Raw genomic sequence first — 56,869 nt, forward strand, 5'->3', positions numbered from 1 at the left:
CTCGAACCTGTGACCCTCTGCTTGTAAGGCAGATGCTCTCCCAGCTGAGCTAAGATCCCATGGGTCTGTCGTGCTCTCTCGAACCGACTTGATTATTATATCTATACATGTGCACAATGTCAACAATAATTTTTATTTTTTTGAATTTCTTTTTCATTTATTCGGGAGAGGCCTTTAAAGACTGCCTCTCCCGCCTTGAAATTGCTTATTTTGTTCCGAAAATACGATCTCCGGCATCGCCCAGACCAGGCACGATATATTTGTGCTCGTTTAAATGCTCATCGAGAGCTCCGACGATGATATCAACATCCGGATGTGCTTCCTGTAAACGCTTTACACCTTCCGGTGCAGCAATGATGCACATGAAATGGATGTGGGTCACACCCTTTTCCTTAATCATACGGATTGCATCGACTGCAGATCCACCGGTTGCAAGCATCGGATCTACTACGAATACTTCTCTCTTTGCACAATCAGCAGGAAGCTTGCAGTAATATTCTACAGGCTCTGCGGTTTCCGGATCACGATATAATCCGATATGACCAACCTTTGCTGCCGGAATCATTTCAAGCATTCCGTCTACCATGCCAAGGCCTGCACGCAGGATTGGTACAACTGCAAGTTTCTTGCCCTTTAATTCTTTTACCGTTGTCTTGCAGATTGGGGTCTCGATTTCTACATCCTGAAGTTCGAGATCGCGGGTTGCTTCATAGCACTCAAGCATTGCAACTTCACTTACGAGTGTACGGAAGTCCTTTGAGCCAGTCTCAACTCTTCTCATAATTCCAATCTTGTGCTGAATCAATGGATGATCCATAACGGTTACTTTACTCATTTTGTTATCCTCCTAAATTTAAACATAATCTGTTTCAAAATGAATGGCCAATCACTTGGCCATTAAATATCCTTGTCTTCCGAAGGCTCAACCTCTTCCGGTGTCGAAGATTCAGGGAGATAAATATGAACCGAATCAATCCTGTTCTTTTCCACCGCTTCTACAACAAGGACAATATGATTGTCCGTCTCAACCTGTTCGCCAGCTTCCGGCAAATGGTCAAGCAATCCGATGATGACACCACCGATCGAATCATAATCCTCCGACTCAATGTCGAGTCCGATTTGATCCTGTAAGTCTTCGAGTTTCATGGAACCTTCCACAATATATTCGCGATCGGATATACGGCGAATCTGGTTCTTCTCCTCTTCATCATATTCATCACGGATTTCTCCGACAATTTCTTCCAACAGGTCTTCCAATGTGACAAGACCGGCAACGGAACCGTATTCATCCAGGACAAACTCCATAGCGATGGAATTTTCGCGCATCTCGGCCATCAATTCCGAGGTTTTCTTGTGTTCATGGGTAAATACAGCCTCACGCAAAATATTATGAATATCAAAGGTATCAATATCTTCATACAAGAGCAAATCTCTCATATTGACCATACCGATGATATTGTCATGGTCGCCTTCGTAAACCGGCATGCGGGTAAACATATTATTGCGATAGACATCGAGTGTCTCACGATAATTTGAATCCACGGAAAGAAAAACCATATCCGCACGCGGCACCATGACATCTTTTGCATAATGGTCATCCAGATCAAATACATTATTGATCATCTTCTTTTCTTCACTCTCGATGACTCCGTCTTCGTGGCTTTCCTCCACGATGCTTCGAATTTCATCTTCGGTAAAACTCTCCTGCTTTTGATCCGGATTCACACGAAGCAAAAACATAAAGAAACGCGCAATCATATTGATGACGAAGCTGATCGGGGTGCAGATGACAAGCCATGCCGAAATCGGCCCGCTATAGATCAGTGAAATCTTCTCGGAATGAATTGCCGCAATATTTTTCGGTGAAATCTCTCCAAAAATCAAAACCAGAAGTGTCAATAAACCCGTCGCCACTCCGGCTCCCGCGCTGCCAAGCAAATCAGTCGCAAATACGGTTGCAACGGCAGTCATTGTAATATTCACCAGATTGTTGCCGATTAAGATTGCAGATAATAATCGGGTTTGTTTTTCAATTAATTTTACCACGCGTGCGGCACGACGATTTCCGTCCTCCGCCATGGTACGCATACGCACTTTGTTTACAGTGGTCAACGCCGTCTCTGCAGATGAAAAAAAGGCAGACAACAGCATCAGAATCACCAAACTAATCAGTTGTATGACGCTTGTCGAGTCCAAATATAAGTACCCTCCCTACTCATTTATTTCTTATTATTGTACCTTCCACAGCTGTCTTTTGCAAGGAATAATAAGAATCATCATCTTAAATCAATTGCTTCTTTTGCCATTTGTCTGACTTATAGCGTCCAAATGAGATGGTAAAGCTGACCGCCCAGCTGATTGGAAGTGCGATCACCAGGATGATTCCGCCTACCAGTTGAACAAACGAATACACAATTACAACGCGCACAAACAAATTGACAAAGGTCTGTGCCATAAACCATCTCATATCTCCCGCTCCGCGCAATACGGCGCCCGTGACATTCATGATGCCAAACAGGAAGTAGAAAATGGATACATATTGCAAATATTCCGCACCGATCCGGATAGACTCCACATCTGTCGAATGGTCCATAAACATTGCTACAAAATCATATCCGCAGAAAAACAGCAACAGCCAAATGGATGCTCCGATTACAACTGCCATCACCAGACCGATATGGAATCCTTTTCCGACACGCTCCGTCTTTCTGGCGCCCATATTCTGTGCCACGAAAGTAGATACGGCATTTCCGATATTGACGAGCGGTACAATCGCCAATCCGTCGATGCGCATTGCCGCTGTATAGCCTGCCATAAAGACATCTCCGATGCCATTTACCGCCGCCTGAATCAAAAGCATTCCGATGGATACCAGCGATTGCTGGATAATGGAGGGAATGGCCACCGTAATCATGGTTTTCATCAATGACCAGTCATACATTTGTGTCTCTTTGCCTTCGAGTTTCCGCAATTTGAGCATCAGCACAAACAGGGAACAGATTGCGGAAAGCGCTTGTGAAATAAAAGTTGCCCACGCGGCACCCGCGATTCCCATCTGCCTGATCATCAAAATATCCAGACCGATATTCAGCAGGGATGAGCAAATCAAAAATATGAGCGGGATATGCGAGGCCCCAAGCGCATTAAAGATTGCATTGGTCATATTATAAAGAAACAAAAAGACAAATCCGTAAAAATAAATATTCAGATATATTTCTGCCGACCCGATGACCGTGTCCGGTGTGTTCATCCACTGCAAAATCATACGGCTCATGACACGCCCAATGACACTCAATACAATCGCCACTCCAAACACAGTGATGAGCGCCGTCGTAATTGCCGTTTTCATTTCTGAGATTCTGCGACTGCCAAACAATTGTGAAATAACGACCGAGCATCCGATTCCGGAACCCACCGCAATCATCACAAACAGCATTGTGATTGCATTCGAAGCGCCAACCGCCGCAAGTGCATAGCGATTGATCATCTTTCCCACCAGAATCGCATCCGCCATCGTATATAATTGCTGGAATAAATTACCTATAATCATCGGAATGGCAAAAATCAACATTTGGCTGACCGGATTGCCGACTGTCATATCACCCTTCATCATTTTCGCTTTGTTATTCATCTTTTACCTCTAATCTTTGTCTTTTATTGCTATTTCTTTTTCGAATTGAATATACTATGATATTGAATATGCCGTAGATACCTCAGGTATCTTAGCATAGATTATTTCAGGAATCCATGAGGAAATATTTATGATTAAATTAGTTGCAATTGACCTCGACGGCACCCTGTTCGACAATCATTCACAGGTTCCGCAAGCCAACCGCGAGGCCATTATTAACATGGCAGAAAACGGCATCTACCCGGTCATTTCCACAGGCCGTCCGTTCAATGGTATCCCTGCCCCTTTAAAAGAGGATTTGCCATTTGCCTATGCCATTACATCCAACGGTGCCGGTGTCTACGAGGTCAAAACCGGCAAATGTATCTTCGAGGCACCGATGCCTGCGGATTTGATTCTGCCTATCATCGACTACCTTGATACCAAGCACTGCCATATGGATGCTTTTATCAACGGAATCGGCGTATCCACATTCCGGTGTAAAGAACATGGAAAGAAGTTGCCGCTTCCGGCATCTCTGCTTGAATATGTTCTCCATTCCCGCAAACGCGTGGAACGTTTACAGGATTATATTACACAAAATCAGTATTCCGTGCAAAAGATGACTTTAAATTTTTACAATGATAAAAACGGTGTTGCCGTTGACCGGGAAGAAATCCGGGAATATCTCACAGCAAACGAACAGGTTGATGTCGTATGCGGTGGATATAACAATCTCGAATTCACGCGCCATGGAGTCAACAAAGGGCTCGGCCTGCAAAAGCTCGCCGAACATCTCAATCTGACGATCGATGAAACCATGGCAATCGGTGACACGGAAAACGATCTTTCCATTGTCAAAGCTGCAGGAATCGGCGTTGCGATGGGCAATGCCACAGACGAAATCAAAGAGGCATCCGATTATATCACTGACACCAATGAGCAGAGCGGCGTCGCCTCTGCGATCTATCATTTTTGCGGGGATTCCCTTCGTAATCATGAATAACACTTGAAATGGAGCCCCTTTTATAGTAAAATAGTTTGCAAAGTGACGATTTATACAAGGAGGAAAACTATTCCATGATCACAGCAGGAGATTTTAAGAACGGCGTAACCATCGAATATGATGGCCGTATCTGTCAGGTTGTAGAATTTCAGCATGTTAAACCTGGAAAAGGTGCAGCATTCGTAAGAACAAAGTTAAAGGATATCGTAAACGGTGGTGTTGTTGAGACATCTTTCCGTCCTACCGAGAAATTCCCTACCGCTCATATCGATCGTAAGGATATGCAGTATCTTTACAACGATGGCGATTTATACAACTTTATGGATGTAGAAACATATGATCAGGTTTCACTTTCTGCAGCAGATGTTGGCGATGCATTGAAGTTTGTTAAGGAAAATGAAAATGTTAAGGTATGCTCTCACAACGGAAAGGTATTCGCAGTAGAACCACCTCTCTTCGTAGAGCTTGAGATCACTGACACTGAGCCTGGATTCAAGGGCAACACCGCTACAGGTGCTACCAAGCCGGCTACCGTTGAGACCGGTGCACAGGTAAGCGTACCGCTCTTCGTAGAACAGGGTGACAAGATCAAGATTGATACCCGTACAGGTGAATACCTGTCTCGTGTTTAATTCTTAGCACAAACACAAAAGGAGTTGCAAATGCAGCTCCTTTTTTTGTATCTTAATTTGCTAAACTTTCCGTAAAACACGTGCAGCCGCAACCAGATTTTGCAGACTCGCCACAGTCTCCTTCTCCCCTCTCGTTTTCAGACCACAGTCCGGATTGATCCATATTTTATAATCCGGAATACGCGCGCGTATCTTGTGCACCGTCTCAACAATCTCTTCCACGGACGGAACACGCGGGCTATGAATATCATACACACCCGGTCCCACCTGTGTCTTGAAATCATTCGCTTTCAGCGCATCCAGAATCTGCAAATCCGAGCGAGACGCTTCAAAGCTGATGACATCCGCATCCATTGCATCGATTTCCGGAATCATATCTCCAAATTCACTGTAGCACATATGCGTATGAATCTGCGTGGTTGGTTTCACCCCGCTATGAACCAGTCGAAATGCCGGAATCGCCCAATCCAGATATTCCTCTTTCCAATCCGATTTGCGAAGCGGCAGCTTTTCTCTGAGCGCAGCCTCATCGATTTGAATCATACAAATTCCGTGTGCTTCCAAATCCAACACCTCATCACGAATCGCAAGTGCAATCTGTTTCACACACATTTCTCTCGGCAAATCCTCCCGCGGAAATGACCAGTTCAAAATCGTAACCGGTCCTGTCAGCATTCCCTTCATCGGGTGCTTGCTGCACGATTTCGCAAACTCTGACCATTCCACCGTGATCGGTGCTTTACGCGACACATCTCCCCATATAATCGGCGGTTTTACGCAACGAGTCCCATACGACTGGACCCATCCGTTTTCCGTAAACAAAAATCCATCCAGATGTTGTCCAAAATATTCCACCATGTCATTGCGTTCAAATTCTCCATGGACCAATACATCCAAGCCGATTTCTTCCTGTAATGCAATGCATGCTTTTATTTTCTCTTTCATATAATCCAGATATTGCGCATGACTGATTTTGCCCGTGCGGTACTCTTTTCTCACTCTGCGCACATCCGCGGTCTGCGGAAAGGATCCAATCGTAGTTGTCGGAAAAAGCGGCAGATTCCATGCATCTTTTTGAATTTTCTCGCGTGTCCGAAAATCTGGAAATCGTTGATAGTCCTCCGGTCGAATCGCCTCAACGCGTTCTCTGACACTCGGATTGATACAATCCGGTCGCACCGGATATTCCTCCGTTTTTGATTCAGACAATGGATTTGTTTTTAATCGTGTCAGCTCGTTTAATTTTTCTTCCGCAAACGAAAAATGTACTTTGTATTCCTGAGGAATACGATTTTCATTTGCCACTGTATATGGGACATGAAGCAAAGAACATGAAGTTCCAAGAACCACCCTGCTTTCCGTGTCAATGCCACATTGTTTCAAGGCTTCCAACAAATCTGCGGTCTTCGCAGAATTGTGGCGCCAGATATTCCTTCCATTTACTACGCCGGCAACCAGAACTTGTTGTTTTCCCAGACCAAATGTCTGTACCAGTTTTAATGACTGCTTTCCTTCAACAAAATCCAATCCCAACGCATCAAAATCCATTTTTATGAGTTCTGCATAAATATCACGTACATCTCCAAAATAGGTCTGCAATAATACCTTCGCCGATGTTTTTGCTGCCAGAATCGGCCCATACAAATCTATAAACAATTGCTTATCCTGATTGGTCAGATCAAACGAGAGATATGGCTCGTCAAATTGAATGACCTTTCCCCCTTCTGCCTGCAAATCACGAACCAGCTCTGCATAGGCTTCCGCAAATACCGGTGCAAAATCACGCGCAGTCTTTTTCCCCGTATAATGAGCCAGTTTTAAAAATGTAAACGGTCCAATCAGCACCACCTTGGTCTCTATTCCCAGCCGCTTCGCCTGACGATATTCCTCCAATGGCTTGTCGCCGTTTCTGCGGATTTCCATCTCATCATCCAATTCCGGCACCATATAATGATAATTGGTATGAAACCATTTTTTCATTGCCAATGCTTTTACATTTCCCGCTTTCCCCTGATATCCGCGCGCCATTGCAAAATAGGTATCCGGATCAGACAGTTTTAAATCCAAATATCTCTCCGGGATCACATGAAACAGATATGCGACATCAAGCATATTGTCATACAGCGAAAAATCGTTTGAGCTAATCCAGTCAATTCCACTTTGCTGTTGCAGCTTCCAGTTTTGCTCACGCAATTGTGCTGCAAGATTTTCAACCTGTCTGATATCTGTCTCCCCGCGAAAATATTTTTCAAGTACGATCTTTAATTCACGGTTGCGGCCGATTCTCGGAAATCCGATTACCGATGTTTTCATTTTCAAACCTCCTGTTTTTATATTATAAACAAGTATACAAATCTCGCATTTATCAGTAAAATATATAATTCAAATGATTTTTATAGTTTTTATCTATACTTATTGTTATAATCATTATAAAAGGAGGCTCACTATGACATTAAAACAATTACATTATGCGGTCACTGTCGCGGAAACCGGCAGTTTCACCGAAGCCGCCAAGCGCTTATATATTGCACAGCCAAGTTTAACCGCCGCAATCAGGGAACTCGAAAAAGAATATCAGATTGCGCTCTTCAACCGTTCCAAAAAAGGAGTGCAACTCACTCCAGAAGGGAATGAATTCCTCGGATATGCGCGCCAGCTGCTCGATCAGGCCGCACTGATGGAAGCGCGCTATACAGGAATGACCGAAGGAAAATTGCGTTTTCATATCTCATCTCAGCATTATTCTTTTGTTGTGGAGGCATTTGTAGAACTATTAAAAAAATACGGCTCCGGGAAATATGAATTTCATATGCGCGAAACGCAGACTTACGAAATTATCAGCGATGTAGCGCACTTGCGCAGTGAAATCGGAATCCTGTATCTAAACAAATTCAACGAAACCGTCATCCGAAAAGCCTTACGCGATAACCAGCTTTCGTTCACGCCGCTTTTTCGCGCCCATCCGCATGTGTTTATCAGTATCCATTCGCCCCTTGCGCATAAGGATGTTCTGACGCTCGAAGATTTGCGTCCATACCCTCGTCTCTCCTATGAGCAGGGCAGTCATAATTCTTTTTATTATTCGGAAGAAATATTGAGCACCGTCGAATGTGACAAAGAATTGGTTGTATGCGATCGTGCAACACTCTTTAACCTTTTAATCGGCATGAACGGATATACGATTTGCTCCGGCATCATCAATGACGAATTAAACGGTCCGAATATTATCGCAAAACCATTAGATGTCGACGATTACATGGAAATTGGATATGTGCTTCCGCAAGCCATGCGTCCGTCTCAGATTACTGCAGATTATATCGAAATATTAAAAGCGGTCATATAAAAAAAGCCATCTCCTCGTGGAGATGGTTTTTTAGATATCATTTTATAAACTGAAGTTCTCATCAATACGGAGTGCTCCGCTTCCCACATCTTCCGGATTGGTATCCACAAAATACTGGTACTGCTGAAGCATGGTATCCTTATCGAGATCGGATACCGCTTTCTGCACATCAAGTGAATTGATATCACTGTCCGCACCCTTCAGATCAAATGTCTCATCCGGATTATACTGCTGTGCAAAATCGTAAGAGCTGAAGGTCTGCGCCGGTCTTTCTTCGACCGCTGCAACCACCTGATTCTCCGGTTGCTGTGGCTCCGGATTCACCGGCTGACTGTTTACTGCTTCCGCAGCAGCAATCTGCGTATTGCGTGCTTCGTTTAACTTTATGGAATTGTACTGATAAAAACCGGCATACGGTCTAACACCAGATACGTTCATAATTCGTTCTCCGTAACTTAAATTTCATCCTTGATATTACATATATCGGACGAAATGAATAAACCTTTAGTACTATTTTCAAATTTTTTAAAAAAACTAGTACTTTTTATTTATCAAGCATTTTCTTCAGTTCGCTCATAAATGTATTTACATCCTTAAATTCACGGTAAACCGATGCAAAACGCACATAAGCAACCGGATCAAGGTCCTTCATTTTGTCCATCAGGATTTCGCCGATGACATAACTCGGGATTTCTTTTTCTTCACGGTTGAAGAGTTCAACTTCCACCTCATCCACCACACGCGAAATCTGCTCTGCAGAAATCGGGCGCTTATGGCAAGCACGAAGTACACCCGCTTCAATCTTTGAGCGATCATACTGCTCTCTGTTATTGTCCTTTTTTACAATAATCAAAGGAATCGTTTCTACCTTCTCATATGTGGTAAAGCGCTTATTGCAATCATCACAAAGACGGCGGCGACGAATGGAATTATTATCATCGGCCGGTCTCGAATCGATTACTCTCGTATTCTCACTACTACAAAATGGGCACTTCATCCTCACACCTCCTCAACATATAGTATAATTGTAACTTTCCTTAAAAACAAAGTCAACGAAATTCCTATATATTAAAAGAAATCTGCCGGAATTTTGGCATTTTTGCCACCCAAAATCCCAGCAGATGTTTCCGGCCTTATGAAATGATGTGATTAAACATTGAAACGGAACAGAATGACATCTCCATCTTTTACGACATAATCCTTTCCTTCCATTCCGACAATTCCCTTTTCACGCGCAGCGGCAAGAGAACCGTTATCCAGCAGATCCTGATAATTGACAACCTCTGCCTTGATGAATCCGCGCTCAAAATCGGTATGAATCTTACCTGCGGCCTGCGGTGCCTTTGTGCCTTCCTTGATGGTCCATGCACGACACTCGTCCTCTCCTGCGGTCAGGAATGAAATCAAGCCGAGAAGCTTATAGCTTGCAGCAACCAGTTTATCCAATCCGGAAGACTCCGCTCCAAGATCTGCAAGGAACTCCTTCTTCTCTTCCTCTGAAAGCTCTGCCAATTCCTCTTCGAGTCTTGCAGATACCACGAATACTCCGTTGCCTTCCTCGGCAGCAAGTTTGCGCACCTGCGCCACATACTCATTGGAATTGCCATCATCTGCCAAGTCATCCTCTGCTACATTTGCCGCATAAATGGTCGGCTTTGCTGTCAACAGATTATAAGAAGCAAACCATGCCTTTAAGTCATCATCATCCGGTACTTCAAACGAAGAAGCCATCTTGCCGGCCTCCAAATGTGCCTTGATTGCCTCAAGCTGCTCCAATTCCTTTGCAAGTGTCTTGTCCATACGCGCCTGCTTTGCAACCTTTGCGATTCTCCTCTCAAGAATCTCAATATCAGAGAAGATCAATTCCAGATTGATGGTCTCGATATCTCTCGCCGGTCCGATATTTCCATCCACATGGATGACATTCGAATCTTCAAAGCAACGAACCACATGCACAATCGCATCCACTTCACGGATATTTGCAAGGAACTGATTTCCAAGTCCCTCACCCTTTGATGCGCCCTTTACCAAGCCCGCAATATCCACGAACTCGATGGTTGCCGGTGTCACTTTCTTGGTGTGATACAATTCACCGAGCTTCTCGATTCTCTCATCCGGTACCGTTACAATTCCCACATTCGGGTCGATGGTTGCAAACGGATAGTTTGCAGCCAAAGCACCGGCCTTGGTTAATGAATTAAATAATGTGCTCTTTCCTACATTTGGTAAACCTACAATGCCTAATTTCATATTTATTTCCTCCGTGCCCGTAATTACGGGCTTTTCTTTGATTTATTTTTGGGTCTACGCCAATTTTTACGCCCAGTAAAATGATATTCCTAATCAGTAAGTGATTTACCCATTTCTCTGAGCTCTTTTCCGTAAAAAAGAGCTCAGTACAACTTGAAAATTATACCATTTACACCCTTTTTTCACAAGAGTAGTTTCATTATTTATACGTGATAAAACGGTTTATTTAAAAAGAAATCCAGCCCCGAAGGACTGGACATCATTCTTCTGTACTTATAATATCTTATTCTCGTAGTCCTGCAGTTCATGGAATATGTTGTCCACAATGGCAGTATCTCCCTCAATTCTGTATAGCAAAAAGTAGTCATGAGATAGGAAATTCATTCTCCGGTAACCAAGCTCTCTAAGCCGCGGATTATCACACAGTTTTAAGTTCCCGGCCACTCTGGAGAGACCGATCTTTGTTGCTTCAAAGTCATTCAGTACATTGGAAGCCGCCTGATCGCTTTTCTTCTCAAATAAAAGATATCTGATAAACCCATCCAGATCCGCTTCAGCATCGGATGTAATAACAACCTTATATTCCATATTTCTGCCTCATATCGGATATCACATCATCCGCATCTCGTACCATACCCTCTGCCGCATGCTGTCTTGATGCTTCAAGTTTTTTAAGTACCTCATCCTCTGTCAATGTCACATATGGATTTACCGTCTTTTTCTTTAATTCAAAAGGAAATCCGTTATTTGCAACGGCCTGGGTAAGAAACATCCTGATAGCGGAAGTCGTATCTGTTCCTAACTCCCTGAACAGGGTGTCGGATTTTGTTTTGAGCTCATCATCAACACGTATCTGTATTGTACTTGACATAGCGCACCTCCTCGTTGATTACTACTTGTATTATACTGCTACCTCAATACAAACGCAATGATTTAGCATGCATTTTTTATAGGGTTCTTGGGCAATACTGCAACGACTTTACGCCGCATGTATTCAAGCAATCCCTCTATCACCCTCTACTGGTAATCCTAATTTGCAACAACTATTTCATCATACATGGCAATAAATACATCCTCGATCACCTCATCCTCATGAAAATGGCCGAAAAACCAGAGATTATACTCTGCCTCATCCGCTATCTGCTGAAGATACCGACGCAGTGCTACCTCATCAAGTGACGCTTCCCCATATCCAAGCGCAGCTGCGACTTCAAACGGCGCAGTGTGCGTAATGATGTAGTCGACCCGATAACCGCATTTTTCCAGGTTATCAAGACCTTCCTCATACTCCTCGCGACTCGGTATCTCCTCCGGGAACCAGTCAACACCCTCGGTCCTTGCATACCTGTCAACGCTGTAAGCTCCGCCAAATGTAAAGAATCTGGTACCGTCTATATCATATACCTGCCCGCGCATCAGATGGATGATCTCAGGCTCAATAAAATGGACCTTGCCTCCCATCCATTCATCAACCGGATAGTCATTAAGCCTCTCATGATGTTCATGGTTACCGTCTATAAAAAGAACTGTAACGGGAAGTTCCCGCAATATCTGTCTTGTCTCCTTTTCTATATCCGGATTGAAACCGCAAACGCCTACATCACCGCATATGATCAGATAATCATCCTCCGTATATTCATCTCCTTGTTTCTCAAAAAACCGCACAACTTTCTCTATATCCAGTGTTCCGTGTATATCACCTGTAATTATATATTTCGCCATAAGACCACACTCCTTAAATTAATCATACCATAGTTCATAGGATTAGCAGATTCCTTCCGGTCTTTTTAGATCATCATCTTTGATCGCCTGATGGAGTTTACAGAAACAATAATACCCTCCCAAATCTGTCAAAGTACAGATTTTTTTCTACTTTTGACAGACCCGGAAGGGCTTGTTGTTACGTCATATTCTATTTCCCGCAAGTGTAAAGACACTATCAAAGATTATGCACTTCCATTTCAAGTTCCTTCAACTGCTCAATTATAGTCTCAAATCCAGGATAATCTCCATAAATCATATTCTTCATTGCAGCATAATCCTGCTTTACTGCATCCATAATATAATCCGCCGGAATTAAAGAAATCTCCTTGAATGTAGCAGTTTCATAATGAGCACTCTTAGCATAGTAAAACTTTTGCTTAAAAATGACATCCTTCTCCAATAATTCTTTACGAGCAAACGCTTGCTCTTTTACCGGACTATTAGTCATGCAATAAACATCATACAAATGTCTCGCATAACGACGTGGAAAAGATTTGTCAACGGGGAAATTTGCCATCTTATGTAGAATAGTTAATTTTTCCCAAAAGGTTCTTTCAACATCAATAGTTAAAATATCTGTAATTCGATGTTCAAACACATTAGGATAGCAAGTAGCAGCAAACGGCTCTACTGTTGTAACATGTGATGGTAACCATTCGGCTAATGGCCCAATCTCCAATCTAACAACTGATATAATATATTCAGTCTCAAAATCCTTAGGGTACTTGAAGTTTACAACCATAGGATCATATTCATCAACCGAAACCCACTCACCATTTCCTAGCTTAGCTGATAATTCTTCATTCAGCGCAGGAACAAGTTTATCCTTATAAAACTTTGCTGCATGTGCATTAATTTCCTTGTTATATAAATCCTGCTTCGTTTTCGATCGTTCGTCCCACGGATTCGAATCTTGGGTAAGTTGTCTCCAATCCAATATCAAATCAATATCTTCTGAAAATCTTTCAATCACATGATATGATTTTGATAGGCTTGTTCCGCCTTTAAACACAAACATATCCTTATAACAACAATCATGGAATAAATGATCAAGCATGAAACAAACCCAAAAATCTTTTTCTATGATTGAAGGATTCATATTCATTTTTTCTGCCGTTCTTGTAAATAAAACTTCTCTGTCGTCCTTGCCAAGCAATGCAATCTTTTTCACTATTTACAAGCCTCCTTTATTGCTTTATATATCCATGACGTTGTCGTTTTAGATTCCTCCAGCACTTTTTGCTTCTGCCCGCTTGGAATTGAAAACGATAACCGCTCAATGTCTTCTTTTTGGATATTAGCCTTTCCGATAAACTTTAACGCCTGAATCACCGACACCGTTAAAAAGCTCTTACCAGATATCTCTTTATTAGCACAATGTTTGAACTCGATGGTATATGAGCCAATCTCATATTTTCTATACGGGCCATCACTAATATAACTCCATGAATTTGATACTTGCGTAGACATATGCAAATAATTCAAAGCTGTTTCTCCTGCAGGTGCTACCGTCCAATTAAATTTTCTCGCTAATGCTTCTACCACTTTCTCAACTTTAGGAGAACTGTATTCATTAAGCAGTTCACTATATACCGGCTTATCATATACACCCTGAATTATTCGCCTTATAGTTCCACTTTCATTCAAGCGTGATAAAGACTTGTTTGTAGGATCAGTGTCTGCTATATCCGCAAAATCTACAGCGGAAAAAGCATATCCTCCTTCAAAATTCTTTATTCTATTTTCTATTTCAATCTGATATTTCTCTCGCATAGCGGCCACCTCTCGTCAGATAAATTATATAATTTTTCTGACGAACAATCAATATTTTGCTAAAAAAAATAATTATCACATAACATGAATAGTAATAGACCAGTACTGTCTGGGCGTCCCCAGTGGTACTGGTCTATGTAAGGTATTGTTCTTGACAAACCTATTATCCTTAACATTTAAAATGGGAATGTATATGCCGTAGCAATATACATCTTCTACAAAAATATGATATGACGAGTCAAAACGAGTCAATTTCGGTCATGACTCTTGTAATATGGTTGCAATATCACCATCAATACATATACTTCTATCTGCAATTTCCTCTGGGCAGAATGATTCACCATAATTTAAGCAGGCATATACCGCTTTTTCATTTGCCAGCGTCATCTGCCAGAACGGATACTTTATTATTACGGGCGTATTAGCTCCTACTCCCAGTTCAAGATAAAGAACATGAAGATTCTCATGTCTACGAATAAAATCAGAATATGCCGCAGATGCCCTATGCCATCCTTCATCCTCGACAAACGAATCATCCGCTCTCAAATTCATAGTCATATCAGAGCCATCATCAGGGCACTTTGGAATCAGCTCAGAAGGAATTTCCATCAATAGCTTACCATCAACCGGTACCTGAAATACTCCCTGATCATCTCTTACAAACCCTTGTGCCTCCATAGCTTTCATTACCCACTCTTCATTATCAAAGGTTTTCTGAATATCAGGATTCACGCTCTGAAACAAACCATAATCACCCTGAGTATAGAACAGTCTTTTCTTGTCAAAACCTGCTCTTTGAAACTGGTGATCTACATTTGTTGTGATAACAAAATAATCCTTATCGGAAACCATCTTAAGAAGATCCCTATACACTGGCTTTGGAGCATCAATATATCTGTTAAAATAAATATGTCTTGCCCACCAGGCCCAGCGGATTTCTTCACTTGGAAACGGATAGAATCCACCTGAATACATATCTCTTATTCCAAATCTTTTGACAAAGTCATAGAAGTATTTTTCAAAACGTTCGCCGCTATATGTTAAGCCAGCAGATGTTGATAGTCCCGCTCCTGCACCAATGACAATTGCGTCTGCTTCCTTGATTTCATCAAATAAGTTTTTCATAAATGGTCTTATCTTCGTCTTTGAAAACATTGAATATCACCCTTTCTACCTTACCAGGATTTTCACGAAGCCATTCAGATACAGTCTTAACCGCAATCTCAGCCGCTTTTTTGTTCGGAAAATGAAATACCCCTGTCGAAATACAGCAAAAAGCAACGCTCTTCAGGCCATTTTCAGCACACATATCCAAAGTGTTTCTATAGCAGTTCTCCAAATCCTTTTCCAATTCAGGAGTAAGTTTGTATTGGACAATTGGTCCTACTATATGTATAACTTTCTTTGCCGGAAGATTATACGCTTCAGTGAGCATTGGAACGGCGGTCGGCTGCTCATAATCTCTTCCATATCTGATTCGAAGTTCATTCATCTGCCTGTTGCACTCAGCTCTTAATTGCACTCCTGCAAAAGTATGGATACAGTTCGCGATACTCCTCTGAATCACACATCTGTGACTCCGCATCGATAGAAGTATCGCTACAGACGAAAAAATCGTCGTAGCTCTCGGTTTTGTTACCCTTTATGAAAAGATGGCATTTGCTCTCTTCACCCTCTTGTGTTACATAAACCCTGTCTATAATACTCTTAATAACACCGATCACCACTTCCGGCTCTTTGCCCTTAACCAGCTCTTCAAAATGATTCGCTGTATAAATGATACCTTCAAGATCCTTTAAGTGCTCTGACTGTTCCATATTCTGAGCATCAAGCTTGTGTAATACCTTTTTCTTTTCTTCAATTTCTTTTGCCATTTCATCTATATCGGCCTGAATATATTGTCTCGTACTATCAGTTGCGGTACGAAGCGACTTTACCTGCGCCTTTATACTCTTTTCAAGCTTTTCAATGGCTTTTTTTAAAGTCTCAATATCTTTCTCGCTTCCATTACCTTTCAGCAGACTCTTGATCTCATTTTGAATTTCTTCAATATAATCCTTGTCTCCGCTATCTGATAAATGAGATAAACGCTCTACAATGTATTCATCCATTTCAACCCCACGAATAGCTTGAAATCCGCAAGGTCCTTTTCGTATAGCATTAGGGCAAGCATATTTAAACCTTGGTTTCCCATTGGTAAACCGATTGCTCTCAGGAATGACATTGAGTTTCCTATGGCAAAGTGGACAATATATTAACCCTGCCAATAAAGCGTTTGTTGTCCTATGTGGCCGATTATAATTATCAGCAATTTCTTCTTTTATATTCTGTGCTTCAATCCAATCCTCAGAAGAAACAAAACCCACATGCCGCCCAGGAGCGACAATCCAATCCTCCATTCCATTAAGAGTAGTTAGGCGTGTAAATTCAGGTCTAAGGAATGTCGATTCATCCGATTCTTCTTTAGTCTGCTCTGTTCGGTTATAAACTGAGATTCCATGTACACCATCATAATCTTCTTTATCGCCGTATATATTGCACCCGGCATTAAAGAAATATTGATATGCATTTTCATCAGCAACGCAGTAAACCGGATTACGTATTATATCCTTGACGGCTAAACTCGTAAATGATGCGCCTGTCTTCGTTCGATAACCTTCCTCATTCAGTTTGGTTGCTGTAGCATTAAAGCCTCTGTTATCCAAAAACAACCTAAAAATATGTTGGACTAAATCTCTTTCTTCCGGGATAGGAACAAGATATGTATAAGAGTTTTTACTCTTGCCGCGTCCTTCCTTGGATCTTTCCGTTGTAAAGCCAGTTGGAGTGATACCTCCCATCCATCTTCCGTCTTTAGATAACTCAGACAGATTGTCCTGAATACGCTCTGTAAGTATATCTCTCTCAAACTCGGCAATCATTCCAAGCATTTGTATCATCATCTTGGAATTGCTATCCATAGTATTAAGATTGTTCGAACTAATAAGAAGCGCAACCTTATATTTATTTAGGAAGTCAATCATATTTGTAAGATCTGACATCTTACGACTAATACGATCAAGTTTATAACATACGATAGCACGTATCTTTTTGCGTTCCACATCATGGATCATTCTCTGAAAATCAGGTCTATCGGAATAAAAGCCGCTTTTGCCCTCATCTTCATAAATATCGAAATCATAATCATCTGATAAATTCAGATGCAGTCTGGCATATTCTTTGCAATATTCTTCCTGATTAGCTATGGAATCACCCTTATGTGTTACTTTAGATTTTCTGGCATAGATAACAACTTTTCTGTTATCCTCAGCTTCCGGCACTTTTTTCCTCATACAATCACCTTTGCATTATCCATTTACACACATTATAATCTCCAACGCAAAAAGAGGCAACCTTTTTTTGATTACCTCTTTTGTACTATATCCTATTCTTCTTCATTTCTTCAAGCATCATGAGTAATTCATTTAGTTCTGCTTCATTTAGTGCTTCTAAAGTTTCTCGTAATAGAGCAGCCCTTTTTCTGTTGAAATCAGCGACATAATCACTACTTTCATTTCCACGGTGAATCACACAAGTCATCTGAAATGGCGTTCCATTTTTGTTTGCCATTACTTCATCCCCCTGCAATTCATCTCCAAACACTCAATTATTTCTTCACGTATTTCTGTGCGAATACGCTCCATACGTTTCTTAATAGCCTCATAGGTTCTTCCTTCATCGTCTGCTATTTCTTTAAAAAGCTTTCCCTCCAGCAAATACTGTTTCATTATTTTGGAATCACTCTCATCCAGATCCTCAATGATTTCTTCCAACAGTTCATAATCCATACGCATAATGCTTATAATGCGGATATCATCTTCATATAAGGAAGCATCGGCAATTCCTTTCAATAGACCCTTGTCCACTTCACCGGTCTCAAAAGCATCTTCAATCATGATGTTGGTAGATGCCTCATTGAAGGTCGGATCACTTGTGCCGGAGGTCTGTACCCTGACTCCAAGCTCGCCTCTTGCATGGCTGCGTAAATACTCTTTTTCTGATTTAATCTTGTACTGAATCTTCTTCTCAGCTTTGCGGATGATCTTTGGGAAGACCGCATAATTGTTAAGCATTATAGCCAGCCTTCCCTCTGCATCATTAGAACGATAGCTGCGAAGGATATCAGTTTCTTCGCCGTTAATTCTCATCTATCGCCGCTCCTTTACTGCAATTTCTTCATGAAGTACCACTCAAGGTATCTCTTGCGCTCTTGGAAGTCAGGTGTTGATACCAGCAACCCGACATCCACTCTCTGCAGACGGTCAATGGCCTCGATCTGTTTTGTAGTAAGATAAGGACGAATGCTTGTCCCGGGCTTAAGTCCATGCTCTTCACGAACCTGCTTGGCTGTCTTTCCAAGAGCGATACGGTTTAAAAGATCTGCCTCATTGCTGAAGTAGTAAGGCTTAGGTTTTTCATGGAGAAGCATTATATTCTCAGTAAGAAGCGGGAACTCTGTTCTTGCTTCAAGCAGGTACTTGATGAACTCTTCCATCTCGTTAAAGCGCTTGATGTAGGCCTCTTTGAAAGCAGCTGCCTTCTTGCCTCTGTACCCCATTACCAGGAACACGAATCCGTCGCGTGTCATGTTGTAGCAAGGCTTTTTGTGCCCTTGTACTGACATGTATTCCGTGGGCTCAAAATTGAGCTCTCGAAATTCCTCAGAACAATCAAGTTCTCTTATGTCACGTATTACATTCTTATGATTCTTGTTGAATATTTCTGCCACTTTAAGGCTATCCGCAAGAACCACACCTTTGCTGTTGGCAAACATGCCAAGTTCGTTTTTTGCTACAAGGTTTTTCTTCATGATTTTTCCTTTCTACTGGAGACCGGTAGTCAGGATGCAAAAAGGAGCCGATGTTTCCACCGACTCCCTGAACCCCAAAAACAGCGCAACAAGGAATGGTGGATGCTACGGAGAAAAGTTCGGATTGCTCCAAACTTTGTATCTCCTTATGCATCCCGCCACCTTATGGCCATCTCAGGTTTTGAGATTATTATTATTTAAGGCCTATGCCTTATGATTGGATTGTATAAGATATTAAGAGCCCTGTATTCAGCATGAGTCCGCATGATAGCGCATAATGTCGCATACTTTTTGAAAACAAAAAAAAGAGTCATCTTGCGTAAAGATGACTCCTTAGAACAAATTCGAATTATCTAGTTTTCATGATAAGATTCAACCAGTCCATATCTACCGTTTTCTGGATCTTTAGTAAACTCTATCAGGTTTGCATTTTTATATTTAATATCTGGAATAAAGTTTTCAACCACAATTGACTGGTAGCCTATTGTATGTTCATCCATATATCCAAATAACCCTGCTTTCATTTGGGTTGATGCCTGTAAATCTCCCTTTTTCCTCTTCTCTGCCAGAGAAAGAATTGGCGAATCCATGACAAGGATATTAGGCTTATACAAATTAAACTGATTAAATAATTCCTGCAACGCAATCGCCATTATTGCATTTAAATACGCACTGTATCCCTGCCCCTGTACTGCCTTACCTACTTTGCCGTTTATCTTGATATCACAGCTGTCAACATCAAAGACTGCTTTTTCTAGATTTTCATAGTTTACACTCTTTAAAATCGAATACAGTAAATCACTTAGAGGTTCAGCAATTATTTCTCTAATCTTTCCTTTTACATCAATGTCTAACGTAGCGTCATTATCAAGAGCTTCTTCGAGTTCTGTGCTGATAGTGTCGGCGACTTTATCATAAATCTCCGCAACTTTCTGTTTTCCTAATGCAACTCTGAATCCATTTAAATCATTGTTCAATTCCGTAAGCTTCGGTTCAAGAACTGAGCGAATCTTCTGTTGCAAATTCCTTCGTGCCTCTTCTTTTTCCTGTCTTAAGGCTGATAATTCCTCAATTTCTTCATCTAAATGTTCTCCGGCAGAGAGCAAATCCTTTATTTGTAATTCTATTTTGCTTACTTCCGCCACAGCAGCCTCAATGCAGGATTCTTCTTTATCCTTAGGTAATTCACCATTGCAAAATGGACAGTGATCAAGCTTAGGGAGCATTTCTCTGTGCAAATCTCCTTCAGCAATAAACGTCAATCGTTTTATATCCGATTCATACTGAGTCATTAATGACTGATATCTGTTTCGTAATACTTTTGCTTCTGTTATACGCTGGTCAATCTGAATAACCTCATTGGCAAGAGCCCCACTTTCAGATGTCATCTGCTCAATACTATTTTCTGCTTCTTGAATATCCTTCTTTACAGCTTCTATCTTCTGCTGTAATTCTTCTGGTGATATTTCATCTTCAGAAACATTCATTGCTGCAACTTTTTGATGTCCGATAGAAATTAAGCTGCGATCAACAAACCTTTTTATTGCCTCATTTTCAGCATCACGAATCTTATCACCCTTAACCTTCTCGCCACTTGTATATGTTATTCCCTTAAGCAGATAGATTAAGGACATAATTGTTGGCGTAGGAATATTTTTACTAAATCCCTCTCCGCTTTTCAAAACACTATTAATTGAGGACATTCGTGATTCCTTAATCAAAAATGTATGTATGAATGTTCTTACGCCTAAGAGCTGCGGAGTCATGTCCTTTTTCATAACGACATAAACTTTATCATCTATCCCCATCAATCTCAGCCAAAACTGGTGAATACTTTTCGAAGCCTTACTTGCTTTATATTTTCCATTTTCAATCTCGTCTATATCACAAGATACATCTATATCGTTACTTCCAATATCTCTACTGAGAGTAATAGGCTTACCATCAAAATCAACAATAAGAGTAACATTCGTAAAACCAATAGGGTTATCAATAAGCTTCTCCGGATCCCCACCGTACATAAAATCAACTGCATCTACAATTATGCTTTTCCCAGTATTAGAAGGTCCATGGATAATATTTAACCCAGGCTGTAAATCAACAACAGCCTTCTCTCCCTTCTGAGTTGTAAGTATAAATTTCTTAAGATAAAACACTATACTGCACCTTCTCTCTCTGAATCAGACTTAAACTGAATTATTCGCATAAGTTCTTCATCAGAATAATCATCAAGCTCTTTTATAACCATTTCAGCTATTTTTCGATATTCCTTAGAATATTCACTCTCCAAGGATGATATGTATTTCTTACCAATATCAGTAATCTGATAAAGATATCCTCTATTTATCTTGGCTTCCACAATACCTCTGTAAACCAGTGGCCCTATAGCATCTTTTATAAGCCCTCTTCGGCTTGACAATTCTCCGTACATAAAAGAATTGTCACCATGTAGATTGTAATCAGAAAAGCCAAAGTTCTTTGAATAACAAGCAATGAAATCCATTGCCAGAATCCTTTCCAACGAAAACGGATGCTCTTCTCCTGTACATAATAGCAGCGCTATTCTAAGCTCCATTTCAAACGTGGAGTTAAAAAGATCATTTTTCATCACTATTACCCTCTATCCAAGATAGTTTTCGGTCGTTTACAAGCATATGACACACCCCTTGTTTCTCGCACGGTCCAACCCAGCCAAGCATGTTTTTATCTGTATTGTGCGAGATAGGCAGATCACCTGCCTTTTCGAGAACCGCATCTGCTTTATCAATTCCACGAGGATATTTACGATGAGACACATAATATATGCCATCATTTATTTCGTCCTTTAATACCTCAAAATCTTCATCATCTTCAGTTTCGGAGTCTCGTACCGCCCGATGAATTGCCTCTGCCTGATAATAACTTTTACGCTGTTGATGAAAATGCTCTTCGTAAACTGTATCTTTTACATCATCCGGGCTTATATACTCATCCCCAGTAGCTTCTTCATATACTCCTAATAGAGCTTTAACATATTCAAGCTGCGCCTCTACCTCATCCACCTTTTCAGGAACTACAGCCTGAGGTTTTTTTCTTTTATCCAGAACAATGCCGTGAAATTCCTCAACAGCACGACTACTCTCCTCTGTTTTTACTTTTGCTTTCTTACCTTTATTGGGACTTAGAGAGAAAATGAACGAACGCGCCAAAAATTCGCCTGGTTCCTGGTTTTCCACCAGTTCACTGAGCTTATCCTTCTGTGTCTTATTCAACTGACTGTCAATGGCATAATCCAGCATATTCTCGATCATCTGATCAAGTTCATTGTCATCTAATTCATTCGGGACAATAACATTTTCAAAATGACTAATAATACTACCTTCGGCCTTAGCAGTTTGCGCAAATTTTGCCACATCTCCCCTAACCGAACGTTTTGGATCTACAGCCCATTCACTTGCTTTTCTAGAATCAATTACAAGAGGTGTATTATCTTCTTTGTCCTTTATGTTTGCCGGAAAAAAGCGCAAACTAAGTATAGGTGCAAACAAACTGGCAACTGCGGTCGTTTGATTATCATCTATAAGCGCCTCTTTGTAAATTGAATAAAAAGATTTGAAATCAAAAACCCTCATAAGACACCTTCTCTCATACCTAGATAGGTTCCAAATACTTTACTGTCTTATCATGTAATTCCGCGTAGTCTATTTCAGATTTTGTACTTTCCCCTATATAACCTCCAACGTTAATGACATAAATGTAATCTGCCATATCTATTTTCCGCTTATGCATGCTCAACCGTCCTTTTCTTCTTTCTCTTTTTTTTCGAAGCTCATGATGTCGCCAATGTTGCAATCCATATACTCACAAATTTTCTGAAGGACATCAAGAGAAACATTTTCACCTTTGCCCATTTTGGCTATAGTGGCAGAACTGATATTGAGCTCTGCTGCAAGGTCTTTCTTATACATGTTCTTGTCGATTAACATTTTCCATAAGCCGTTATAAGATATAGCCATATTTTTTCCTTTCACCAAGTTGCGCACATAGCGCAAAACAAAAAATACGTACCCAGTGAAAAGTATACCATGAGCAGTATCAAAAGTCATGACAAATCTTTAGAAAGTAAAAGACAATGTTTTACTATGCTTAATCCGATTTTTTATTAATAAATTTCCTTTCACTCATTGACCAAAATTTGGTCTCGCACCCCTGACCTCCCACTATCCATTATCCACATTTCATGTCCGTTAAAACGGACTCATAACAAAGTTTTTTCATTTTCGCAAGCAGTGCCTCGATTATCATCGACGCTCCTTGCTTGTTGGCTGGCTTTGCCCCCAATCCCCTAAGAACCTCGTTTCACTCGGAGCTACGCACCACCAAGTTGGCGCTAAATGCATTTCCCCCGGAACGTAAAAAAGAGGGGCAACCCCACTTCTGTTAAAAGTAGAATTGCCCCAAATCTCATCTGGCCTTTGTATTCTGTTTTTGCTTTTCCGCTTGTTTCTCCTGCTCCTCAGTCTGAAGGAATCGGTCGATATTATACTTCGCCGTTTGATAATCTTTCATCTCCTGGCGAGCCTGCCGGTATTCAGAATATGTCTTTTTCTTCTCAGCAAGAACCTGAGCATATTCCGCATTCAGTTCTTTAATCGTAGGGATTTTCCCTTTGATTTTTGAGAAGGCATCCTTAGCCGCTTTATGAAGAGTGATTTCTTCACGATGGGCCTCATAGAACTTTTTGCTGTATCCGCTCTCACGGTAAGCTACATAAATCTGCTTCGTCTTGGAATAGTTGATGATGTGCTTTTTAAGATCTGCAATCTCTGTAAGTCTTGCCTCCAACGATTTTTGCCGTTCTGTAATCTCGGCAAATCTGTCGGAAACCGACTTGGCCTTGGCTGCAAGTTCATCATAATCTCTAAGATTATGCTCCTCCAAAAACAGAAGCGTCTGCGCCATCTGCTTAATGTTATGAACCTTAGCCCATCTTTCATAGCCGGGACCTTTACCTTTGGCAATCATCTTCTGAATATCAAGAAGCATATCAAGCTTAGGCTCAGTTTCCTCTTCGGCGGTAGCAACCTTCTCACGAGTTTCGCCCGCAAAGATACGTTCTAGATCATGCTCCCGGTATCCTGCTCCGAGAGAGCGAAAACGTAGAAATTTCTTCTGCCCCTTACCTTTTACTGAGACATATTTCCCGCGTTTACTCTCATATCCCATTTCAAGAAGGAGCCGCAAGAGCTCATCCATATCTTTTGGATTTTGTTCAAGACAGGCATCGATAGCGTCACGGATATCTTCACGAAAGCTCCGCCTATCAGGATACTCGGTACGCTTAACTCTCTGGCTTGGCTTTACCGGTTCTATAACAGAAAGACCATTCTCCAAACATACAAGGTCACTGAGCCTTTGAAGAGCCACGCCACAAAACCAAAAGTTTCTAAACTTCCTATCACAAGAAAGTGTCGTTGAGTTATAGATAATATGATTATGAATATGTGCCTTATCAACATGGGTAGCAACGATAAAAGCGTGCTGTCCCTTTGTCCAGCGCATTGCCGTTTCATAACCGATTTTATTTGCCTCTTCCGGTGTAATCTCCCCGGGCTTGAATGACTGTCTGATCTGATATGCAATAATATCTCCGACAATCTTTCTTCCTGTTATCTCAAGATATTCCTTCTTTGAAGATGCAAACTGTTCCTCTACAAACTCAGGATCACATTGGTAGCTGCTGACCAGCTCGCCGCTGTCAGTCTTTTCAGGATTCTGAGCATAATCGGTTCTGTCCTTCAGGCATTTCTGAAGGGAACGACCTTTGTTCTGATGCATGGCAATAAGCCTGGTCGCAGCCAATAGTCATCACCTCTTTTCCTAAATCGTCAAAAGCCGCTGATAGATAGCTTTTAACAAATTGCATAATTCCTCATGCTGACGCTTGAGTTTTTGGATATCTCCGTAGTAGATACTGCCATTGGTATTTGCCTGTTTAGCGTACTGATTCAGATTATTGGAATTGATATGAAGAAGGCGTGCCACCTCATTCACATCCGAAAGATCCAGGCGAACCACATAACCATCAATAGCCATCTTACGGATATAGGCGGACATATTTTTAATGCCCGCCTCTTTCATCCGCTCTTCTATCTTTTCGCGGTCGCCCTTCTTAAGCATGACTCGGATGTAATCCGTATACTCACGCATTTTAGATTCTTTCCAAATCTCCGCACAGCACGCATCCTCTGGCAGGCTTTGGAGGTTCAGGAGCCGGAGCCTCCTGTAATTTCTTAAGAACAGATTTCTTTTTCTGTTCCTGTTCTACTACCTCCGCAGCATCAACCTGGCACACAGGCTTAGGTTCAGGCAGATTGTTAATAACCCCATCAAAGGAATTATCATTCTGCTCAACCATGTCTTCGATGCCACGCATGGGATTTCTGCTTACGGAAGGTCCGGCACCGGGAGTCTCATCAAAAGAATCTCCGATAGTCTCAACCTCAGTTTCGACTGCGCCGCCTACTTCATCCCATTTTTGAATCTTGGTTTTTCTCTTTTTCTCCATATCAGATTGCCTCCCTCATATCTTTTTCTGCGGTTTTCTTAGGACTTTTGGTTTTGGCAGACTTGGCTTTTTCAGCTTTCAGCTTTTCCTTTACGGAAGTTTTCTTCTTTTCAGCCTTCTTCTCGGGCTCCTTGTCTGCCTTTTCTACAGAAAGCTTGATAGGCCTCTCAGGCTCATCTTTTCCAAAATCTACCGGAGGTTCGATCTTGATGTAACCGACAGGACGATCTGCCTCCGGATTATCGAAAGGGAGCTCTTCACCGTGAGCCTCCATAAACTGATCCATTTCTTTTACTGTGGTAAGTGTCTGCACCTTTTCATCAATCTTTACGATGAGCTCCGATGCAGTTCTTCGGATTGTATCAAGTGATGCCTTGAGCTCGGGTACTTCTTTATCAGCAGACCAAGTTGCCACATAAGGGAAAGAATAATCCGAAGTATCAATGCCATAATGCTGGCAAACAACGTAGGCTACGGATTCCGCCTCCGTCTCTTTCTGATTCTTGGATTTCTTCTCGCCTGCAGAGTCCATAGCCTCTTTGGAATGAAGTGCCTGGTGTGATGCCTCATGAAGCAAAGTCTTAACAGTCTGAGCCTCACTCATACCTTCCTGCACTACGATTCTGTTTTCTTCCAGATGATAAAAGCCCTTGGCTCCGGAATCGATCTGCTCAAAAGAAATCGGCACAGGAACTACTTCTTTGATTGCAGCAAGAAGTGTCTCGTAGCCTTCAACACTTCCCGTCAGTTCATCAACGCCCGGTGTAGGTATAGGTTCTCCTTCAGTCTGGCTGACATCAAAAGTGCTCACCGGCTTGAATGCGTTAATGGTAACTTCAACAGTTTCCTTTACAGGCTCACCATCTTTATCAAGGACAGTTTTGCCTGAAGCATCCACCTTCTCCTGTTCCTTCTGCATCTTATACGGAGCCGGAGCCAGAATACGGATTCCCTTTTCACCCTTGCGGACATGCCTATTTACTTCCTTCCAATTTGTGAAGGACTGACACATAGTAGCGTCCGGTTTCTGCATCATGATAAGGATCTGATTATTGACAGAATATCTTGGAAGCTTTGCGCAGAAATTCAAATACTGCTGATAATTTGCTCCATCAAAAATATCCTTAACACCCTTTTCGAGCTTGGATGTTATTTCCTCCATTTCGGCTTTTCTGGCCTCAGCAGCCGCCTTAGGATCAAATGTGCTTGTATCATATGCCATTTAAGATTCCCCCTCTCCATGAGCCTCTACAGGCTTCTTATTAACCTCTTTTGCCTTCTCTTTCATCTGAGACAGCTTACCCTTAATAGAAAGAGCAGGCTTTGCAGCCTGCCCCTTCTTCATGGCGTTCACATATCCCAGGTAACGTGATTTTCTCGCCATAATATGCCTCCTATTCTTCATCGCCGGAATCATCTGCGTCCGAATCCGACTCCTCATTTTTGAGGAGTCGAGAATCCTCTGTTTCCTCATCCTCTGTCATAATTTCATCAACTTCATCCGCTAAGTTATCAAGGTAATCGTCATCTTCCTCGGTATAATCAGCATCGGGATCTACCGTTTCCTTCTGTGGTTTCTTACCTTTAAATTTTGTGAAATACAGATATCCGCCTGCACCGCCAAGAGCAAGGATCAACACGATAATTAACGCTCCGCTTGAGTTTTTCTTGGGCTCCTCTGCCTTGGTATCTTCGGGTTCAGCGGGCTCTTCTGTAGGCTCCGGTGTTTCTGTTACAGCAGGTTCCGTATCCTTGGCATCCTTCGCCGCTATATACTCATTTACAGCATCTTCATCCATGAGTGCCAAAAGATCTGCCTCATCAACCATATTTAAGAAATGTACTGTCTCGGTTCCGTTATCATCACGGTCGATGATGATATAGAAGTAATTACCAGACTTAGTAACAACAGTAATGAACTGTTTTCCTGCCTGGCTTGGAGCACCGTAATCATCTACAAGAGTCATATTGCCATCGGGAGTAAGCGGACCCATAGGCTCCTCGGGCTCCTCAGTTGTATCTTCCGTTTCTTCTGTTACTTCATCCCCACAGCAAAGCTCATAATTGATCTTGCAAAGCTCGCAGTCGGGATTGATACAATCATCTGTACATTTGGTTTCACAGGTACATTCATATCCCCCAGCAAAAGCTACGATTGGAGTTGTGCCAAATAAAAAAGCCGCAACAATCGTCACGGCTGCAATCACTCTCCCATATATTTTGTTTTTAATTTTCTTCATCGTCGAAATCCTCCGTTTCGTCATCATTGTCAGTTTCATGATCGGTACTTGCAGCCGTAGTTCCATAATTACTTGCAGTACCGGAAGATGTAAGTTTTCCGCTGGTAGCAAGTTTTAAGAACTCTGCCAACTGTTCCGGCGAAAGATTAAGTGCGCCGACATCTGCAAGGATCTGTGAGTTCTCTGCCTCCTGAAGCTTTGCCTCCGCAGCCTTAAGCTTCGCCTTATCATCTTCGATTTTGCTCTTACAACGCTCCACTTCTGCGCGGAGCTTATCTAATTTCTCGTACATAATGCCTCCTTACCTGATTCGTCCATAGCAGTATAAATGCTGCCGCCAATAGTTACTGTCATAGCTTGCATACTGAATAGGATTACCGCAGTGGATCATGATCTTATTAACTGGATCTACCACTATTCCCACATGGCTTGCACCGGAAGTATCATAAGTACCCTGAAAGAAAATAAGGTCGCCGGGCCTTACATCACCGGCGCTGACTCTTGCTGTTGCATTCTTCCATCCGTCTGCTGTAAGCCTTCCATAGTTCCATCCGTTACCGCAATGATTGATGACATAGCTTACAAAACCGGAGCAGTCAAAACTGGTAGATGGACTTGAACCGCCCCATACATAAGGGTAGCCAAGATATTTCTCTGCCTCATTCAGCATGTTTGCAAATTGCTGATCTGTGAGATATTCTGCCGGAACATCATAATCCTGATACTCTTCTGACACGCCTGGATTTGCATAGGGATTATCACCAAATATATCCGGCTTATTTCCTCGCATTTCAAGAAGTATCGCATAGCGCCTTTGCTGCTCATCACTTAATCCAAGAGCATTTACAGCTGCTTGAATACCGTTATTGCTAAGCGTGGTGTTAAGGATGTAATATTCATACTCGACTTCTACCTCATAGGATTCATATACCTGATAGGGATCTCCGTCTTCGTCGTAATACGTAACCCAGTGCCACCTTGTTTCCGTCCTTGTCCTGGTTTCAACCACTCGCTGAATGTTCAGGATATACTCATAATCAAAAATCGTCTGTAGCATAGTCTGAACTTCCGATTCGGTATAATCCTCGTAAAGGACAGTAAGAAGTGCCGCAAGTTCAAATGGATTATGAGATATTTCGCTGAGAGAATAATTGTATTCATCGTATCCGGGATAATCGGTTTCGATATTATCAATCTTCCTCTGAAGCTCAGCCTCTAAATTCTTGTAATCATTTTCTACAGCTACGATATCCGCATCCTGCGCAGTAAAGCTTGTAGCTAAGACCATGTTGTTACCGCCGCCTGCCATCATGGAGCAGGAACTTAATGCACTACTAAGAACAAGAACCACAATCAGAACTACAGCTGCTATCAAAAGTCCTAAAGGATGATCTTCAACGAACTCTTTGACTGCTTCCGCCAACTTGCCTGCCATATCCTCAGCCTTATCAACAAATCGTCTCATAAAGCCCCCGGATGCATTGGCAGTCTCTCTGGCTTGTTCTTTGAAGGCATGTCGCTGGATTTCTTTTTTCATGAGATTCTTCTGCACCTCATGGGCTTCAACTGTTTCCGTTTTTGAAACAGTCTTCCCGTGAAGCTTATCTCCATATCCACTTTTGTCCGCGGATTTACCTGCACGCTTTTTAGCGCTATATATTCCATTCTCAGCAAGCTGACCGCCTGCATTTATGGCATCACCGCCTGCATTGTTATCCTCATTGGCCTCATTTAACTGATGTCTGATCTCGCCGGAGACAGCCACGTTTTTTCTTGCAGCCTTTCTGCCCTGCTTATGGATTTTAGCTGTCTTCTTGATCTCAAGTTTGGTTTCCGCTGTATCAGCTTTGCCATGACGAAGTTTTTCACGCATGGCTTTTGCTCTCGACTGTTCGTTTTTAAGCTTGTCACCATGCGTCTTTTTCCTCGTGGTGTTTTCCGGCTCTACTCGCCGTTTGGAGCTCTTATCCCTGGTGTAAATCCCTTCATTCATTTAACCATGTCCTTTCTGCTATTTGCCCTCGGCCTTCGCCTCCGTAATCTCAGACAACTTGGTTGTCATGATGCGGTAGAGCTCGATATCCGTAGGGAATCTGTCTACAAACGGCAAAATTACATTGCCGTAAAAAATAAGCCCTTCACCGGCTCCTGAGTGTGTAACGTAGGATAACTGATGAGGACTTATATTAAGCTGCTTTGCAAGGATCTGTCTGTCACCGACCGCCTGATTCAGCATATAAATGAAATCGGAGTTCTCGAAGATGTTCTCGACTTCCTTGGAGGCCAAAAGGTCTTTGACGTTCTGCGTGATGCCTGTAGGAATACCGCCCCACTTTCTGAAACGCTTCCAAATCTCAACTGTATATGCAGCTGTCTGATCTTCACGCAAAAGCAAGTGCATCTCATCCATGTAGTATCTTGTAGATTTGCCCTGGGCGCGGTTTTCTGTAACTCTGCCCCACACCTGGTCCTGCACAACAAGCATTCCGATTTTCTTAAGCTGTTTACCCAATTCCTTGATGTCATAGCATACAAGTCTGTTGGTGATATCCACATTGGTTCTGTGGTTAAAAACATTTAAAGAACCAGTTACATAGATTTCAAGTGCTGTCGCTACATGCTTAGCTTCGGGCTCATCCTGTTTCAAAAGAGCGTTGTACAGATCTTCAAGAAGCGGCATCTTCTTAGGGTCCGGATCTTCAAAGTACTTCTGATAAATCTGATGAATGCAACGGTCGATAACAGTCTTCTCTACAGGCTGTAAGCCTTCCTTACCACCTACAATAAGCTCGCACAATGACAAAATAAAATCCGCCTTAAGTGCAATCGGGTTGTCATCATCCGAATAATTCATGTTGATATCCATCGGATTGATGTACTGCGTAGACGTCGGACTAATCTTGATGACCTGGCCGCCAAACCTTTCAACAAGAGGCGAATACTCTGCTTCGGGATCTGAGATGATTACATCATCGTCTGTCACCAGGAACGCATTGGCAATTTCTCTCTTAGCTGCAAAGGACTTACCGGAACCCGGTGTACCAAGGATAAGGCCGTTAGGGTTCTTAAGCAGCTTTCTGTCCACCATGATGAGGTTGTTTGATAAAGCATTTAAGCCGTAGTAAAGGCTCTCATCACCGGACTGGAATAACTCCTGCGTTGTAAATGGAACAAAGATTGCTGTGGAGCTTGTAGTCATTCCCCTGTGAATCTCAATAAGATTCTGCGCCAGCGGAAGGGAACTCATAAGCCCCTGCTCCTGCTGAAAATCGAGTCTCACAAGATTGCAGTTGTGTTTCTGAGCGATAGACTTTGCCTGGAACACATTGTTTTCAAGCTCCTGCTCTGTTCTACCGGTATTCATGATAAGAAATGTAAGCAGAAACATTCTCTCGTTCTGACTCTGAAGTTCCTTAAGAAGAGCCTTTGCATCTTTGCCAAAGGTGGCAAGATCTGAAGGGATTATATCCATATCATATCCGGCACGAACAGCCTTCTTCTGTTCCTCAATCTTACTTCTGTCAAGCTCGGTAATGGTATGCTTTACGGTCTTGATAGCCTCATTCTGATCCACTGACTGAATATGCATAGTTACAATCTGGCTTGATTCCATATTGAGGAAATCTGCCAGCATTCTGTCGGAAATATCCGATGCATCAATGGATAAGAAACTCATGGCACCATAAAGACTTCCCATTGTAAACTTCTTGCCTGTAGGAAATGAAAAGCTGCTGGGTGCGATAAAGTCTTTTACCGAAAGCCCTGAACCTGTTAGGTACTTCCAATCGAAATTGAACTTATCCTTATCGCCCATATGGAACTGCTGATGCATAAGAGCAAGTCTCTCCTTACCGTTTAAAACCTTAGCCTGCACTCCCAGACGCTTGAAGTTATTTAAGATGTCTGTTTCGATATGAATGATTCTCGGCTTAGCTGCCTTGATTGAATCCGCATGAATGCCAAAGGTTAAGTATTTGGTCTTCGTAAGACCATTGTTTCCTGCTTCCATCTGATGAAAGAGCATGGAACTATACTCATCCCTGACACCGTTAAACTCATCCTTCCTATGAGGGATTGCTATACCGGTTCTGAAATCCTCCACATCGGTAGCCATGTTCATGAAGCTGAGTTCAAAATGAACGGAGCTGTCAAAGAAGTTAAGAAATGCACACCATTCCTCAAAAATCTCTGTCTTATCCTCCTGCAATGCAAGCTGATAGTTGATATCCTGGAACTGCAATGTCTTGGTATAATAGTCGCTTCCTATACGGCAAATACCGTCCTGAAACATTCTGTCGAAGGGAATCGACTGCTGCGCCGTTCTGGGAATACCGTCATCTTTCTCTGCTCTCTTGATGATTTCACGGATTTCCTTCTGCTCCGCTCTGGTTAAATGCGCAGGCATCTTGATATTTCTTTTTTCCTGCTTTTTAAAAAACGGGATCATTGTCTCCTCCTTTCCTCTTTTCCGGTCTTGTAGCCTCGCTGTACATAATGATTTCCATTATTTCCTGATCTGCCTCTTCGAATCGCTTCAGCGCGGCATATTTGTTATCTGTCTGATAAGGCCTCTGTTTAGGCCTAATAAATGTTGCCTCGATAAGATGTCCCAAAATGACTTCAAGATGCTGACCGTTCTTTTCATACATTGCCAGGAAAAAGAATGGCATCATAATCACCATCATTCCTATGGCTGCTGTACTTGTTGAAGCTATCTGCTTTATCAAAAAGAATGACGGCACCCCGATGAGTGCCGCCACACTAAAGCAAATCAGCTGCCTTTTTGTCAGATTGAACATCACCTTACTCTTTACCTTCGTAAGATCACGAGGCACCGAGATATATGATGCTGCCATAACTGTATTCCTTTCTTTTGCGCTAATGCGCGTGAAGTATTGATTTTGCTACCGCTCCGGTCTTAAACAGTGTAAAGGCCAGAAGAATCGTATAGCCAAGTACACCCCATAAGGAGCCGATGATATCTGTTGAAAATGCAACGGACTGAATCAGCACCGCATATATTCCCACACATACCATGATTAAGAATCCCTGAAAGCCAAGTGCAAACAACGACCTTAAATAGTTCTGCCCTATCATGCTCTGTTCCCTGTTTCCAATGGTTGAAAACGGTATAGGAGCAAGGCTTACCATGAGATAGATTTCAATCATTCTCGCATATACGATGACAAAGATCAGTGCTGACAAAATATAAATCAGGAACCTTACAATGATGGTCTGAAGATATATTGAAAGCAAAGGCCCGATATCCATGGCTTCGAGTGTGCTTTGTACAGTAGCAAGGGTACTGTCATCAATTGCCGTACTCCCGGCTATGATACCGCCTGCCTGCGTTACCACATGTTGCGCCACATCAAATACCGCCATCGTGATATTCATCGTATTTGTAATTAAGGTTACTGCTACAAAAGTTTTGAAAATCCACTTCCAGAAGATCCAAGTTTCAAAGTTTGCCAAATTGTTATGGCTGATGACCAGCTGGATCAGCTCGTAACAGGCGATAAACGTAAGTATCAATCCGGCAATAGGCATGATTACATTCTCTGATAGAGTACGAATCATGTTATAAACCGCCGGTGAAAAGTTGGCAGGAGTCTGTCCTACCTCTGTTGCAATCTGCCCTACTTGATTATTCACTGATTCAAAGGTATTTGACAGATTATCCATGATGCCTGAAACAAGCAGTCCGCGAAACCAGTCCTCAATCGACTGAAGTATGCTGTCCACTTGTTACCTCCTTCCGTATTAAGGAGCCGGACAGCTAAGCCCGGCTCCAACTTCCTCTTCTAAGCTCTTCTTAGAAAAGTCCGGAAAGCAAAGGAACAAGTACAGTACCGATGAGGGCAACACCACCTCCGGCCATGAGCTGCTTCATTCCCTGGCTCTTAGCGCCGGGATTATCATTGCCATATCCTTCCATGAGGTTGATTGCTCCCCAAATGCCAAGACCTGCACCAAGTGCTACAACGAGTGTCTGAAGTACGCCTACTGCGCTCTGAAAAAATGCCATAATAAAAATCCTCCGTAAATTAAAATGATTGTTTGTTAGTTACTGTTGTCCGTAAGCCCGTCGACTGACTCACGGTATGCGCGCATAAGAAAAAGGCCCTCTCCCGTTCTTAGGAGAAAGCCTTAGTCTTCGTTGATTTCGATGACTTCATATTGGTCATCGGGTTTCAATATTAAGTTGTGATCAAGGAACTTCTCGATATCGAACCAGTTCCTTTTGTCCGCATCCGCTGTCAGCGGATATTTCGGATGTTGCGTTAAGTCGTACTTATCTGAAAGAAAAGGTCTTACGCCTCTGACTTGGACAATACACTTGCCGCCATCCATGACCGCCAATTCGTCGATACTCATAAGATCATGACCTAACTTCTGGTAATTCATGTTGTAGCTCTGACTCGTACCCCTGGTTTCGCCCGTGTTATACATATCAATCGTTTCTTTACCAAGAATAGTGTTCAGGTCCTTTAGAGTCGTCTGTTCAGAGCCGCCCAGGAATATCTGGGTGTCGCAGTTACCAATGATGGTATCTGCATTGTCTTTGTAAATCGCCTTAAGCTGTGATTTTGCCTGCAGCACAAGTGCTGCAGATATCTCACGGCTACGGATGGTAGCCATAAGTTTCTCAAGATTCGGAATCTGGCCGATGTTTGCTGCCTCATCAATAAGACATCTTACATGCACCGGAAGCCTTCCGCCATAGACATCATCTGCTTTTTCGCAAAGTAGGTTGAAAAGCTGCGTGTAAACCATGCTGATCAGAAAATTAAAGGTTGCGTCTGTATCTGACATGATAAGGAATAACGCTGTCTTCTTATCGCCCAGGGTATCAAGCTCAAGTTCATCGTATGCCGTAATCTCACGAAGCTCCTTTATATCAAAGGGAGCGAGCCTTGCGCCGCAGCTCACAAGTATGGATTTGGCCGTCTTGCCGGCACTTAACTTGTATTTGGCATATTGGCGTACCGCAAAGTGATCCGGGTCACGTTCTGCAAGCTCGTCAAACATGAGATCTACAGGGTTTTTGAACTCTTCGTCATCTTCCCTGACTTCCATCGCATTGATCATTTCAAGCAAAGTTGAAAAGTTCTGCTCTTCCTCCGGTGCTTCATAATGGATGTATCCGATAAGCGCCGAATACAGTAGTTTCTCTGCCTTTTCCCAAAATTCATCATTGGATTTACCTTCGCCTTTGGTGTTGGCAATCAGCGTGGTTACAAGCTTTAAGATGTCCTTCTCATCATGCACATAAGCGAATGGATTGTAATGCATACTCTTTTTAAAGTTAATGGTATTGAAGATTTTTATACGATATCCATTCTTCAAAAGAGCATTCCCAACCTCAGGTAAAACGGTGCCTTTCGGATCTGTAAGTACATAGGAACTATGCATTTGCAGGAGGTTCGGCTTGATAAAAAATCTCGTTTTACCGGAACCTGAACCGCCGACCACTAGCGTATTCTTGTTCCTTGCGTACTTTGGATTGGTAGGTCTTGAGTTCATGGTAAGTCTCTCAGTCTGTGAAAGAATCACATTATTCTGAAAGACCGGGTCCATGTATGGCTCTATGTCCTCATGTTTCCCCCACCTGGCAGATCCATATTCCTGATTGTGCCGAAATTTCTTGGCATTCTTGCCTTTGATATATACCGCAAGCCGCAAGATTCCACCGATAGCAAGTCCTACTAATAAATCAATAGGATGTAAGCTCGGCAATGGATTGGCAAACGCTGTTCCAAAGCAGCCATCCAGCACTACACTCTGCACCTTTTCAGATGCATTCGTTCCACCGGCGATGCGAAAAGCCTCTCCGATGTTGGTTGCTACAAGTCCTATCACAACATAAGGGATGTTCAGGATAAGTAACTTTTTAAGGTTCTTCTTTTTCATCGCTCCATCTCCTTCCGCTTTTCCTTACTCTTGCGAGGCATGGAAGCAACTTTTTCTTTGAACTTCTTTAGTTTCTGAAGGACACTCGGGCGCTCCTTCTCAGCAGATTTCTTTCGTTTTGTCTGCTTAGCTGCATATTCCTTCAAAACCTGAGTGATAGCATCCGCATCCCTGGCCTTGAAGAAGACAGTATACTTCGGCGGAGTCTCATTCTTGTCTTTAACAATGGCAAAATCCACTCCGTATTTGTTGGCAAGTTTCTTAAAATCACGAATACCGGAATCTCCGATCTCCATGCTTGAAACTCCCTGGTCCTGTCCTATAAGTTCCTTAACAGATTGTTTCCCCTTGGTATGAGTATTCTTCGCCACCTGCTTTAGCCGGTGCTTATTCTCCAACTTGCGCTTATAGGCAATCAAAGCCTTGATTAAAAGCCTTAAGGATACTTTGGTCGTTTTTACAGCTAGGTTCACTGTTTTGTTTTCTACTTCTTCCTGCACCAAATCACTTCCTTTCCTCAAAAACAGTTTTTAAAGCAACTCAAGTGCTGAAAACTCCTGCCCGTCGCATACAAGCGTAATCAGTCTGCTCTTAAATTCCGCAGCTGCCTTCTCAAATTCGTCTCCAACAAGCATAGATAAAGCCCTGCCATCAAATTTCATAATGATAACAGAGCCTATAAAACACTTACCGGTTCCAATATTGATAATCTTGTCACCGTTCATCATGGCAATATAGTCACTATCACCCATATATTCACCATGTCCAATGTCATTAAGCTTATCCAGGATTTCCTGTGCCTCATACGCATCTACAATACGGGATTCGCCGTTTGTCGCGATAATAAGAGCACCCTCGTCTTTACGCTTAAGCTTGGTCTCTTTGAGCACTGCTCCATCATTGACGGGATCAAGTGCAATCTTGATATCCAATGTTTCCATGTTACGTTCCTCCGTTAAATACGACCTTCAGCCATGTCATTGTTGACCCAGGCCTGATAATAGCTTTGCATAGTCAGAGGCGCATTATATATGGCAGCAAGCAGGTACTGTTTGATGTTACGCACCTTGGCAGGGTTCTTCTTCATGCAGTCCATGACATATTCAAGATGCATGGAATTGATTTTCAAAAACTGAGATTTCACCACGTTCACAGGCTTATCATCCCCTGCAATACGGATAGTTCTCCGCTTGGAGCAAACAACATCAAGCATAAGATCCATGATTGCATCCAAAGTCTCCCGGTCATAGGGATACCGCTCATACATAATCTCCATATCAAGTTGGGAATTAAGATAATTACGGTAGGATGTTCTCTCATCCATATCCTTATCCGCTCCGGATAGGATAGGATTAGTCTTATTACTCTCAGTATTATTTTTCTCAGTCTTATTAGTTTCCGATTTGCGATTGTCCAGAGTTCCGGTATGCAGAATTACAGAGTTCTGCTTTTCAGAATCCAAGAGTTCTGCTTTTCGGAATCGGGTAAAATCTTTCACATAGATAATGGTGGGTTTACCAAGCCCCTGCTTTTTGCGTTCAATAAGACCAAATTCATCCAGTTCCCGCAATAGTCCACAGGCTTTTGTATTTGCGCAGCGCATAGACCTTTTCACACTTTTTATCGTGTAATAGACATAGACACGCCCCGCATCATCCAACCAGCCATTTTCCCTGGATAGACTGATTCTATCCAAAAGAAGTCCGTACAAAACCTTGGCATCTGTAGACAGTGCCTCAAAAATTTCTTCTGTAAAAAGCATCTTGGGAATCCTGTAAAACGAATAGCTTTCTGACTGCTCCTCATAAAAGTAGTCAAAAACCATAGCATCACACTTCCTTTGCCTTGTTCTTTGCCGCCCTGTGCTCTTTCATGATTTTGGCGTAACAAGGGAAACAGAAGGCTTTGTTATAACCATAAGGACATTCTGTCTTACAGTTCTGAGGATGAGCTATCGGCTCCGGTCTTCCGACTACGGGAGTACTGCTACTTCCTACAGCTCCCAATACGTTGTAATGTGCTGACATTTTTATTACCTCCTATGCAATAGAAAAAGCGCCAGACCGAAGGTCATAACCTCCGGCTGACGCCTTGTACATCATGATGAGATCAGAGTGCTTCGCCACCCTTGGCCTTGGCACCCTTATCAAAGGTTTCTTTCTTCGGAGTCTTGGCGACTTCCTCTTTCTTGGCTTTGAGATCACCAAGCACAGATTTTTCGCCTCTCTCCTCAGCATGCTCCGCTTCCTTTTCAGCCTGGCGCTGTACGAACTTTTCACCAAGCTCGAAAATCTTTTCCTTACTGTCATAGTGGTAAACACTGTCAGTAAGCTTATCAGCAGGAGCAACCTGCGTTGCATTGACTTCCTTTACCATTGCCTCAAGATCCTTTAAGCTCATCTCGCCATTGTCAGGCACGATCAGAACCTCATGGATGCTCGAAGGCAAAATGAAGAAGTCTCCACCGGCTCTTTCAGCTGCCTGGTCCATAAAGTTCTGATATGCAAGAACTCCGGCACCATGTACCTTATCGGGTACTGTAGCAACGTAGATCTTTTCATCTTCAGGCGCTACAGGGAAAAGTCCCATCATTTCAGCCTGCTCAACTCCCATCATCTCAGCCATGACTTCACTCATGCCTTTGATTTCAACGGGTTTGATCTGAGGCGCATTCTCCATTGCATCAGCATGAAGCTGTTCAGGTGTAACTCCCATGCTATCAAGCAGCTGGTTTGTAACGAGGATCGATGCTCTTCCATCGTCATCGGAACTTAAGACGAAACGATAAACAACCGCCATATCTTCCATATTCTGATGAGGTACGGTTTCAAGCATTTCCTTGTTGGCCTCTGCGGAAACAACTTCCATCGCAAGCTTTTCCTTCATCTGAGAGTAATCAGATAAGGAATCGATATCGAACTCCGGTCTCTGGTTGATTCCGTTATTGATGACATCTACTGCCTTATCAACAACTTCATCGTAAGGTCTGCCGTCTTCGACTGCTCCGTAGAACTTGTCGATTCCGATGTTCACTCCGATGTTGCTGCCCTCGGGTGTAACCGTGATTGCCTCATAACTCTCATTCAGCTTATTCACAGTATGAATGGAGAGATCAACCTCTGCACCCTGCTCGTAAAGTCTGTCTTTCACATCCTCTACGAATTTTTCTTTGAAACTTTCGTAATCCATATTTTGATTTCCTTTCTGTTTGCATTAGCATTGGATCGTCACCCTCCGCCTGGTTGATGGCAATAAAAAAACGCCAGGCCCATGACCTCGTTTGAAGCCATAAGCTGACGCTTGAATCTGCCGGTATTCTTTTGCAAAAGAAATGGGCTCGGTGTCCGGGATTTGTTCCCGTTCGCTTTGCCCATTGTAAATATAACACATCAAAAATCGCTTGAAAAGGGAACCAATAGGTAACTGACAGGTAATTCGTAGGTAATCAACAGGTAATCCATAGGTAATTTTCTAATTAACCATGCATAAGACCCTTGAAAAACTCCTGTCCGAACTCAAGCTCTACTTCTATCCAGCCTATAGTAAACAATAATATGAAACAGATGACAACAGACGCCCCGATGATTCCTACAGCGAGCCACTGTGTCGCTATCACTGATAAGATAAGAAGGATAATCATTGGAATAAATAACAGGCTTGCAGCCCTGCAATAAAGCGAAGATATAGCAGTTGCAAATAAACGAAGTATTCCAAACAACAGTATCATAGGAAGTGCAATAAGTATCTTAACTATTCTCATGATCAAATGCCCCCTTTCTCTTCTCATTAAGAACCTTATAAGCAATCAAACGAAGAACGTACTCCGGCATAACACGACGGCCAAGCTCCCACTCCTGCATCGTTCTATAAGGAATGCCAAGCCAATCGGAAAAGTCCTTGCGATTCATACCTGACTGCTCTCTGATCATTTTAAAAGCATAAGCCATCTTACGACGCTCTGCTTCGGTATCATCCTTAGAGGTTCTTTCAACCTCAATCTCAATTCCTTCTACGTTATATATCTCAGTCTTCATAGGCACTCTCCTTCGCTTATGTAGTCAGTGCGTGTATCCTACTATAATTATAATGTAGTCAATGACTACACGTCAAGGCAAAAAAATATCAGCCGCTATAATTTGCAGCTGATATTTAAATTCCGGTATATCTTACTATCGCCCCTTATCCTAACCATTTCTTTGCGAATTCAACCAGTTTCATAACGCCTTCGGAACCATTCAAATCCAGATCTATGGCAGCTCTTGAATCTGATCGCATTTCGTCCGGATACTGAGCATCATATGCCGGTTTCATCACTGACTGGTAGAATACCTTAAACTCATCCAATCCTGCTTTCTCAGTTAAGTCTGTTTCCTTAACTTTCTGCTGAAGGCGCTCTATCAACTCCTGATTGGTCGCTACACTTGTCACAGCTGATGCACTTGCAGGTCTCCTTCCAAAGAGCTTCTCCATTTCATCTTTCGCTGGCTCAGGGATAGTCTGCTTCAGTCCCCAATACTGTCCTGCCGATTCATCATCATTCTTTACATAATTGGGTTTTGATATCAAATCATTGTTGCGATCGATCAAGCGGGCATTATAATCCTTCATTGCTTTGACTATAACCTGTCTTTGATCCTCAGAGAAAGAAGCAGCCGCACATTTATCCACCAAGCTCTCAGCTAATGCCATTTTCGTGTGGTCATTATAGCTAAGTGTGCCCTGCTTTAACTGACTTGCCATCCCTGTCACCAGGTCTCTGGCGGATTTAAATTCTTTTTCAGAAAAATCAACTTTTCCAATTCTATAAACTCCATCAGCATTTGTGCTGATGGGAATATCGCTGCGATAAAGAGCGCTCACCGAATGGTTATTCCAAGACTGTCTTACCTTCTCTAATTCTTCAGCGCCCATAGCGGATATTTCCACCTTAACAGCAGGGACACTGCCTAATGTATTCGGATTTGCTACGCTATTATCTTTTACCTGGCTGACTTTTTCTGCAAAAGATGCCTGTATTTTATTCTGATAATCTGCTGACTTATCAATGTTCATAGGACTTATGCTGTTCATAGGCTATGCCCTCCTTGGCAAATAATAACACTTATCTTTTAAATCGGCACAATACTCTAAAACTTAAATTGTTTACACTCGGTTTGTCAGAATTATACCCCAAAATCAATCTTTGCTCCGGCTCTTGGTCTTACTTCCTCCACAACCTTATCCCAGTCCACTTCCCGGATCTTCTTGATCAGTTCATCAGCAGAACCCCCACGAACAACGCTCCGTTTAACCCTGTCTTCCTGCTGCTCCTTAAGCTTCTTGGCCTTAGCCTCTTTTTCCTCTTCCTTCTTCTGAGCCTTCTTATCTTCTCTTGCCTGATCAATTCGCTTCTTCTGATCCGCACTGCTCTTTTCAAGCTCTGCAAAGAACGAAACACTTCCATCCGACTTCACGGAAAATCCAATATTCTTGATATCGGCTTTTTTCACACCATCTTCACCGTCATCAAGTTTGGCAACCTCGTCCTTCACCTCAGAGATCTTATTCTTGGCATCATCGATAATGCCAAGATACTTTTCTTTTACGCTTTCATCCGCAGCCATCTTTTCCAGAAGCTCCGGCTCGATCAGGACACTGTAATCCTTGCTGCCTCTGGAAAGATACTTCTGAGCCTCATCATCAGACGAATAATCCGCAACAAAGAAATCCATATCACCATATTTCTTCTGCATCTCATTCAAAAGATCCTTTGCACCCTGGCTAAGCTCTGGCTGTTTTGAAGCCGTTTTTTGAGCAGCGCCATATTTTTCAACAGGCTTTTTATCCGTCCGCTTATTCTCAGGCTTTGCCTTTTCATATATATTTTTCTGAAAACCTACATCAAACGATGTATATCCGCCAATCTTACTCATGGAATCGACCTCCTTATCAGAATTCCGCATCCGTGCGCATGAAAATATATCACACCTTCACATCCACATTTTTCCCTGCCGGTTCTGATACTGATCCTGTACTTACAGTAATTCCGGAAGATACAATATCAATCGAAGCACCGTCAAGTACTGTGCCTTCTGTAGATACAGCCTCGCCCTCATCAGATACTTCACCGCTCTCAGAAGTAGATACTTTAGCCTTTTCGATTCTTTCTTCTGCGGCCTCTTTTTCGGCTTTCTTCTTCTCGGCAGCTTTCTCTGCTTTCTTCTTTTCAGCAGCCTTCTCTGCTCTCTGAGCCTCCAGATCTTCCTTGGATGCTTTCTTCAGGTCTTCGTTCGCCGTGGTCAATGTGTTTATAGTTGTTTCAGCAAGTTCTGCCGATTTCTTTTGTGTTTCTTCAAGCTCCTCTTTTTTCTTTGTAACATCTCCGCCGCGGGCGGAATCAAGTTTTATTTCAGCATCAAGCACACCGGCATGTCCATCCATCTGTTTCTTGGTCGCATGCTGCACATGTGCGATCTGCCTTGATGTATTCGCTGACAAAAGCGCCCCAGTCATAATACTCGATAATGCCATATTCTTGTCCTCCTTGACTTACAGTTTCATATCCAGATTCAAACCAACCGAACCATCCCTTAAGCCCTTTGCTGCCTCTCCGGCAAAAATATCATCCGAAGCATCGTACCACTCAGATCCCTTGTACTTATCTCCCAGAAGCTCCCGGTTGTCACTATCTATCTTTTTCTTCATGGTAGCTTGTTCTTCTTTATCCGCCTTGCGTTTTTCCTCTAACGCTTCCTTCTTCTCAGTAGCCGCTTCTTTCTTTGCGGCAATTTTTTCCTGTTCCTTTCTCTTTTCTGCCTTCTCTTTTCTGACCTTGTTTGCGTAATCATTCATTTCCTGACCATAGTGGCGCTTATTTGTAGGTTCTCCGATACCCCACTTGGCAATTCCACCATCTTTATCAACAACCCATCCCCGAGCAACCAGACGTGTCCCTGCCATTTCATGCATCTGTAACTCTTGTTCATCCAATCTTTTCATGTTTTCAAACTCATCTTCATATTGTTTTTCAAGCTCAGGATTATTCGCCATTTTCTTCAAAAAATCCGGCGAGATTGCTATATTGGTTGTTTCAAGTGAGCCATATCTTTTTGCAGGTGAAAAAGTTGCTGCCGTATAGTTTGCAGCAACAAAAGTAAAACCTTCATGGTTATTTTTAAGGTACGTCAGTTCATCTGCCGCCGTTTTCCTTACGCTTTCATTCTGCTTTGTATTCCCGACAGAAGATGCCTGCCCCTCTGTCTTATCTGCCTCATTTGTAGGCTTTGAAGTTTTTACCTGCTTCGTTTCCTTTTGATTTGTATAGGTACTTGCGTAGTTACCATACACACTGTTGATTTCCATTGCCATATTCTCGTCCTCCTTTGACCTTTAATCCTGAAATCCGTTTCATCCGATTATGACGGGATAGATATTCTTATCTAATCTCTTTTTCGGAAGCCGCAAATCAGATATAAACCCCTATGTAGTGAACGGCAGGTTTATTGATGTGAACGGTAAATCTTAACCCGGGATCATCATCAAAGCCGTAAAGATTACCATATCCTCACGCTGTTCAAGCTGTATAGTGCCGTAGTATTTCTCTGTGATTCGTTTCATGTTCATCAGCCCATATCCGTGACTCTCCTTATCATCTTTTGATGTCTCTGGAAGTTCGGTCTGCGGATCCAGCACAAGTTTCCCGGCAAAACTGTTCTTCACCTGTATCAGATAGGCATTGTTATTCTTCCAGGCCTTCACTTCAACATACGGATCCTTGCTTTCTGATGCCGCTCTTATCGCATTGGACAACGCATTATTCAAAATGACACCGATATCAATGGATTCCACCTTCCCGCTTGACGGATAATGGAAATTCTGGGTAAAAGATATCCCGGCTTCCTCAGCCTCACGCATCTTCTCGGAAATAACGATATCCGTGACAGGATTCCCTGTCTTTGCATTGATTTCCGGCATAGGAAATCCGTTTTGCCAGTCATTAAGGTATTTTGCCGCCTCCTCAGTCTCGCCTTTATCAAGCAAATTCCCAAGAACCATGATATGGTTATTGATATCATGTCTTATCCCTCGGATATCGGAATACAATGCTTCTATCGTATGCACATGTCCTGACAGTTCTTCCACCTGCTTGGATACAAGGGCATTCTGCAGTGCATCCTCCTGTGACTGTTTCATACGCTGATATGAGTACATGACCGTAATAGCCGCCAGAAATGCTATCACTCCAAACAGTGCACGGATCCCGTCGTAAACCGGGTAATTATTCCATACATATTCCCCGGAAGTGTTCACATATACATCTGATAGAAATGAACTGATCCAATATCCGGCGATAACAGCCACATAAGGAGATGCCAGCAATGTCAGCTCCCTCCACTCCATCCGTTCATTCTTCCTGGCATATACTTTTTCCGAAATAAATATCTCCAAAAACAGCAAAGCATTTTCTACCGCAACAAGCAGGACTAGGGCAACGATAAACCAGACATATTGTTTCCCCGGATCGTCCGTCGTCTCTCTCATATAGGTAAGGCCACTTATCAGCTTCCAGGGCAGAGCCGAGATCACCTGAGCTATCCACAGAAACATATATATCGTCATTGAAAGAAAAACCTTCTGAGGCAGGTTTCTTCTCTCACAAAGCAATGATATAAGACATACCGCAATGATCCCGATAATATATGCCACCACACCTGACATAGAAAACGGAATCAGATAAAGAACCGTCATTACTACAAAGAATAATGCACCTATCAGGACCGCTGACCTCTTTTTTATCATATAAGGGACATAGAACCTTGCTACAAGGATCGCGCTGACAAACAATCCTGCTATAGCAGATATGGTACTGGCTATATCCCACATTCTTTCCATATTCATGAATCAATCCTCCTACGGCTGTATTCCAGATAAGCTTTAAGGAATCCGTCATATTCCCTTCTTGATATAGGGATATTGTCTCCACCCGTGAGTGTTACTGACGTGCGGTCATATCTCTCCACATATTTCATATTTACAAGATAAGACCTATGTATGCGGTAGAAATCCTTCCCGACAAGATTTTCAAGTACTGATAACTGTCCGTAATACTCTATGCTTTCATTCTTCATGTGAAGGATCGTCTTTCGGTCATATACCTCCGCATATAAAAGCAGGGACAGATTCACCCTGATATGCGATGTGCCGGACTGGATTTCAATATATTTATCATGCTTACCGGATTCTGCCCCCGATCTCTTCAAGTCCTTTACCGCATTTTCAAGCACTTCCTTAAGTTTCTCATCAGCCACCGGCTTCACAAGAAAGTGGAACGCATGAAAATCAAATGAATTGAACACTTGGTCTTCTTCACCCGTAATAAAGATCAGGATCTTTCTCCAGTCCCTGTCCCGTAATGTCTTCGCCACATCCATGCCACTCAATCCCGGCATTTTGATATCAAGCAGCAGAATATCCGGCAATACATCCGCACCAAGTAATTCCTCTCCGGATGCATAAGTCATAATCTCTGCACCGGGACAGATTTTTCCCACTTTTTCGGCAAGGATGGCGCATATTCTCTTTTCATCATCACAAATAGCTATTCGCATCAAATGTCTCCTCTTCGTTCCGGTCGGCGCAAAGCAGACATCCACCGGATATCTTGCGCCCTCCAAGGTATACTTTATAATTATATCGGATGTTATACATGGATTTCTGCCACCTATGATGTGAACGGTCGATTTTTTGCAGTGAACGGTAAATTAACGCACAAAAATAAGCCCGCAGCCATCGGCTCTCACCGACAACTACGGGTACCTTGCTTCACATCATTTTACACCCCAAAATGTATCACAAACTTCCGCTCCCTCTCTGCGACCACCAGCATTTCCGTCAGCCGCCTCATTTCGGACACATCCTTGACCGCATAAGAAATAATTTACATTAAAATTCGGAACCTTATATCTATTAGCCATTTTCAATATTTTTTCATTTTTGGCTAATAGAAGCATAGCATTAAAAAAAACAGCACCGGACATTTTGACCGGTGCTTATTTTTCTTGGGCTCCCAAATACTGAGTTCCATCCTTCTACTGCAATAATTCACTATATATCTCTAAATCCAAATCCTTGTAAACATTAAATACAACCTTCAGCTGGCTACCAGTCTCAGCCAGCCACGCTTTTACGGTATCAACAGCTATCTCTGCTGCCCTCTGATTTGGAAACATAAAGACTCCGGTTGATATACAGCACAGTGCAATACTCTCTACATTATTCTCTTCTGCAATGTCCAAGCAGGATCTATAACAAGATGCCAATAGCTCTTCATGTCTTTTAGTAAGCGATCCTTGCACTATTGGTCCCACGGTATGAATAACATATTTACACGGAAGATTGTATGCAGGAGTAATCTTTGCTTTACCTGTAGGTTCCTCATGCCCTTGTGCTCTCATAATGCAATTGCACTTAAATCTAAGAGAAAGCCCGGCTTTGCTGTGAATAATATTATCCGCACAATTATGAAGTGGGCTGAAACACCCTAATAAAGCACTATTGGCAGGGTTCGTTATAGCATCAACCTTCAGTGTTGTCATATCCCCTTGCCAAAGAAAAATCCTACTATCGCTTTCTATAGGTTGAAGACTTTCAATATCAGTAATGCCAGCGCGATTATTCTCTTCTTGAAGATATTCATCCTGGATTTCCAGAAACTCAGCTGAAAGATCCTTAGGCATCCATACATTCATCAATGCGCGAAGCAAATCTTTTTGACCTTGTTCATCGTTAGGTATCGGGTAATTACTTAATTGATTATCTTCTTTTTGAAGTTCATTTATTAACCAAATTCGTTGTTCCTCGTGAGTCATGAGATATCAACTCCTTTTTCTTTTGCCATTTTCTTAATGATATTATATGCCTCTCTGCTGGGATGATGTTCGTTTATTTCTGCTTCCCATATACTTACAGTGCTTCGATCAACGCCAACGATTGGTGCAAAGTCTTTTTGAGATACCCCATAAGCAGCTCTTATAGCCTTAATCTTCTTTCCGAACCCAGGCAAGCAGAAACGAGTATATTCATCCATCAGTTCTTCAGGATCAATATTTAGGGCCTTGCCAATCAAAACCGCATTTTTATAATGAATAGGATTAAATCCCTTTTCAAGATTAACAACTCCATATTCCGTCATACCCAGTATATCGGCAAGTTCTGATTTACTAATTCCATTCTTCTCACGATAATATTGAAGAATTGCACCGGGCGAAGCATTCTCCGGTTTTGATATCATTGGAATCGCAAGGTTTACAAGCACCTTGCCTAAGCGCATTTGAGCACCTGTGTGATTGAGTATAGTATCGCGTTATCTATACAAGTATGCATCGGGACAAAACAACCGAGCATCTGCGAATTAGCGGCATTAACAATAGCATCCACCGAAAGTCTTGTGATATCTCCTTGCCAGATAGAAAGTCCATCCCTGATAACCGGGATGTCTGATAGATTCACCACACCCTTTTCAGCCGCTCTTTCTGTCAGATATTCATCCTGTACTTTCATTACTTCAGAAGACAATTCTTTTGGCATACGGATGTTCATAAGCGACCTTAAGATTCGTCTTTTTTCTTCCGTACGATTTGGAGTCTGTAATTCCTTATATTCAGCAGAATCTGCCTTGAACTCTTCTACAAGATAATCAAGACGTTCTTCCTGTGTTCTATTCTTTGGCATAACCTTCATCTCCTAACTACAGTCCCGGCAGGACAGGTAATGATTACAGTCACCCTCCTATTTCAGTATGCCATAGTCTTCATCTGACACGGCTTCCAGCCATTCATTGCTCGTATCTTCACCGGCAACCTCGATTGCAAGATGAGAGAACCATGAATCCGGTGCTGCTCCATGCCAGTGCTTTACTTCAGCAGGAATGTTTATTACTTTACCGGGTGTCATCTCAACCGCATCTTTCCCCCATTCCTGATAATATCCTCTTCCACCGATGCAGATCAGCATCTGACCGCCACCATTCTTAGCATGATGGATGTGCCAGTTATTACGGCATCCCGGCTCAAAAGTCACGTTGAAGACAGGCACCTGCTCTGTAGAAACGGGAGCCAGATAGCTCTGTCCTACAAAAAACTGCCCATAAGGATTCTCTTCGCCTATAGGAAAGCAAATAGTATTCTGGTATCTGTCTTTTTCTGTCAGTTCAGGCACATCTTCGTTCCATACTTCTTTAGCAAGACGGAATACTGCCCATCCCTTTGGCCAACCCACATACATAGTGGCATGGGTTATGATTGCAGCTATCTCTTCTTTGCTTACACCATGTGCCTTTGCATTCTGAAGGTGATATGAAAGCGATGAGTCTGTGATGCCTGATGCCATAAGTGAAACCACTGTAATAATGCATTTGGTCTTCACGTCAATGGCTTCCTCATTCCATACTTCACCAAAGAGTATGTCGTCGTTCAGGTGCGCGAACATCGGCGCAAACTCACCAAGCTGTTCTCTTCCTGCTGTCTGTACAATTTTTTCTGCCATCTTATTTCCCGCCTCCTAATATTTTCTGTGTTCCTGTAGTCCAAACATGGATGCATCACTTCTCTTGTTCTGCGCCATGACACCCGCAAGGGGATGTGGCACATATGGCTCTTCAAGGTAAGTAAGCTCTTCGTCATTCAGTTCTAAATCCACAGCCTTTACTGCACCTTCTATATGATGCAGCTTGGTTGCTCCCACCACCGGTGATGTTACCTTAGTAAGGAGCCATGCCAAAGATACTTCTGTCATGGTTACACCATGTTTTTCTGCAAGCTCAGCCACACGACCTATGATCACATCATCCTGCTCTTTACTAGCATCATATTTAAACTTAGCATAGGTATCCTCGGCAGCTCTCTTGGTATCGCCCTCACCCGGCTTTCTGGAAAGCCTTCCGCTTGCCAATGCACTGTAAGGAGTCAGTGCAATGTTTTCCTCTTCACAATAAGGCACCATCTCGCGCTCTTCTTCACGGAAGATCAGGTTATAATGTCCCTGGATTGAAACAAACTTTGCAAATCCTTCTTTTTCTGCCAGAGCATTCGCCTTTGCGATCTGCCATGCAAAGCAGTTTGAAATGCCGATATACCTTGCCTTGCCTGCTCTCACTATACGATTTAATCCATCCATGATATCGTAGATATCTGTATTCCAGTCCCACATGTGATAGATATACAGATCCACATAGTCCATTCCAAGGTTTTGAAGGCTTGTATTTATCATGTTTTCTATATGCAGCTGACCGGTAATTCCTTTTTCAATCTCTTCAGGTGTCCTTGGAAGGAATTTTGTTGCTACAACCACATCCTCACGCCTTGCAAAATCTCTAATGGCTCGTCCCACGTACTGCTCACTAGTTCCGCTCTGATAAGCGATTGCCGTGTCATAGAAATTTACTCCAAGATCAAGACCTCTTTTTATGATCTCTCTGGAGTGCTCCTCATCAATCGTCCAGCTGTGCTGTCCCTTTGTAGCATCTCCAAATCCCATGCAGCCCATGCATATACGTGACACATTCAAATCAGAATTTCCAAGTTTTGTATATTTCATTGCATGACTCCTTTCCGTTTACAGTATACAACACGTTCAAGATGTGCAAATCTTTCAGAAACAAGCTCCTTATCCCTTGGCTTTAATACTTCCCTAAATTCTTTTGGTGCTGGTGAAAATAGCTTTGTGTCCTGAATAAATGCAACGCCGGCAAACATCCAAATCGTTGTACGTTCAAAGTTAGGCGTTTTACTTTGGCTAAATTCCTTTCCATAGATATGGTAATGCAAAACCTTGTCTAAACCTTCTCACAACTCAAATTATAAAGTGCCCTTCGTAATCCTATTATAAGAAAGATACAACTAGATTTTGAACAGAATCCATTACTTCATCAAAGCTTAAATCCTCAACATAATAATTATTTTTCTTAAATTGGTTCCAACGTTCTCTCATCTCCATATCAGAACCTATGTCCTCAAGAACCGTTTGCATCTGTTCAGACCTGAACACTGTATCTCTTTTCTCACACGTAGCTAAAAATGCTGTCTTTAATGTTTCTCTCTCAAAAGACTTCTTATGAGTAATCTCGTAAACGTCATAAAAGTCTCGCGCTCTCGTATTCGCCAATCCACGACTAAGAATAGTCTGTAATTTTTCAGCTAATAGAGTTTCGATATTGTATGACTGCAATTCAATATCTCTATCTTCAAACATCAATTGATACCCATACTCTACCGCCCGCGGGGTTATTACATCATCAGTCGATATATCAATTTTAATCGGCTGCTTAAGATTATCAAGTTTTCCTTCCATATGAACACGTACACCCGGATAATCAAATTCATCCATAATTGCTTCTATAGATTTGATTTCAAAAGACACATTATCTTCTAATGGAATCCCACCAATTTCATTTACAATCTTTTCAATCTCTTCCTGCGTCAACGGAAGCGCCTGCACGGTAGCATCAATGTCCATTGTTGCGCGACTATTTAACCCAATCAATGAAGAGATAAGCATCCCACCTTTTAACACAAACTGATTCTTATACGCTGATATTGAAACACGTTCCAAAAATCTTTCCATAAAGAATACTCGTATCATAGTCATAGCAACTTTGCTATCACTACCGGATATATTTCTTATCTTTGCTTTTAGCTGTATAGCAGTTTTTATCATACCATCACCTCAATGTATTTCATGATTTCATCTCGAATTTTTAAAGTTTCTGCATACTTAAGCAAACGCGTTAAGTTCTTGTCTTTTCTTCTCATATATGACTTAATTGCAGTCTGATAATGTTGAACTTCTATTTTGCCTCTCAGTTTTACAAGATCACAGATCGTCTTTTCCACATCATAGACCCTAACTGTGTTTCCGAAATTTGTTTGTAATTCTGTGATTCCAAGATTATAACTAGCCTCCTGTTCCTGCCGAATCACAACCCCTTCAGACAATAATCTAGTCCGATTAAATCTTGGTGGGACCGTCACAGTAATCTGTGAGTATTCTCTATCAATCATTTCATGAAGATACAGCGCAGTTTCTCCGGAGAAAATAACTTTTGGATAACGAAGTTGGAGAATGTACAGTTCATCCTCCCATGTGTCCGGCGAAATATAGATTCCTTTTGATACTTTCTCTAGTCCTCTTTCCTTAACATAGCTAGCCAGATACGTTCTGGAGATTCCGGCTTTCTCTACATCTTTTGAAAACAAGTATCCAGCATTTTGTTCTAACAATTTATCAATCTCTTCAAACTTTGTCATATATGTCACCTCAAGCACGCCTTACATTGGTGTACATATTTTACACCATATATACACCAATGTAAAGTACACTGATGACCATTATTTTGTCCAATTTAATTTAAGAATCCAATACGTAACAAACCCGCCCAGGCACGTCAATCACCAGAGTAATCTTCTCTGTCATTGACATCCCCGGACGGGTTTGTTTTGTGTTAATCAAGGTACTTAGAGTTCATTTTGAAACGGTTGGTACAAACTCTAATTTTAACTGCATCCCTAATCCTTCTGCTATCCTTTTCATCATAGCAAGGCTGGGATTTCGTGTTCCATTTTCAATCCTACTAATATCAGCTTGAGTAATGCCTGTTTTTTCAGCAAGTTCTTTCTGCGTAATATGTTGACTGTTGCGCGCATCAATCATCGCTTGAATTATATCATACTCCGGTTGCAATGCATCATATTCCGCTTTCACTTCCGGATTTTGCAGAGCTTTCTTTTTATAATCTTTATAACTACTCATGACAATACCTCCGTTCGTAATCAGATTTATATTTTTGCGCTAAATCCAAGTCTGCCTTAGGAGTCTTTTGTGTTTTCTTGACAAACCCATTTGTTAATATAGCCTTTTGCCCCACAAAGAAGAAATAGAAAACCCTTGTAATATTTGATCCTTGCTTTGTCCGAAGTTCAAATATTCCATCTCCTATCGAACCTGAATAAGGTTCACGAAGCTTTGGGCCATTTGTTTCCAACAAATCAATTGTCCTTAAAGTCTTCGCCTTTATCTTTGGCTCTAACGAATCCAAAAACTCCTGAACAGGACACTGACCTTCACTTGTATCATAAAATTCAACTTCAAACATTTCGTTCTCTCCTTTAATAATATGTCGTATTCAACATATTGTCAATGCTCATTTATCCATTTAACCCTAGTAACATTTTTTCATAGTAACTCTTCTCTTGTTTTATCAAATAAAACTTTCTCTTCTTTCGGAATCTCAAAAATATACTTATAATATATATACTATACTAATCAGATACTACCCTTCAGTCAATACTAATAGTACAATTATATATATTATTAATAAACGAGGTGTATTATGAATGATAACTACGGAGAACAGATAAAGCGTTACCGAATCAATCTCGGAATGACTCAAAATCAGGTAGCAACCGAATTAGATGTCACAGCAGGATACATCAGTAACGTCGAAAATGGCAGAACTGCTATGTCACTTAGACTTCTTATCTACTATGCCAAACTTATGGGAATCACACTTGATGAACTTGTTGGAAATTTAGAACCGGACTACATAGCCTCATCCATCGACAACGCGCTGATGGCTGAAATAAAAAAGCTCAATAATGAGGAAAAAGAAAAGCTTCTAAAAACTATTAAATTATGGAAGAAATAAGAAAAGGCAGCTGTTGCAAAGTTTGCAACAGCTGCCACTTCATTCAAGTATTAGGGCTCATTTTGATGTCATACGATACCACCATCGCTAATGACAAAATGCTCCCCCATTAATTCTTCCTTACCATCTTCAGAATATAGATAACTTCTGTCAGGAATTGCAATAAAAAATACATCTCCATAAATTTCGATTTGCTTATTTCATTATCCTGAAAGTTATTTTTTCTTCAGTACTGCCAATGCAGCATAATGAAGTACCTCGAATTGCTCAGGCGCTATTTCATCAAGCAATTTCCTGTGTTCTACATCCCATTTTTCAAGTTCTTCCTCCGACAATGACGCACCCACGCCTCGAGATGCTTTCATCCGCCCATGCCATGATTCCTTAGTAAAGGATATCTTCAAATCGTATTCTTCATGATCTTCCAATTCGAAATACTCATAAGTCACATTGGGGATCCATATTGCATGTTTGGTCTCCCCGGCCCCTGTCCAGTTAGGACTATATTTCAGAACAAGCTCCTCACTTTTTCCTGCTATCTTATCTTCAAAGGGAAGCCATGCCATATATAGGATCAGCAGCCTTCCATCCGGCTTAAGAATGTCAGCCAATTTGGGCATAACCCGCTCATGATCGAAATACCAGAAACACTGACAAGCCGTAATTACATCATAGCTTTCTTTTGGAAAATCAATTTCTTCTGTAGGTACCGTTTGAAAATCAATCTTCATACCGGCGTCTTCCGACAGGCGTTTCGCTTGTTCTATCTGTTCAGGAGAGATATCAGTTCCTGTCCAATTTGCTCCATAGCGGTACATATTACGTGGCAGTACGCCGGTTCCTGTCCCAAGATCAAGCACATTCTGTCCATCTATGCAAAGCCCTCTATCTGCGATCCTCTGATAAAATTCATTCGGATAGACATCCCTGTATTTTGCGTATTCATCCGAAGTCCTTCCCCAGTCAAACGCCTTCCCGGCATCTATACGTCTATCAATTATCATAGAAATAATCCTTCCATTTTCTTTTAATATATCTTTTCTATTTCTTCACTGATGCCATATATTTCTTTGAATTCCACCAAATCGTCCTGATTTTTTATAAGCATTATTTCTTCAAACGCACCTGTTGCAATATCTTTAAATCCTGCCACTTGCTCTCCATTACAGATAGAGGATTTTATCACAGGCTTCTTGGATGATTTGTCATAGGTTTTCTTCTCAATTCTTCGCTTAAAAAACATAAGTCTCTCCCCCAATCCTTGCTCAAAGCTTATACTGCATGAAATTTTCATTATGCTTAAATCCATATGAGGTATACAACTTCACTCCCATATCAGAAGCTGTGATTTGAACTGTTCCACAACCATATGCTTTTGCCTCATTTACAACTCTATCAAGCAGTTCTTTAGCAATTCCTTGCCGTCTGTATTCTGGATTTGTATACATACTTGATAATAAGCCTATTCTGCCAGATGGACATCCAAAATAAGGAGGTTTCTCAACAAAAGACATACCACTAGTACCAATAATTTTATCTCCATCAAAAGCTAACCAGGAAACAAAGGTTCCATCTGCCATATGTCTGCTATAATAATCCTTAAGAGCCGGAGGTAAATCTATATCCTCTTTAGCCCCTTCTTCTCTCAGTTGATTTATACGCATTTTTATAAAGGTATTCAGGTCAGTTTCAGTAAGTTTTTTATAAACTATTCCCATTTTGTTCCCCCCTACAAACTTGAATTATCCTAAGAATCCATCTTATTCTTCAACTTATTTACCAGAGATGCATCTAATTTGGTTAGAAGCTCCTGCATCGAAATTTGGCCAGACTTTCTTATTTCCTTAAGTTGTTCAGAATCCTTTATTTTTCTATCAGCTTCACTTTTAGGATATCCTTGCCCGAATGGTTCTGAAAAAAGAGCTTCTATTGTTCTTTCAAGATTTTCAACACCTGACCATGTATAATCTTCACCTAATGGTAAAGATATCGCATTTCCATTATTTATCTGTGCAAATAATATCAGCAGGTAGCAATGCTATAATACTATTCTCATAGATGCCGTTCCGTTTTCGCAGCCTAATTCCTCAAAATCCATACGCTTATATAATTCATAAGCTGTTTTCATCACTTCAGGTTTAGTAGTAAATGTCAATTGGTCATACCCAAGCGTCCGTGCCTTCTCTGTCATGGAATTAAGCAGAACTCTTGCATACCCTTTCCCACGATACTCAGGTTTAATAAACAATCGTTTTCCTTCGCAGCCTGTGGCATCTACTTTTTTTATAGCTATACAGCCTGCAGGTTCACCATTTTCATAGCCAACAAGAATCGCTCCACCCTTGTAAAAATTATTTAAATCAGCCAATTCTTTATCAAAAGAAACAAAGCATCCCTCGGCACCTTTAATCTGAGAATACTCAATGAATAACGCTTTTGCCACCTCTGTATCATTACATTCTTTTACCTCAAAAGTTCCCAATTTTTGTTATCTCCTTCTATCTTTTTCATTGTGTCTTCTAAAATTGCCTCTCGCAATTCTGTAAGCCAAGAGGAAAACGCTACGGTGTCGAATGCGTAGGTCTTGTTGAGTTCAAACTCATTTTCAGACCAAGTATCAAGTGGCGATTCATTATGCTGAATCAAGGCTTCTAGTTTATCTAGTGATTTATAAAGCTTAGCTTCCTTTGTTTCTTGTGCATCCATTTCTTTATAAAGTGCCGCTAGGTCTTCTGATAATTCTGCAGGAAGCGTTTTTACCCACTGATTTAATAATGAATCTTCAACTTCTCTATCAGAATCAGTCTTTACAAAAGTTGGAATATCGCCTGTAAAGCACTCGCCAAGATCATGTATCAGGCACATATCAACTACCTTATTTATATCAATATCTTTAAATTCGTGTCTTAATAAAAAAGCCATAAGCGAAATACGCCAACTATGCTCAGCTACGCTTTCCGTCCTGCGTTTTGTTGTTGTGCAATGTCTTGGGGTATCTTTTAGTCTTTCCGCAACATGCAATATTTCCAAATACTCTCTAGCATCCATAGTATCTATCTCCTATTTTCCTAAATTGTGATTTCGATCTGATTACCCTCGATTGCAACAATGCAGCTTTCATAATAGCCATCCCCGGTTGTTCTTGGTCCACTTACCACTTCAAATCCATCGGCTTTAAGACAATGTGTCAATTCATCGACGCGTTCCTTGCTTCCTACCGAGAATGCGATGTGGATCAGTCCTGTACGATTCAGAAATTTCTCCTCGTCAGCCATATCCGGCTTGTTCATGATTTCAAGTCTCGCTCCATCGTCGAAAGAAATGAAGTAGGAACGGAAATCGGTTTTTGTATTGTGATAACCATCATTCGATTTCCCTTCGAGATATTTAACAAAGAAATCTCTGGCCGTTTCTATATCATTGACATACATTGCAACATGTTCAATTCTCATACTCTGTCCTCACTCTCAAATGCTTCATTATATAATTTTATATTTAACGTTCAAAATCAAGCATATCTCACATCTCCCCCGACTGTTTTATTTATACATATCATCCAATGTAATTAATTTACAATCACTTGCATTCTCTTTCACATATTCTGAAAAACCACCAAGAGAAAACACGCATACTACTGGATTGGTTGTAGGAATATATTTTATTTTATCCAATAATTTTTCATATTCAGTTTTGTCAAACTGAGAATTTTTAAATTTGCATTCCCCAACTAAAAGAATTTGTTTTCCATTCTTTCCCAGCAAATCAATTTCAATTTGCTTCTGTTTTCTCTCTTCATCTAATACTGTATCCTGGTAGTCTGCAATATCAGTAAGAATAGGGAAATCATCTACACCTGCATGTGACAAAAGATATTCCTTTGCCATTTTTTCAAATACTTTTCCCATAAAATCGTGTAAATGATCTTTTACCGCAGAGTAAAAATAGGATTCACCGTTATCTGCATTTATAAGACTGGTTGCTCTATTTACATATTTGAACCAAAATTCAAGCATACTATCATTAAGAATATAATACGGTTTCTTTGTAACTCGCCTTTCCAGCAATTCGGCCTTAACAAGTACTTTTAATGGATAAGTCACTTCATCAACCCCAACATACGATGCAATTTCACTATTCTTTGTATGCCCAGTTGCTACTGCAGAAATAATAGAATTGTATAATGCTGGATTTTTTTTGTCGTTACTGACTACCGTTTTAATTTGCTCTTCTGAAAAGTATCCACCAACAGAATAAAACTGGTCA

The 56,869-nt window shown here is 41.7% G+C and carries 66 protein-coding genes and 3 pseudogenes (1 of these 69 cut by a window edge); 4 read left to right on the forward strand and 65 right to left on the reverse strand.

Annotated features, from left to right (window positions below; all coding sequences use genetic code 11):
• Window positions 1-205 precede the first annotated feature (205 nt).
• From upp to CSX02_RS00015, 3 genes are all read right to left on the reverse strand, one after another.
• Window positions 206-835 carry a uracil phosphoribosyltransferase gene (gene upp / locus CSX02_RS00005; protein WP_031542983.1) on the reverse strand — a complete coding sequence of 210 codons (630 nt, stop codon included), beginning with the start codon at window positions 833-835 and terminating at the stop codon, window positions 206-208.
• Window positions 836-897: 62 nt separating this feature from the next.
• Window positions 898-2,196: an HlyC/CorC family transporter gene (locus tag CSX02_RS00010; protein ID WP_099385141.1), complete on the reverse strand. Its 1,299-nt coding sequence runs from the start codon at window positions 2,194-2,196 to the stop codon at window positions 898-900.
• Window positions 2,197-2,281: 85 nt separating this feature from the next.
• Entirely contained in the window at window positions 2,282-3,631 is a 1,350-nt protein-coding gene (locus CSX02_RS00015) for an MATE family efflux transporter (RefSeq protein WP_189281232.1), read from the reverse strand.
• Window positions 3,632-3,761: 130 nt separating this feature from the next.
• Here CSX02_RS00015 and CSX02_RS00020 point away from each other — a divergent pair, with 130 nt between their 5' ends.
• Both CSX02_RS00020 and efp read left to right on the forward strand, forming a co-directional pair.
• Window positions 3,762-4,616 carry a Cof-type HAD-IIB family hydrolase gene (locus CSX02_RS00020; protein WP_242970380.1) on the forward strand — a complete coding sequence of 285 codons (855 nt, stop codon included), beginning with the start codon at window positions 3,762-3,764 and terminating at the stop codon, window positions 4,614-4,616.
• Window positions 4,617-4,690: 74 nt separating this feature from the next.
• Window positions 4,691-5,248: an elongation factor P gene (gene efp / locus CSX02_RS00025; RefSeq protein WP_031542975.1), complete on the forward strand. Its 558-nt coding sequence runs from the start codon at window positions 4,691-4,693 to the stop codon at window positions 5,246-5,248.
• A 60-nt stretch (window positions 5,249-5,308) separates the two neighbouring features.
• Here the strand turns inward: efp and metE are convergent, their stop codons facing one another.
• Window positions 5,309-7,561 carry a 5-methyltetrahydropteroyltriglutamate--homocysteine S-methyltransferase gene (metE, locus tag CSX02_RS00030; protein ID WP_099385142.1) on the reverse strand — a complete coding sequence of 751 codons (2,253 nt, stop codon included), beginning with the start codon at window positions 7,559-7,561 and terminating at the stop codon, window positions 5,309-5,311.
• Between the two features lie 133 nt (window positions 7,562-7,694).
• Here metE and CSX02_RS00035 point away from each other — a divergent pair, with 133 nt between their 5' ends.
• Window positions 7,695-8,591 (forward strand): LysR family transcriptional regulator, encoded by an 897-nt coding sequence (locus CSX02_RS00035; RefSeq protein ID WP_099385143.1) that lies wholly within the window; start codon window positions 7,695-7,697, stop codon window positions 8,589-8,591.
• A 42-nt stretch (window positions 8,592-8,633) separates the two neighbouring features.
• Here the strand turns inward: CSX02_RS00035 and CSX02_RS00040 are convergent, their stop codons facing one another.
• The 54 genes and pseudogenes from CSX02_RS00040 to CSX02_RS00315 all read right to left on the reverse strand — a co-directional run bounded on the left by CSX02_RS00040 (window position 8,634) and on the right by CSX02_RS00315 (window position 52,054).
• Entirely contained in the window at window positions 8,634-9,029 is a 396-nt protein-coding gene (locus CSX02_RS00040; RefSeq protein WP_099385144.1) for a hypothetical protein, read from the reverse strand.
• Between the two features lie 106 nt (window positions 9,030-9,135).
• Entirely contained in the window at window positions 9,136-9,588 is a 453-nt protein-coding gene (nrdR, locus tag CSX02_RS00045; RefSeq protein WP_031543701.1) for a transcriptional regulator NrdR, read from the reverse strand.
• A 152-nt stretch (window positions 9,589-9,740) separates the two neighbouring features.
• Window positions 9,741-10,841, reverse strand: coding sequence for a redox-regulated ATPase YchF (ychF, locus tag CSX02_RS00050; protein WP_031543703.1), 1,101 nt, complete (start codon window positions 10,839-10,841; stop codon window positions 9,741-9,743).
• 273 nt (window positions 10,842-11,114) lie between these two features.
• Window positions 11,115-11,429 carry a type II toxin-antitoxin system RelE/ParE family toxin gene (locus tag CSX02_RS00055; protein WP_099385145.1) on the reverse strand — a complete coding sequence of 105 codons (315 nt, stop codon included), beginning with the start codon at window positions 11,427-11,429 and terminating at the stop codon, window positions 11,115-11,117.
• On the reverse strand, window positions 11,419-11,712 hold the full coding sequence (locus CSX02_RS00060) for a type II toxin-antitoxin system RelB/DinJ family antitoxin (RefSeq protein WP_099385146.1): 294 nt from the start codon (window positions 11,710-11,712) through the stop codon (window positions 11,419-11,421). The genes CSX02_RS00055 and CSX02_RS00060 overlap by 11 nt, the downstream gene beginning before the upstream one ends.
• Window positions 11,713-11,870: 158 nt before the next feature.
• A complete protein-coding gene (locus CSX02_RS00065) occupies window positions 11,871-12,563 on the reverse strand; it encodes a metallophosphoesterase family protein (protein WP_099385147.1) in 693 nt (230 codons plus the stop codon).
• A 217-nt stretch (window positions 12,564-12,780) separates the two neighbouring features.
• Entirely contained in the window at window positions 12,781-13,776 is a 996-nt protein-coding gene (locus tag CSX02_RS00070) for a nucleotidyl transferase AbiEii/AbiGii toxin family protein (RefSeq protein WP_099385148.1), read from the reverse strand.
• Window positions 13,776-14,378, reverse strand: coding sequence for a DUF6088 family protein (locus CSX02_RS00075; RefSeq protein WP_099385149.1), 603 nt, complete (start codon window positions 14,376-14,378; stop codon window positions 13,776-13,778). Before CSX02_RS00075 ends, CSX02_RS00070 begins: the two co-directional genes overlap by 1 nt.
• Before the next feature lie 258 nt (window positions 14,379-14,636).
• Window positions 14,637-15,503 carry an SIR2 family NAD-dependent protein deacylase gene (locus CSX02_RS00080; RefSeq protein ID WP_099385150.1) on the reverse strand — a complete coding sequence of 289 codons (867 nt, stop codon included), beginning with the start codon at window positions 15,501-15,503 and terminating at the stop codon, window positions 14,637-14,639.
• Window positions 15,487-15,930, reverse strand: a pseudogene (locus CSX02_RS00085) (macro domain-containing protein); the annotation flags it as partial. The gene CSX02_RS00080 and the pseudogene CSX02_RS00085, both read right to left, overlap by 17 nt.
• On the reverse strand, window positions 15,884-17,710 hold the full coding sequence (locus CSX02_RS00090) for a recombinase family protein (RefSeq protein WP_099385151.1): 1,827 nt from the start codon (window positions 17,708-17,710) through the stop codon (window positions 15,884-15,886). The pseudogene CSX02_RS00085 and the gene CSX02_RS00090, both read right to left, overlap by 47 nt.
• A gap of 85 nt (window positions 17,711-17,795) precedes the next feature.
• On the reverse strand, window positions 17,796-17,987 hold the full coding sequence (locus tag CSX02_RS00095) for a hypothetical protein (protein ID WP_099385152.1): 192 nt from the start codon (window positions 17,985-17,987) through the stop codon (window positions 17,796-17,798).
• Window positions 17,987-18,565: a sigma-70 RNA polymerase sigma factor region 4 domain-containing protein gene (locus CSX02_RS00100; RefSeq protein WP_099385153.1), complete on the reverse strand. Its 579-nt coding sequence runs from the start codon at window positions 18,563-18,565 to the stop codon at window positions 17,987-17,989. The genes CSX02_RS00095 and CSX02_RS00100 overlap by 1 nt, the downstream gene beginning before the upstream one ends.
• Before the next feature lie 14 nt (window positions 18,566-18,579).
• Window positions 18,580-19,227 carry a Rha family transcriptional regulator gene (locus CSX02_RS00105; RefSeq protein WP_099385154.1) on the reverse strand — a complete coding sequence of 216 codons (648 nt, stop codon included), beginning with the start codon at window positions 19,225-19,227 and terminating at the stop codon, window positions 18,580-18,582.
• 353 nt (window positions 19,228-19,580) lie between these two features.
• A complete protein-coding gene (locus CSX02_RS00115; RefSeq protein WP_189281234.1) occupies window positions 19,581-21,383 on the reverse strand; it encodes an AAA family ATPase in 1,803 nt (600 codons plus the stop codon).
• Complete coding sequence (locus CSX02_RS00120) at window positions 21,383-21,835, reverse strand: ABC-three component system middle component 2 (protein ID WP_099385157.1); 453 nt, start codon at window positions 21,833-21,835, stop codon at window positions 21,383-21,385. The genes CSX02_RS00115 and CSX02_RS00120 overlap by 1 nt, the downstream gene beginning before the upstream one ends.
• Entirely contained in the window at window positions 21,825-22,838 is a 1,014-nt protein-coding gene (locus tag CSX02_RS00125; protein WP_099385158.1) for an ABC-three component system protein, read from the reverse strand. Before CSX02_RS00125 ends, CSX02_RS00120 begins: the two co-directional genes overlap by 11 nt.
• A gap of 159 nt (window positions 22,839-22,997) precedes the next feature.
• Window positions 22,998-23,222: a helix-turn-helix domain-containing protein gene (locus tag CSX02_RS00135; protein ID WP_099385229.1), complete on the reverse strand. Its 225-nt coding sequence runs from the start codon at window positions 23,220-23,222 to the stop codon at window positions 22,998-23,000.
• Window positions 23,223-23,670: 448 nt separating this feature from the next.
• Window positions 23,671-25,068 (reverse strand): relaxase/mobilization nuclease domain-containing protein, encoded by a 1,398-nt coding sequence (locus CSX02_RS00140; RefSeq protein ID WP_099385160.1) that lies wholly within the window; start codon window positions 25,066-25,068, stop codon window positions 23,671-23,673.
• Window positions 25,069-25,086: 18 nt separating this feature from the next.
• Window positions 25,087-25,416 carry a plasmid mobilization protein gene (locus CSX02_RS00145; protein WP_099385161.1) on the reverse strand — a complete coding sequence of 110 codons (330 nt, stop codon included), beginning with the start codon at window positions 25,414-25,416 and terminating at the stop codon, window positions 25,087-25,089.
• A gap of 1 nt (window position 25,417) precedes the next feature.
• Complete coding sequence (locus tag CSX02_RS00150) at window positions 25,418-25,774, reverse strand: DUF4316 domain-containing protein (RefSeq protein WP_099385162.1); 357 nt, start codon at window positions 25,772-25,774, stop codon at window positions 25,418-25,420.
• 1 nt (window position 25,775) lies between these two features.
• Window positions 25,776-26,996, reverse strand: a complete 1,221-nt coding sequence (locus tag CSX02_RS00155) for an ArdC-like ssDNA-binding domain-containing protein (protein ID WP_099385163.1) — start codon at window positions 26,994-26,996, stop codon at window positions 25,776-25,778.
• Entirely contained in the window at window positions 26,997-27,158 is a 162-nt protein-coding gene (locus CSX02_RS13445; protein WP_189281236.1) for a hypothetical protein, read from the reverse strand.
• 10 nt (window positions 27,159-27,168) lie between these two features.
• Window positions 27,169-28,014, reverse strand: coding sequence for a DUF4366 domain-containing protein (locus tag CSX02_RS00160; RefSeq protein ID WP_242970381.1), 846 nt, complete (start codon window positions 28,012-28,014; stop codon window positions 27,169-27,171).
• Complete coding sequence (locus CSX02_RS00165; RefSeq protein WP_099385165.1) at window positions 28,001-28,306, reverse strand: DUF4315 family protein; 306 nt, start codon at window positions 28,304-28,306, stop codon at window positions 28,001-28,003. The genes CSX02_RS00160 and CSX02_RS00165 overlap by 14 nt, the downstream gene beginning before the upstream one ends.
• Window positions 28,307-28,315: 9 nt before the next feature.
• Complete coding sequence (locus tag CSX02_RS00170) at window positions 28,316-30,007, reverse strand: C40 family peptidase (RefSeq protein ID WP_099385166.1); 1,692 nt, start codon at window positions 30,005-30,007, stop codon at window positions 28,316-28,318.
• Between the two features lie 18 nt (window positions 30,008-30,025).
• A complete protein-coding gene (locus tag CSX02_RS00175) occupies window positions 30,026-32,419 on the reverse strand; it encodes a VirB4-like conjugal transfer ATPase, CD1110 family (RefSeq protein ID WP_099385230.1) in 2,394 nt (797 codons plus the stop codon).
• A 25-nt stretch (window positions 32,420-32,444) separates the two neighbouring features.
• Window positions 32,445-32,870 carry a PrgI family protein gene (locus tag CSX02_RS00180; protein WP_099385167.1) on the reverse strand — a complete coding sequence of 142 codons (426 nt, stop codon included), beginning with the start codon at window positions 32,868-32,870 and terminating at the stop codon, window positions 32,445-32,447.
• Window positions 32,871-32,892: 22 nt separating this feature from the next.
• Window positions 32,893-33,759: a VirB6/TrbL-like conjugal transfer protein, CD1112 family gene (locus CSX02_RS00185; RefSeq protein ID WP_099385168.1), complete on the reverse strand. Its 867-nt coding sequence runs from the start codon at window positions 33,757-33,759 to the stop codon at window positions 32,893-32,895.
• A 70-nt stretch (window positions 33,760-33,829) separates the two neighbouring features.
• Window positions 33,830-34,042, reverse strand: a complete 213-nt coding sequence (locus tag CSX02_RS00190) for a Maff2 family mobile element protein (protein WP_099385169.1) — start codon at window positions 34,040-34,042, stop codon at window positions 33,830-33,832.
• A 122-nt stretch (window positions 34,043-34,164) separates the two neighbouring features.
• Window positions 34,165-35,928, reverse strand: a complete 1,764-nt coding sequence (locus CSX02_RS00195; RefSeq protein ID WP_099385170.1) for a VirD4-like conjugal transfer protein, CD1115 family — start codon at window positions 35,926-35,928, stop codon at window positions 34,165-34,167.
• Window positions 35,925-36,428 (reverse strand): PcfB family protein, encoded by a 504-nt coding sequence (locus tag CSX02_RS00200; protein WP_099385171.1) that lies wholly within the window; start codon window positions 36,426-36,428, stop codon window positions 35,925-35,927. Before CSX02_RS00200 ends, CSX02_RS00195 begins: the two co-directional genes overlap by 4 nt.
• 30 nt (window positions 36,429-36,458) lie before the next feature.
• On the reverse strand, window positions 36,459-36,869 hold the full coding sequence (locus CSX02_RS00205; RefSeq protein WP_099385172.1) for a hypothetical protein: 411 nt from the start codon (window positions 36,867-36,869) through the stop codon (window positions 36,459-36,461).
• Window positions 36,870-36,883: 14 nt separating this feature from the next.
• A complete protein-coding gene (locus tag CSX02_RS00210; RefSeq protein WP_099385173.1) occupies window positions 36,884-37,753 on the reverse strand; it encodes a DUF6017 domain-containing protein in 870 nt (289 codons plus the stop codon).
• 4 nt (window positions 37,754-37,757) lie between these two features.
• Window positions 37,758-37,955 carry a hypothetical protein gene (locus CSX02_RS00215; RefSeq protein WP_099385174.1) on the reverse strand — a complete coding sequence of 66 codons (198 nt, stop codon included), beginning with the start codon at window positions 37,953-37,955 and terminating at the stop codon, window positions 37,758-37,760.
• Between the two features lie 82 nt (window positions 37,956-38,037).
• A complete protein-coding gene (locus CSX02_RS00220; RefSeq protein ID WP_099385175.1) occupies window positions 38,038-39,117 on the reverse strand; it encodes a DUF5688 family protein in 1,080 nt (359 codons plus the stop codon).
• A 286-nt stretch (window positions 39,118-39,403) separates the two neighbouring features.
• Entirely contained in the window at window positions 39,404-39,688 is a 285-nt protein-coding gene (locus CSX02_RS00225) for a hypothetical protein (protein ID WP_099385176.1), read from the reverse strand.
• The gene (locus CSX02_RS00230; RefSeq protein WP_027112113.1) at window positions 39,675-39,962 is read right to left on the reverse strand and encodes a helix-turn-helix domain-containing protein; all 288 of its coding nucleotides are present in this window, start codon (window positions 39,960-39,962) and stop codon (window positions 39,675-39,677) included. The genes CSX02_RS00225 and CSX02_RS00230 overlap by 14 nt, the downstream gene beginning before the upstream one ends.
• Before the next feature lie 145 nt (window positions 39,963-40,107).
• Window positions 40,108-40,998 carry a hypothetical protein gene (locus CSX02_RS00235; RefSeq protein ID WP_099385177.1) on the reverse strand — a complete coding sequence of 297 codons (891 nt, stop codon included), beginning with the start codon at window positions 40,996-40,998 and terminating at the stop codon, window positions 40,108-40,110.
• A 92-nt stretch (window positions 40,999-41,090) separates the two neighbouring features.
• A complete protein-coding gene (locus CSX02_RS00240; protein ID WP_099385178.1) occupies window positions 41,091-41,840 on the reverse strand; it encodes a DUF6033 family protein in 750 nt (249 codons plus the stop codon).
• Window positions 41,841-41,889: 49 nt separating this feature from the next.
• Window positions 41,890-42,438: a hypothetical protein gene (locus CSX02_RS00245; RefSeq protein WP_099385179.1), complete on the reverse strand. Its 549-nt coding sequence runs from the start codon at window positions 42,436-42,438 to the stop codon at window positions 41,890-41,892.
• 18 nt (window positions 42,439-42,456) lie between these two features.
• Complete coding sequence (locus CSX02_RS00250) at window positions 42,457-43,275, reverse strand: DUF6033 family protein (RefSeq protein ID WP_099385180.1); 819 nt, start codon at window positions 43,273-43,275, stop codon at window positions 42,457-42,459.
• A 153-nt stretch (window positions 43,276-43,428) separates the two neighbouring features.
• Window positions 43,429-44,448 (reverse strand): sensor histidine kinase, encoded by a 1,020-nt coding sequence (locus tag CSX02_RS00255; protein ID WP_207653740.1) that lies wholly within the window; start codon window positions 44,446-44,448, stop codon window positions 43,429-43,431.
• A gap of 353 nt (window positions 44,449-44,801) precedes the next feature.
• Window positions 44,802-45,515, reverse strand: a complete 714-nt coding sequence (locus CSX02_RS00260) for a LytR/AlgR family response regulator transcription factor (RefSeq protein WP_099385182.1) — start codon at window positions 45,513-45,515, stop codon at window positions 44,802-44,804.
• A gap of 219 nt (window positions 45,516-45,734) precedes the next feature.
• The gene (locus CSX02_RS13450) at window positions 45,735-45,944 is read right to left on the reverse strand and encodes a hypothetical protein (protein ID WP_099385183.1); all 210 of its coding nucleotides are present in this window, start codon (window positions 45,942-45,944) and stop codon (window positions 45,735-45,737) included.
• Between the two features lie 51 nt (window positions 45,945-45,995).
• Window positions 45,996-46,775, reverse strand: a complete 780-nt coding sequence (locus CSX02_RS00270) for a protein-ADP-ribose hydrolase (RefSeq protein ID WP_099385184.1) — start codon at window positions 46,773-46,775, stop codon at window positions 45,996-45,998.
• Window positions 46,772-47,236, reverse strand: coding sequence for a helix-turn-helix domain-containing protein (locus CSX02_RS00275; RefSeq protein ID WP_099385185.1), 465 nt, complete (start codon window positions 47,234-47,236; stop codon window positions 46,772-46,774). The genes CSX02_RS00270 and CSX02_RS00275 overlap by 4 nt, the downstream gene beginning before the upstream one ends.
• Window positions 47,237-47,262: 26 nt before the next feature.
• Window positions 47,263-47,637 (reverse strand): annotated as a pseudogene (locus CSX02_RS00280) (protein-ADP-ribose hydrolase); the annotation flags it as partial.
• Between the two features lie 57 nt (window positions 47,638-47,694).
• A complete protein-coding gene (locus CSX02_RS00285) occupies window positions 47,695-48,450 on the reverse strand; it encodes a carboxymuconolactone decarboxylase family protein (RefSeq protein ID WP_099385186.1) in 756 nt (251 codons plus the stop codon).
• A 1-nt stretch (window position 48,451) separates the two neighbouring features.
• Window positions 48,452-49,500 (reverse strand): annotated as a pseudogene (locus CSX02_RS00290) (aldo/keto reductase).
• A 285-nt stretch (window positions 49,501-49,785) separates the two neighbouring features.
• A complete protein-coding gene (locus CSX02_RS00300; protein WP_099385189.1) occupies window positions 49,786-50,619 on the reverse strand; it encodes a nucleotidyl transferase AbiEii/AbiGii toxin family protein in 834 nt (277 codons plus the stop codon).
• Window positions 50,616-51,209, reverse strand: a complete 594-nt coding sequence (locus CSX02_RS00305) for a type IV toxin-antitoxin system AbiEi family antitoxin domain-containing protein (protein ID WP_099385190.1) — start codon at window positions 51,207-51,209, stop codon at window positions 50,616-50,618. The genes CSX02_RS00300 and CSX02_RS00305 overlap by 4 nt, the downstream gene beginning before the upstream one ends.
• 214 nt (window positions 51,210-51,423) lie before the next feature.
• Complete coding sequence (locus CSX02_RS00310) at window positions 51,424-51,711, reverse strand: helix-turn-helix domain-containing protein (protein WP_189281239.1); 288 nt, start codon at window positions 51,709-51,711, stop codon at window positions 51,424-51,426.
• Window positions 51,704-52,054 carry a type II toxin-antitoxin system RelE/ParE family toxin gene (locus CSX02_RS00315; RefSeq protein WP_099385192.1) on the reverse strand — a complete coding sequence of 117 codons (351 nt, stop codon included), beginning with the start codon at window positions 52,052-52,054 and terminating at the stop codon, window positions 51,704-51,706. Before CSX02_RS00315 ends, CSX02_RS00310 begins: the two co-directional genes overlap by 8 nt.
• Window positions 52,055-52,291: 237 nt before the next feature.
• Here CSX02_RS00315 and CSX02_RS00320 point away from each other — a divergent pair, with 237 nt between their 5' ends.
• Entirely contained in the window at window positions 52,292-52,606 is a 315-nt protein-coding gene (locus CSX02_RS00320) for a helix-turn-helix domain-containing protein (protein WP_099385193.1), read from the forward strand.
• Between the two features lie 215 nt (window positions 52,607-52,821).
• On the opposite strand, the gene CSX02_RS00330 is transcribed toward CSX02_RS00320, so the two are convergent.
• From CSX02_RS00330 to CSX02_RS00365, 7 genes are all read right to left on the reverse strand, one after another.
• On the reverse strand, window positions 52,822-53,610 hold the full coding sequence (locus tag CSX02_RS00330; protein ID WP_099385194.1) for a class I SAM-dependent methyltransferase: 789 nt from the start codon (window positions 53,608-53,610) through the stop codon (window positions 52,822-52,824).
• Between the two features lie 23 nt (window positions 53,611-53,633).
• Window positions 53,634-53,849: a hypothetical protein gene (locus tag CSX02_RS00335; RefSeq protein ID WP_031543734.1), complete on the reverse strand. Its 216-nt coding sequence runs from the start codon at window positions 53,847-53,849 to the stop codon at window positions 53,634-53,636.
• A 22-nt stretch (window positions 53,850-53,871) separates the two neighbouring features.
• On the reverse strand, window positions 53,872-54,324 hold the full coding sequence (locus tag CSX02_RS00340; protein ID WP_099385196.1) for a GNAT family N-acetyltransferase: 453 nt from the start codon (window positions 54,322-54,324) through the stop codon (window positions 53,872-53,874).
• A 320-nt stretch (window positions 54,325-54,644) separates the two neighbouring features.
• A complete protein-coding gene (locus CSX02_RS00350) occupies window positions 54,645-55,088 on the reverse strand; it encodes a GNAT family N-acetyltransferase (RefSeq protein WP_099385197.1) in 444 nt (147 codons plus the stop codon).
• Window positions 55,070-55,654, reverse strand: coding sequence for an HD domain-containing protein (locus tag CSX02_RS00355; protein WP_099385198.1), 585 nt, complete (start codon window positions 55,652-55,654; stop codon window positions 55,070-55,072). The genes CSX02_RS00350 and CSX02_RS00355 overlap by 19 nt, the downstream gene beginning before the upstream one ends.
• A gap of 20 nt (window positions 55,655-55,674) precedes the next feature.
• Entirely contained in the window at window positions 55,675-56,058 is a 384-nt protein-coding gene (locus CSX02_RS00360) for a VOC family protein (RefSeq protein ID WP_031543739.1), read from the reverse strand.
• An 87-nt stretch (window positions 56,059-56,145) separates the two neighbouring features.
• Window positions 56,146-56,869 carry the final stretch of an ATP-binding protein gene (locus CSX02_RS00365; RefSeq protein ID WP_189281241.1) on the reverse strand. The gene runs 815 nt beyond the window's last position, so the window shows 724 of its 1,539 coding nt (coding positions 816-1,539); its start codon lies off the right edge, out of view — the gene reads right to left on this strand; its stop codon occupies window positions 56,146-56,148.

This window comes from Agathobacter ruminis (assembly GCF_002735305.1).
Classification (GTDB): domain Bacteria; phylum Bacillota; class Clostridia; order Lachnospirales; family Lachnospiraceae; genus Roseburia; species Roseburia ruminis.

Excerpts from the sequence above, each read along its gene's own strand:
- upp (WP_031542983.1), bottom strand. The coding sequence starts at position 835 with ATGAGTAAAGTAACCGTTATGGATCATCCATTGATTCAGCACAAGATT.
- CSX02_RS00015 (WP_189281232.1), bottom strand. The coding sequence starts at position 3,631 with ATGAATAACAAAGCGAAAATGATGAAGGGTGATATGACAGTCGGCAAT.
- CSX02_RS00020 (WP_242970380.1), top strand. The coding sequence starts at position 3,762 with ATGATTAAATTAGTTGCAATTGACCTCGACGGCACCCTGTTCGACAAT.
- efp (WP_031542975.1), top strand. The coding sequence starts at position 4,691 with ATGATCACAGCAGGAGATTTTAAGAACGGCGTAACCATCGAATATGAT.
- metE (WP_099385142.1), bottom strand. The coding sequence starts at position 7,561 with ATGAAAACATCGGTAATCGGATTTCCGAGAATCGGCCGCAACCGTGAA.
- CSX02_RS00035 (WP_099385143.1), top strand. The coding sequence starts at position 7,695 with ATGACATTAAAACAATTACATTATGCGGTCACTGTCGCGGAAACCGGC.
- CSX02_RS00040 (WP_099385144.1), bottom strand. The coding sequence starts at position 9,029 with ATGAACGTATCTGGTGTTAGACCGTATGCCGGTTTTTATCAGTACAAT.
- nrdR (WP_031543701.1), bottom strand. The coding sequence starts at position 9,588 with ATGAAGTGCCCATTTTGTAGTAGTGAGAATACGAGAGTAATCGATTCG.
- ychF (WP_031543703.1), bottom strand. The coding sequence starts at position 10,841 with ATGAAATTAGGCATTGTAGGTTTACCAAATGTAGGAAAGAGCACATTA.
- CSX02_RS00055 (WP_099385145.1), bottom strand. The coding sequence starts at position 11,429 with ATGGAATATAAGGTTGTTATTACATCCGATGCTGAAGCGGATCTGGAT.
- CSX02_RS00060 (WP_099385146.1), bottom strand. The coding sequence starts at position 11,712 with ATGTCAAGTACAATACAGATACGTGTTGATGATGAGCTCAAAACAAAA.
- CSX02_RS00065 (WP_099385147.1), bottom strand. The coding sequence starts at position 12,563 with ATGGCGAAATATATAATTACAGGTGATATACACGGAACACTGGATATA.
- CSX02_RS00075 (WP_099385149.1), bottom strand. The coding sequence starts at position 14,378 with ATGCGAGAGAAATATCAGATTGAAATAGAAAATAGAATAAAGAATTTT.
- CSX02_RS00080 (WP_099385150.1), bottom strand. The coding sequence starts at position 15,503 with ATGAAAAACTTATTTGATGAAATCAAGGAAGCAGACGCAATTGTCATT.
- CSX02_RS00090 (WP_099385151.1), bottom strand. The coding sequence starts at position 17,710 with ATGAGGAAAAAAGTGCCGGAAGCTGAGGATAACAGAAAAGTTGTTATC.
- CSX02_RS00095 (WP_099385152.1), bottom strand. The coding sequence starts at position 17,987 with ATGGCAAACAAAAATGGAACGCCATTTCAGATGACTTGTGTGATTCAC.
- CSX02_RS00100 (WP_099385153.1), bottom strand. The coding sequence starts at position 18,565 with ATGAGAATTAACGGCGAAGAAACTGATATCCTTCGCAGCTATCGTTCT.
- CSX02_RS00105 (WP_099385154.1), bottom strand. The coding sequence starts at position 19,227 with ATGAAGAAAAACCTTGTAGCAAAAAACGAACTTGGCATGTTTGCCAAC.
- CSX02_RS00120 (WP_099385157.1), bottom strand. The coding sequence starts at position 21,835 with ATGAAAAATGATCTTTTTAACTCCACGTTTGAAATGGAGCTTAGAATA.
- CSX02_RS00125 (WP_099385158.1), bottom strand. The coding sequence starts at position 22,838 with ATGAGGGTTTTTGATTTCAAATCTTTTTATTCAATTTACAAAGAGGCG.
- CSX02_RS00135 (WP_099385229.1), bottom strand. The coding sequence starts at position 23,222 with ATGGCTATATCTTATAACGGCTTATGGAAAATGTTAATCGACAAGAAC.
- CSX02_RS00145 (WP_099385161.1), bottom strand. The coding sequence starts at position 25,416 with ATGCGTGAGTATACGGATTACATCCGAGTCATGCTTAAGAAGGGCGAC.
- CSX02_RS00150 (WP_099385162.1), bottom strand. The coding sequence starts at position 25,774 with ATGGAGAAAAAGAGAAAAACCAAGATTCAAAAATGGGATGAAGTAGGC.
- CSX02_RS00155 (WP_099385163.1), bottom strand. The coding sequence starts at position 26,996 with ATGGCATATGATACAAGCACATTTGATCCTAAGGCGGCTGCTGAGGCC.
- CSX02_RS13445 (WP_189281236.1), bottom strand. The coding sequence starts at position 27,158 with ATGGCGAGAAAATCACGTTACCTGGGATATGTGAACGCCATGAAGAAG.
- CSX02_RS00160 (WP_242970381.1), bottom strand. The coding sequence starts at position 28,014 with ATGAAGAAAATTAAAAACAAAATATATGGGAGAGTGATTGCAGCCGTG.
- CSX02_RS00165 (WP_099385165.1), bottom strand. The coding sequence starts at position 28,306 with ATGTACGAGAAATTAGATAAGCTCCGCGCAGAAGTGGAGCGTTGTAAG.
- CSX02_RS00170 (WP_099385166.1), bottom strand. The coding sequence starts at position 30,007 with ATGAATGAAGGGATTTACACCAGGGATAAGAGCTCCAAACGGCGAGTA.
- CSX02_RS00175 (WP_099385230.1), bottom strand. The coding sequence starts at position 32,419 with ATGCCTGCGCATTTAACCAGAGCGGAGCAGAAGGAAATCCGTGAAATC.
- CSX02_RS00180 (WP_099385167.1), bottom strand. The coding sequence starts at position 32,870 with ATGGCAGCATCATATATCTCGGTGCCTCGTGATCTTACGAAGGTAAAG.
- CSX02_RS00190 (WP_099385169.1), bottom strand. The coding sequence starts at position 34,042 with ATGGCATTTTTTCAGAGCGCAGTAGGCGTACTTCAGACACTCGTTGTA.
- CSX02_RS00195 (WP_099385170.1), bottom strand. The coding sequence starts at position 35,928 with ATGAAAAAGAAGAACCTTAAAAAGTTACTTATCCTGAACATCCCTTAT.
- CSX02_RS00205 (WP_099385172.1), bottom strand. The coding sequence starts at position 36,869 with ATGGAAACATTGGATATCAAGATTGCACTTGATCCCGTCAATGATGGA.
- CSX02_RS00210 (WP_099385173.1), bottom strand. The coding sequence starts at position 37,753 with ATGGTTTTTGACTACTTTTATGAGGAGCAGTCAGAAAGCTATTCGTTT.
- CSX02_RS00215 (WP_099385174.1), bottom strand. The coding sequence starts at position 37,955 with ATGTCAGCACATTACAACGTATTGGGAGCTGTAGGAAGTAGCAGTACT.
- CSX02_RS00220 (WP_099385175.1), bottom strand. The coding sequence starts at position 39,117 with ATGGATTACGAAAGTTTCAAAGAAAAATTCGTAGAGGATGTGAAAGAC.
- CSX02_RS00225 (WP_099385176.1), bottom strand. The coding sequence starts at position 39,688 with ATGAGAATAGTTAAGATACTTATTGCACTTCCTATGATACTGTTGTTT.
- CSX02_RS00230 (WP_027112113.1), bottom strand. The coding sequence starts at position 39,962 with ATGAAGACTGAGATATATAACGTAGAAGGAATTGAGATTGAGGTTGAA.
- CSX02_RS00235 (WP_099385177.1), bottom strand. The coding sequence starts at position 40,998 with ATGAACAGCATAAGTCCTATGAACATTGATAAGTCAGCAGATTATCAG.
- CSX02_RS00240 (WP_099385178.1), bottom strand. The coding sequence starts at position 41,840 with ATGAGTAAGATTGGCGGATATACATCGTTTGATGTAGGTTTTCAGAAA.
- CSX02_RS00245 (WP_099385179.1), bottom strand. The coding sequence starts at position 42,438 with ATGGCATTATCGAGTATTATGACTGGGGCGCTTTTGTCAGCGAATACA.
- CSX02_RS00250 (WP_099385180.1), bottom strand. The coding sequence starts at position 43,275 with ATGGCAATGGAAATCAACAGTGTGTATGGTAACTACGCAAGTACCTAT.
- CSX02_RS00255 (WP_207653740.1), bottom strand. The coding sequence starts at position 44,448 with ATGAGAGAGACGACGGACGATCCGGGGAAACAATATGTCTGGTTTATC.
- CSX02_RS00260 (WP_099385182.1), bottom strand. The coding sequence starts at position 45,515 with ATGCGAATAGCTATTTGTGATGATGAAAAGAGAATATGCGCCATCCTT.
- CSX02_RS13450 (WP_099385183.1), bottom strand. The coding sequence starts at position 45,944 with ATGTCCGGTGCTGTTTTTTTTAATGCTATGCTTCTATTAGCCAAAAAT.
- CSX02_RS00270 (WP_099385184.1), bottom strand. The coding sequence starts at position 46,775 with ATGACTCACGAGGAACAACGAATTTGGTTAATAAATGAACTTCAAAAA.
- CSX02_RS00275 (WP_099385185.1), bottom strand. The coding sequence starts at position 47,236 with ATGCGCTTAGGCAAGGTGCTTGTAAACCTTGCGATTCCAATGATATCA.
- CSX02_RS00285 (WP_099385186.1), bottom strand. The coding sequence starts at position 48,450 with ATGGCAGAAAAAATTGTACAGACAGCAGGAAGAGAACAGCTTGGTGAG.
- CSX02_RS00300 (WP_099385189.1), bottom strand. The coding sequence starts at position 50,619 with ATGATAAAAACTGCTATACAGCTAAAAGCAAAGATAAGAAATATATCC.
- CSX02_RS00305 (WP_099385190.1), bottom strand. The coding sequence starts at position 51,209 with ATGACAAAGTTTGAAGAGATTGATAAATTGTTAGAACAAAATGCTGGA.
- CSX02_RS00310 (WP_189281239.1), bottom strand. The coding sequence starts at position 51,711 with ATGAGTAGTTATAAAGATTATAAAAAGAAAGCTCTGCAAAATCCGGAA.
- CSX02_RS00315 (WP_099385192.1), bottom strand. The coding sequence starts at position 52,054 with ATGTTTGAAGTTGAATTTTATGATACAAGTGAAGGTCAGTGTCCTGTT.
- CSX02_RS00320 (WP_099385193.1), top strand. The coding sequence starts at position 52,292 with ATGAATGATAACTACGGAGAACAGATAAAGCGTTACCGAATCAATCTC.
- CSX02_RS00330 (WP_099385194.1), bottom strand. The coding sequence starts at position 53,610 with ATGATAATTGATAGACGTATAGATGCCGGGAAGGCGTTTGACTGGGGA.
- CSX02_RS00335 (WP_031543734.1), bottom strand. The coding sequence starts at position 53,849 with ATGTTTTTTAAGCGAAGAATTGAGAAGAAAACCTATGACAAATCATCC.
- CSX02_RS00340 (WP_099385196.1), bottom strand. The coding sequence starts at position 54,324 with ATGGGAATAGTTTATAAAAAACTTACTGAAACTGACCTGAATACCTTT.
- CSX02_RS00355 (WP_099385198.1), bottom strand. The coding sequence starts at position 55,654 with ATGGATGCTAGAGAGTATTTGGAAATATTGCATGTTGCGGAAAGACTA.
- CSX02_RS00360 (WP_031543739.1), bottom strand. The coding sequence starts at position 56,058 with ATGAGAATTGAACATGTTGCAATGTATGTCAATGATATAGAAACGGCC.